54 protein-coding genes and 1 pseudogene (2 of these 55 running past the window's edge) are annotated in these 56,355 nt (G+C 60.7%); 35 read left to right on the forward strand and 20 right to left on the reverse strand.

All coding sequences use genetic code 11. The annotated features are described in order from the left end of the window. The 7 genes in view from lepA to acpS are tightly spaced (at most 3 nt apart) and all read left to right on the forward strand, a layout consistent with a single transcriptional unit that may run on beyond the window. Window positions 1-1,550, forward strand: the 3' portion of a protein-coding gene (lepA, locus tag FBAL_RS03755) for a translation elongation factor 4 (RefSeq protein WP_013344245.1). 244 nt of this gene lie to the left of the window's left edge; 1,550 of the gene's 1,794 nt are visible here — the last part of the coding sequence; its start codon lies off the left edge, out of view; its stop codon occupies window positions 1,548-1,550. Between the two features lie 3 nt (window positions 1,551-1,553). Continuing rightward, window positions 1,554-2,468, forward strand: a complete 915-nt coding sequence (lepB, locus tag FBAL_RS03760; RefSeq protein WP_013344246.1) for a signal peptidase I — start codon at window positions 1,554-1,556, stop codon at window positions 2,466-2,468. After that, a complete protein-coding gene (gene rnc / locus FBAL_RS03765) occupies window positions 2,465-3,139 on the forward strand; it encodes a ribonuclease III (protein WP_013344247.1) in 675 nt (224 codons plus the stop codon). The genes lepB and rnc overlap by 4 nt, the downstream gene beginning before the upstream one ends. Next, complete coding sequence (gene era / locus FBAL_RS03770) at window positions 3,139-4,044, forward strand: GTPase Era (protein WP_041251174.1); 906 nt, start codon at window positions 3,139-3,141, stop codon at window positions 4,042-4,044. The genes rnc and era overlap by 1 nt, the downstream gene beginning before the upstream one ends. Continuing rightward, window positions 4,031-4,756, forward strand: coding sequence for a DNA repair protein RecO (gene recO / locus FBAL_RS03775; protein WP_013344249.1), 726 nt, complete (start codon window positions 4,031-4,033; stop codon window positions 4,754-4,756). The genes era and recO overlap by 14 nt, the downstream gene beginning before the upstream one ends. Next, window positions 4,734-5,468, forward strand: a complete 735-nt coding sequence (gene pdxJ / locus FBAL_RS03780) for a pyridoxine 5'-phosphate synthase (protein ID WP_013344250.1) — start codon at window positions 4,734-4,736, stop codon at window positions 5,466-5,468. Before recO ends, pdxJ begins: the two co-directional genes overlap by 23 nt. A gap of 2 nt (window positions 5,469-5,470) precedes the next feature. Beyond that, window positions 5,471-5,848 carry a holo-ACP synthase gene (gene acpS / locus FBAL_RS03785; RefSeq protein WP_013344251.1) on the forward strand — a complete coding sequence of 126 codons (378 nt, stop codon included), beginning with the start codon at window positions 5,471-5,473 and terminating at the stop codon, window positions 5,846-5,848. On the opposite strand, the gene FBAL_RS03790 is transcribed toward acpS, so the two are convergent. From FBAL_RS03790 to FBAL_RS03800, 3 genes are all read right to left on the reverse strand, one after another. Further along, window positions 5,845-6,183: a hypothetical protein gene (locus FBAL_RS03790; protein ID WP_013344252.1), complete on the reverse strand. Its 339-nt coding sequence runs from the start codon at window positions 6,181-6,183 to the stop codon at window positions 5,845-5,847. The two genes, acpS and FBAL_RS03790, sit on opposite strands and share 4 nt — an antisense overlap. Window positions 6,184-6,232: 49 nt before the next feature. Further along, window positions 6,233-7,498 (reverse strand): HlyC/CorC family transporter, encoded by a 1,266-nt coding sequence (locus FBAL_RS03795; protein WP_013344253.1) that lies wholly within the window; start codon window positions 7,496-7,498, stop codon window positions 6,233-6,235. Between the two features lie 76 nt (window positions 7,499-7,574). Beyond that, on the reverse strand, window positions 7,575-8,363 hold the full coding sequence (locus FBAL_RS03800; protein WP_013344254.1) for a cytochrome C assembly family protein: 789 nt from the start codon (window positions 8,361-8,363) through the stop codon (window positions 7,575-7,577). A gap of 185 nt (window positions 8,364-8,548) precedes the next feature. Between FBAL_RS03800 and ffh the strand changes: the two genes are divergently transcribed. From ffh to FBAL_RS03860, 12 genes are all read left to right on the forward strand, one after another. Beyond that, a complete protein-coding gene (gene ffh, locus FBAL_RS03805) occupies window positions 8,549-9,916 on the forward strand; it encodes a signal recognition particle protein (RefSeq protein ID WP_013344255.1) in 1,368 nt (455 codons plus the stop codon). 184 nt (window positions 9,917-10,100) lie between these two features. Next, window positions 10,101-10,352, forward strand: coding sequence for a 30S ribosomal protein S16 (rpsP, locus tag FBAL_RS03810; RefSeq protein ID WP_013344256.1), 252 nt, complete (start codon window positions 10,101-10,103; stop codon window positions 10,350-10,352). A gap of 21 nt (window positions 10,353-10,373) precedes the next feature. Continuing rightward, on the forward strand, window positions 10,374-10,904 hold the full coding sequence (gene rimM / locus FBAL_RS03815; RefSeq protein ID WP_041251175.1) for a ribosome maturation factor RimM: 531 nt from the start codon (window positions 10,374-10,376) through the stop codon (window positions 10,902-10,904). Window positions 10,905-10,921: 17 nt separating this feature from the next. Then, window positions 10,922-11,668 carry a tRNA (guanosine(37)-N1)-methyltransferase TrmD gene (trmD, locus tag FBAL_RS03820; RefSeq protein ID WP_013344258.1) on the forward strand — a complete coding sequence of 249 codons (747 nt, stop codon included), beginning with the start codon at window positions 10,922-10,924 and terminating at the stop codon, window positions 11,666-11,668. Window positions 11,669-11,701: 33 nt separating this feature from the next. Next, the gene (gene rplS, locus FBAL_RS03825; RefSeq protein ID WP_013344259.1) at window positions 11,702-12,049 is read left to right on the forward strand and encodes a 50S ribosomal protein L19; all 348 of its coding nucleotides are present in this window, start codon (window positions 11,702-11,704) and stop codon (window positions 12,047-12,049) included. A gap of 202 nt (window positions 12,050-12,251) precedes the next feature. Further along, window positions 12,252-13,328 carry a 3-deoxy-7-phosphoheptulonate synthase gene (locus FBAL_RS03830; RefSeq protein WP_013344260.1) on the forward strand — a complete coding sequence of 359 codons (1,077 nt, stop codon included), beginning with the start codon at window positions 12,252-12,254 and terminating at the stop codon, window positions 13,326-13,328. Further along, on the forward strand, window positions 13,328-14,464 hold the full coding sequence (tyrA, locus tag FBAL_RS03835; protein ID WP_013344261.1) for a bifunctional chorismate mutase/prephenate dehydrogenase: 1,137 nt from the start codon (window positions 13,328-13,330) through the stop codon (window positions 14,462-14,464). The genes FBAL_RS03830 and tyrA overlap by 1 nt, the downstream gene beginning before the upstream one ends. Window positions 14,465-14,505: 41 nt before the next feature. Next, window positions 14,506-14,781 carry a polyhydroxyalkanoic acid system family protein gene (locus FBAL_RS03840; RefSeq protein ID WP_013344262.1) on the forward strand — a complete coding sequence of 92 codons (276 nt, stop codon included), beginning with the start codon at window positions 14,506-14,508 and terminating at the stop codon, window positions 14,779-14,781. 141 nt (window positions 14,782-14,922) lie between these two features. Continuing rightward, a complete protein-coding gene (locus tag FBAL_RS03845; protein ID WP_013344263.1) occupies window positions 14,923-15,360 on the forward strand; it encodes a phasin family protein in 438 nt (145 codons plus the stop codon). Window positions 15,361-15,377: 17 nt separating this feature from the next. Next, window positions 15,378-15,731 (forward strand): phasin family protein, encoded by a 354-nt coding sequence (locus FBAL_RS03850; RefSeq protein WP_013344264.1) that lies wholly within the window; start codon window positions 15,378-15,380, stop codon window positions 15,729-15,731. A 9-nt stretch (window positions 15,732-15,740) separates the two neighbouring features. After that, window positions 15,741-17,156: a wax ester/triacylglycerol synthase family O-acyltransferase gene (locus FBAL_RS03855; RefSeq protein ID WP_013344265.1), complete on the forward strand. Its 1,416-nt coding sequence runs from the start codon at window positions 15,741-15,743 to the stop codon at window positions 17,154-17,156. Window positions 17,157-17,166: 10 nt separating this feature from the next. Then, window positions 17,167-18,093 carry an alpha/beta hydrolase gene (locus FBAL_RS03860; RefSeq protein ID WP_013344266.1) on the forward strand — a complete coding sequence of 309 codons (927 nt, stop codon included), beginning with the start codon at window positions 17,167-17,169 and terminating at the stop codon, window positions 18,091-18,093. On the opposite strand, the gene FBAL_RS19475 is transcribed toward FBAL_RS03860, so the two are convergent. From FBAL_RS19475 to hpf, 5 genes are all read right to left on the reverse strand, one after another. Continuing rightward, window positions 18,050-18,670, reverse strand: a complete 621-nt coding sequence (locus FBAL_RS19475; RefSeq protein ID WP_013344267.1) for a TetR/AcrR family transcriptional regulator — start codon at window positions 18,668-18,670, stop codon at window positions 18,050-18,052. The two genes, FBAL_RS03860 and FBAL_RS19475, sit on opposite strands and share 44 nt — an antisense overlap. After that, window positions 18,670-19,161, reverse strand: coding sequence for a DUF2505 domain-containing protein (locus FBAL_RS03870; RefSeq protein ID WP_013344268.1), 492 nt, complete (start codon window positions 19,159-19,161; stop codon window positions 18,670-18,672). Before FBAL_RS03870 ends, FBAL_RS19475 begins: the two co-directional genes overlap by 1 nt. 11 nt (window positions 19,162-19,172) lie before the next feature. Next, window positions 19,173-21,143, reverse strand: a complete 1,971-nt coding sequence (locus tag FBAL_RS03875; protein ID WP_013344269.1) for an SDR family oxidoreductase — start codon at window positions 21,141-21,143, stop codon at window positions 19,173-19,175. A 110-nt stretch (window positions 21,144-21,253) separates the two neighbouring features. After that, window positions 21,254-23,272, reverse strand: a complete 2,019-nt coding sequence (locus FBAL_RS03880; RefSeq protein ID WP_013344270.1) for a bifunctional 3-deoxy-7-phosphoheptulonate synthase/chorismate mutase — start codon at window positions 23,270-23,272, stop codon at window positions 21,254-21,256. A gap of 250 nt (window positions 23,273-23,522) precedes the next feature. Next, window positions 23,523-23,879, reverse strand: a complete 357-nt coding sequence (hpf, locus tag FBAL_RS03885) for a ribosome hibernation-promoting factor, HPF/YfiA family (RefSeq protein WP_013344271.1) — start codon at window positions 23,877-23,879, stop codon at window positions 23,523-23,525. 216 nt (window positions 23,880-24,095) lie between these two features. Between hpf and FBAL_RS03890 the strand changes: the two genes are divergently transcribed. Next, window positions 24,096-24,737: a cytochrome b/b6 domain-containing protein gene (locus tag FBAL_RS03890; RefSeq protein WP_013344272.1), complete on the forward strand. Its 642-nt coding sequence runs from the start codon at window positions 24,096-24,098 to the stop codon at window positions 24,735-24,737. Between the two features lie 56 nt (window positions 24,738-24,793). Here FBAL_RS03890 and FBAL_RS03895 read toward each other — a convergent pair whose 3' ends face one another. Continuing rightward, window positions 24,794-25,246, reverse strand: a complete 453-nt coding sequence (locus tag FBAL_RS03895) for a c-type cytochrome (protein WP_013344273.1) — start codon at window positions 25,244-25,246, stop codon at window positions 24,794-24,796. Window positions 25,247-25,437: 191 nt separating this feature from the next. Between FBAL_RS03895 and trpR the strand changes: the two genes are divergently transcribed. Both trpR and FBAL_RS03905 read left to right on the forward strand, forming a co-directional pair. After that, window positions 25,438-25,716 carry a trp operon repressor gene (gene trpR, locus FBAL_RS03900; RefSeq protein ID WP_013344274.1) on the forward strand — a complete coding sequence of 93 codons (279 nt, stop codon included), beginning with the start codon at window positions 25,438-25,440 and terminating at the stop codon, window positions 25,714-25,716. Between the two features lie 29 nt (window positions 25,717-25,745). Next, a complete protein-coding gene (locus FBAL_RS03905) occupies window positions 25,746-27,008 on the forward strand; it encodes an amino acid permease (protein WP_013344275.1) in 1,263 nt (420 codons plus the stop codon). A 53-nt stretch (window positions 27,009-27,061) separates the two neighbouring features. On the opposite strand, the gene yegS is transcribed toward FBAL_RS03905, so the two are convergent. The 3 genes from yegS to FBAL_RS03920 all read right to left on the reverse strand — a co-directional run bounded on the left by yegS (window position 27,062) and on the right by FBAL_RS03920 (window position 29,587). Then, the gene (yegS, locus tag FBAL_RS03910) at window positions 27,062-27,949 is read right to left on the reverse strand and encodes a lipid kinase YegS (RefSeq protein WP_013344276.1); all 888 of its coding nucleotides are present in this window, start codon (window positions 27,947-27,949) and stop codon (window positions 27,062-27,064) included. A gap of 83 nt (window positions 27,950-28,032) precedes the next feature. Next, a complete protein-coding gene (locus FBAL_RS03915) occupies window positions 28,033-29,256 on the reverse strand; it encodes an HlyD family secretion protein (RefSeq protein ID WP_013344277.1) in 1,224 nt (407 codons plus the stop codon). Beyond that, entirely contained in the window at window positions 29,249-29,587 is a 339-nt protein-coding gene (locus FBAL_RS03920) for an MFS transporter (RefSeq protein WP_013344278.1), read from the reverse strand. The genes FBAL_RS03915 and FBAL_RS03920 overlap by 8 nt, the downstream gene beginning before the upstream one ends. Window positions 29,588-29,721: 134 nt before the next feature. Between FBAL_RS03920 and FBAL_RS03925 the strand changes: the two genes are divergently transcribed. Further along, entirely contained in the window at window positions 29,722-30,729 is a 1,008-nt protein-coding gene (locus FBAL_RS03925; RefSeq protein WP_013344279.1) for an AraC family transcriptional regulator, read from the forward strand. A 28-nt stretch (window positions 30,730-30,757) separates the two neighbouring features. Here the strand turns inward: FBAL_RS03925 and FBAL_RS03930 are convergent, their stop codons facing one another. Together FBAL_RS03930 and aceK are read right to left on the reverse strand one after the other, a co-directional pair. Next, window positions 30,758-31,339, reverse strand: coding sequence for an FKBP-type peptidyl-prolyl cis-trans isomerase (locus FBAL_RS03930; protein ID WP_013344280.1), 582 nt, complete (start codon window positions 31,337-31,339; stop codon window positions 30,758-30,760). Between the two features lie 79 nt (window positions 31,340-31,418). Continuing rightward, entirely contained in the window at window positions 31,419-33,122 is a 1,704-nt protein-coding gene (gene aceK / locus FBAL_RS03935) for a bifunctional isocitrate dehydrogenase kinase/phosphatase (protein ID WP_013344281.1), read from the reverse strand. 122 nt (window positions 33,123-33,244) lie between these two features. On the opposite strand from aceK, the gene FBAL_RS03940 reads away from it, so the two are divergent. From FBAL_RS03940 to thrC, 4 genes are all read left to right on the forward strand, one after another. After that, window positions 33,245-33,925 carry a tRNA/rRNA methyltransferase gene (locus FBAL_RS03940; protein ID WP_013344282.1) on the forward strand — a complete coding sequence of 227 codons (681 nt, stop codon included), beginning with the start codon at window positions 33,245-33,247 and terminating at the stop codon, window positions 33,923-33,925. Window positions 33,926-34,179: 254 nt separating this feature from the next. Beyond that, window positions 34,180-36,636, forward strand: a complete 2,457-nt coding sequence (gene thrA / locus FBAL_RS03945) for a bifunctional aspartate kinase/homoserine dehydrogenase I (RefSeq protein ID WP_013344283.1) — start codon at window positions 34,180-34,182, stop codon at window positions 36,634-36,636. Window positions 36,637-36,638: 2 nt separating this feature from the next. After that, window positions 36,639-37,592, forward strand: coding sequence for a homoserine kinase (gene thrB, locus FBAL_RS03950; RefSeq protein ID WP_013344284.1), 954 nt, complete (start codon window positions 36,639-36,641; stop codon window positions 37,590-37,592). Next, a complete protein-coding gene (gene thrC, locus FBAL_RS03955; protein WP_013344285.1) occupies window positions 37,579-38,859 on the forward strand; it encodes a threonine synthase in 1,281 nt (426 codons plus the stop codon). Before thrB ends, thrC begins: the two co-directional genes overlap by 14 nt. Window positions 38,860-38,862: 3 nt before the next feature. Here the strand turns inward: thrC and nfo are convergent, their stop codons facing one another. Next, complete coding sequence (nfo, locus tag FBAL_RS03960; protein ID WP_013344286.1) at window positions 38,863-39,708, reverse strand: deoxyribonuclease IV; 846 nt, start codon at window positions 39,706-39,708, stop codon at window positions 38,863-38,865. A 106-nt stretch (window positions 39,709-39,814) separates the two neighbouring features. Here nfo and ung point away from each other — a divergent pair, with 106 nt between their 5' ends. Both ung and FBAL_RS03970 read left to right on the forward strand, forming a co-directional pair. Then, complete coding sequence (ung, locus tag FBAL_RS03965; protein WP_013344287.1) at window positions 39,815-40,501, forward strand: uracil-DNA glycosylase; 687 nt, start codon at window positions 39,815-39,817, stop codon at window positions 40,499-40,501. Window positions 40,502-40,590: 89 nt separating this feature from the next. Beyond that, on the forward strand, window positions 40,591-41,145 hold the full coding sequence (locus FBAL_RS03970) for a hemerythrin domain-containing protein (protein WP_013344288.1): 555 nt from the start codon (window positions 40,591-40,593) through the stop codon (window positions 41,143-41,145). 45 nt (window positions 41,146-41,190) lie between these two features. On the opposite strand, the gene FBAL_RS03975 is transcribed toward FBAL_RS03970, so the two are convergent. From FBAL_RS03975 to tal, 3 genes are all read right to left on the reverse strand, one after another. Continuing rightward, the gene (locus FBAL_RS03975; protein ID WP_013344289.1) at window positions 41,191-41,373 is read right to left on the reverse strand and encodes a DUF3545 family protein; all 183 of its coding nucleotides are present in this window, start codon (window positions 41,371-41,373) and stop codon (window positions 41,191-41,193) included. A gap of 109 nt (window positions 41,374-41,482) precedes the next feature. Then, on the reverse strand, window positions 41,483-43,129 hold the full coding sequence (gene pgi / locus FBAL_RS03980) for a glucose-6-phosphate isomerase (RefSeq protein WP_013344290.1): 1,647 nt from the start codon (window positions 43,127-43,129) through the stop codon (window positions 41,483-41,485). A gap of 55 nt (window positions 43,130-43,184) precedes the next feature. Then, window positions 43,185-44,141 (reverse strand): transaldolase, encoded by a 957-nt coding sequence (gene tal, locus FBAL_RS03985; protein ID WP_013344291.1) that lies wholly within the window; start codon window positions 44,139-44,141, stop codon window positions 43,185-43,187. A gap of 571 nt (window positions 44,142-44,712) precedes the next feature. Between tal and FBAL_RS03990 the strand changes: the two genes are divergently transcribed. The 5 genes from FBAL_RS03990 to FBAL_RS04010 all read left to right on the forward strand — a co-directional run bounded on the left by FBAL_RS03990 (window position 44,713) and on the right by FBAL_RS04010 (window position 53,008). Further along, window positions 44,713-46,164 (forward strand): alanine/glycine:cation symporter family protein, encoded by a 1,452-nt coding sequence (locus FBAL_RS03990; RefSeq protein ID WP_013344292.1) that lies wholly within the window; start codon window positions 44,713-44,715, stop codon window positions 46,162-46,164. A gap of 108 nt (window positions 46,165-46,272) precedes the next feature. After that, window positions 46,273-47,049, forward strand: a complete 777-nt coding sequence (gene yaaA, locus FBAL_RS03995; RefSeq protein WP_013344293.1) for a peroxide stress protein YaaA — start codon at window positions 46,273-46,275, stop codon at window positions 47,047-47,049. Between the two features lie 658 nt (window positions 47,050-47,707). Then, window positions 47,708-48,475, forward strand: coding sequence for an outer membrane beta-barrel protein (locus FBAL_RS20520; protein WP_083771158.1), 768 nt, complete (start codon window positions 47,708-47,710; stop codon window positions 48,473-48,475). After that, complete coding sequence (locus FBAL_RS20525; RefSeq protein ID WP_216086802.1) at window positions 48,472-48,822, forward strand: OmpA family protein; 351 nt, start codon at window positions 48,472-48,474, stop codon at window positions 48,820-48,822. Before FBAL_RS20520 ends, FBAL_RS20525 begins: the two co-directional genes overlap by 4 nt. Then, complete coding sequence (locus FBAL_RS04010; RefSeq protein ID WP_013344294.1) at window positions 48,815-53,008, forward strand: Ig-like domain-containing protein; 4,194 nt, start codon at window positions 48,815-48,817, stop codon at window positions 53,006-53,008. Before FBAL_RS20525 ends, FBAL_RS04010 begins: the two co-directional genes overlap by 8 nt. A 53-nt stretch (window positions 53,009-53,061) precedes the next feature. Here the strand turns inward: FBAL_RS04010 and FBAL_RS04015 are convergent. Then, window positions 53,062-54,459, reverse strand: a pseudogene (locus FBAL_RS04015) (M20/M25/M40 family metallo-hydrolase). Between the two features lie 123 nt (window positions 54,460-54,582). Beyond that, window positions 54,583-54,843: a 30S ribosomal protein S20 gene (gene rpsT, locus FBAL_RS04020; protein WP_013344295.1), complete on the reverse strand. Its 261-nt coding sequence runs from the start codon at window positions 54,841-54,843 to the stop codon at window positions 54,583-54,585. 270 nt (window positions 54,844-55,113) lie between these two features. On the opposite strand from rpsT, the gene murJ reads away from it, so the two are divergent. Next, window positions 55,114-56,355: the 5' portion of a murein biosynthesis integral membrane protein MurJ gene (murJ, locus tag FBAL_RS04025; protein ID WP_041251177.1), read on the forward strand. The gene runs 315 nt beyond the window's last position; 1,242 of the gene's 1,557 nt are visible here — the first part of the coding sequence; the start codon lies at window positions 55,114-55,116; its stop codon lies beyond the right edge, outside the window.

Below are 56,355 nucleotides of genomic sequence, written 5' to 3' on the forward strand. Positions count from 1 at the left end.
TGGACTTCAGCTACGAAGTTTCCCGTTCTCTGGCGGCCTGTGAAGGTGCACTGCTGGTGGTGGATGCCGGTCAGGGCGTAGAAGCCCAGACCCTGGCAAACTGCTACACCGCCATCGATATGGATCTGGAAGTACTGCCGATCCTGAACAAGATCGACCTGCCCCAGGCTGACCCGGATCGCGTGGCTCAGGAGATCGAAGACATCGTTGGTCTGGACGCCATGGACGCGGTGCGTTGCTCCGCCAAAACCGGCATCGGCATCGATGAGGTGCTGGAGTGCATCGTGAAGAGCATCCCGAGCCCGGAAGGGGACCCGGAAGCGCCGCTGCAGGCCCTGATCATCGACTCCTGGTTCGATAACTACCTTGGCGTGGTTTCCCTGGTGCGAATCAAAAACGGTTCGCTCAAAAAGAACGACAAGATCAAGGTGATGAGCACCGGTCAGGTGTGGGGCGTTGATCGCCTCGGTATCTTCACCCCGAAACAGAAAGACACCACTGAGCTGAAGTGCGGCGAAGTAGGCTGGGTGGTGTGCGGCATCAAAGAGATCCACGGCGCCCCGGTGGGTGACACCCTGACCCTGGCCAAAGGTGGCGCAGAAGCGCCGCTGCCGGGCTTCCAGAAAGTGAAGCCGCAGGTGTATGCCGGTCTGTTCCCGATCTCCTCCGACGATTACGAAGATTTCCGTGACGCGCTGGCCAAGCTGTCCCTGAACGACGCCTCCCTGTTCTATGAGCCGGAAACCTCTGCGGCGCTGGGCTTCGGCTTCCGCTGTGGCTTCCTGGGCATGCTGCACATGGAGATCATCCAGGAGCGTCTGGAGCGTGAATACAACCTGGATCTGATCACCACCGCACCGACCGTGGTGTACCAGGTGACCCAGACCGACGGCCAGACCGTGATGGTGGATAACCCCTCCGCACTGCCGCCGCTGAACAACATCGAAACCATCGCGGAGCCGATCGTTGAAGCCAACATCCTGGTGCCCCAGGAGTTCCTGGGCAACGTGATCACCCTCTGTGTTGAGAAGCGTGGCGTTCAGAAAGACATGACCTACCACGGCAAGCAGGTGGCGGTCCGCTACGAGCTGCCGATGGCGGAAGTGGTACTGGACTTCTTTGACCGTCTGAAATCCACCAGCCGTGGCTTTGCCTCACTGGATTACAACTTCACCCGCTTCCAGGAAGAGGACATGGTGCGTGTGGACGTGCTGATCAACGGCGACCGCGTCGATGCGCTGGCGATGATCACCCACAAGGACAACGCCCAGTTCCGTGGCCGTCAGCTGGTGGAGAAGATGCGTGAGCTGATCCCGCGCCAGATGTTCGATATCGCCATTCAGGCGGCCATCGGCAACCACGTGATCGCCCGTTCTACCGTGAAAGCCCTGCGTAAAGACGTGACTGCCAAGTGTTACGGCGGTGACGTCAGCCGTAAGAAGAAACTGCTGCAGAAGCAGAAAGAGGGTAAGAAACGGATGAAGCAGGTGGGTAACGTGGAAGTACCGCAAGAGGCGTTCCTCGCCATCCTCAAAGTAGGAGACAACTGATAGATGGCCACCCTGTTTTCGCACCTGCTGGTGCTTGTGACCCTGGCGACCGGATTGGTCTGGGCCTTTGATCACTTTGTGCTGTTACCCAAGCGTCGCGCCAAAGTCGCGGACGCTGAGCAGGTCAATAAGCTGAGCGACGACGCGCGCTTCAGCATGCTTCGCGAAGGCCCGGTGGCCGAAAACTGCCGCGCCGTTTTCCCGGTTCTGGCGTTTGTGCTGGTGCTGCGCTCGTTCCTGTATGAGCCGTTCCAGATCCCGTCCGGCTCCATGATGCCGACGCTGCTGGTGGGTGACTTTATCCTGGTGGAGAAGTACGCCTACGGCCTGCGGGATCCGGTGTGGCGCCACAAGTTCCTGGAAACCGGTGAACCCAAGCGTGGTGACGTGGCGGTATTTAAGTACCCCGGCGACACCAAGGTGGATTACATCAAGCGCATCGTTGGCCTGCCCGGCGATCGCATCGTCTACCGCAATAAGCGCCTCTACGTGCAGCCGGCCTGCACCGCAGGCATGAGCCCCTGCCCTGAGCTTCAGGAAGTGGCCGTGGTGCCGGAAAGCGTGGGAGATTTCTACCAGGGCGGCATTCCGCTGGAGCGTTACAGCGAGGCCCTTGGTCCGGTGAATCACGACATCCTTGTGAACCCGATGCGTTCTGAGCCGGTTCAGGCCTACTACCATCAGCGCGGTGCCCGCACCGGTGAATGGGTGGTGCCGGAAGGCCAATACTTTGCCATGGGCGATAACCGTGACAACAGCACCGACAGCCGCTTCTGGGGCTTCGTTGACGAGTCTCTGCTGGTGGGTAAAGCCGTGGTTATCTGGATCTCCTTCGAGCGCGATCGCGCCCCGGACAGCTGGCTGCCCAGCTGGGTACCGACCGGCGTCCGTTTTGAACGAGTGGGTGGTCTGCAGTGAACAATCAAAAGCTGACCCGGCTGCAGGACGCACTGGGCTATCAGTTTAAGGACATTGCCCTGCTGAACCAGGCGCTGACTCACCGCAGTGCGGCTTCCCAGCACAATGAGCGGTTGGAGTACCTCGGTGATGCGGTGCTCTCCTTCGTGATCGCCGAAGCGCTGTATCTGCGTTTCCCCAAGGTGGCCGAAGGCGATATGACCCGGATGCGGGCGTCACTGGTTAAGGGCGTGACCCTGGCCGAACTGGGCCGGGAACTGGCCCTGGGCGATGTGATCAAGCTGGGCCCGGGCGAACTCAAATCCGGCGGTTTCCGCCGTGAGTCGATCCTGGCCGATGCGGTGGAAGCGATTCTGGGCGCGGTGTATCTCGATGGTGGCATCGAAGTGTGTAAACCGCTGATCCTGCGCCTGTACCAGGCCCGCCTCGATATCATCGAACCGGGCATCCGTCAGAAAGACCCGAAAACCCGTCTGCAGGAGCATCTGCAGGCGCGTAAGCAACCGCTGCCGGAATACGAAGTGGTGTCCGTGGAAGGGGACGCTCACAACCAACGATTTACCGTGCGCTGCAGTGTCAGCGCCCTGGCCGAACCGATGATCGGTAACGGCAGTTCCCGTCGTAAAGCGGAGCAGGACGCCGCCAGCCGGGTATTGGAGCAACTCTCTTGATGACTGATACCACCTACTGCGGCTTTGTCGCCATTGTGGGCCGACCCAACGTGGGCAAGTCCACCCTGCTGAACCGTCTGCTGGGCCAGAAGGTGTCCATCACCTCCCGTAAGCCTCAGACCACCCGCCACCGCATCATGGGGATCCACACCGAAGGGGCTTACCAGACCATCTTCGTTGATACCCCCGGCCTGCACGTGGAGGAGAAGCGCGCCATCAACCGCCTGATGAACCGCGCGGCCGCCTCCAGCATCGGTGACGTTGAGATGGTGATCATGATGGTGGAAGGCACCAAGTGGACCGCCGACGATCAGATGGTACTGAATAAGATCCGCCGTGGTGCCGAAACCCGCAAAACCGTTCTGGTGATCAACAAAGTTGACCAGATCAAGGAAAAAGCGGACCTGATCCCGCACCTGCAGTGGCTGCAGGAGCAGTTCCCCTTCGACGCCATCATTCCGATGTCCGCCGGCAAGGGTGACGACATTCAGCCGCTGATCACCATGGCTCAGAAAGAGCTGCCGGAGTGCATCCACTACTTCCCGGAAGACTACGTCACTGATCGCAGCCAGCGCTTTATGGCGGCGGAGATCGTGCGTGAAAAGCTGATGCGCTTCCTCGGTGACGAACTGCCGTACTCCATCAACGTGGAGATCGAGCAGTTTCAGGTCGATGAGAAGGGCACTTACCACATCAATGCGCTGATCTTGGTGGAACGTTCCGGCCAGAAGCGCATGGTGATCGGTAACAAGGGCGAGAAGATCCGCACCATCGGTCGCGAAGCCCGTATGGATATGGAAAAACTGTTCGACACCAAGGTCTACCTGGAAACCTGGGTTAAGGTGAAATCCGGTTGGGCCGATGACGAACGGGCACTGCGAAGCCTGGGGTATGGCGACGACTGAACCCCTGCACCGGGCCTATCTGCTGCACGCCCGGCCATATCGGGAGTCGAGCCTGTTGCTCGACCTGCTCTCCGAGACGCATGGCCGGGTCGCTGCGGTGGCCCGGGTCGGCGGCAAAACCGGCGGGGCCAGGAAGGCCCAGCTGCAACCCTTCCGCCCCCTGATGATCAGCCTGTCCGGCCGTTCCACCCTCCGCACCCTGGCTCAACTCGAAGCCCCAACCCTGCCCATGCCGCTTAATGGCCAACGCCTGTTTGCCGGGCTCTACCTGAACGAACTGTGCCAACGCTTGTTGCGCGAATGGCAACCGCTGGATGGCCTGTTTGACCACTACCATGAAGCCCTGCTCGGCCTGGCCGGGGAGACGCCGATGGAGCCCCACCTGAGGGAGTTTGAGCGGGCGCTGCTGGACCTGCTTGGGGTGCTGCCACCGCCGGGTGAGGATGCGGATGGGGTGGCGCTGATGGCGGAGGCACGCTACGCCTGGCAGCCACAACAGGGCTGGGTGTTGCGGGGAGCCGCCGGCAGCGGCTACAGTGGCGACAGCCTGCTGCAATGGCAGCAACAGCGGTTGCAGACACCGCAAGCGATGAACGAGATCAAACGGGCCGTGCGTGAACTGCTTCGTCCCCTGCTGGGGGATAAGCCATTGCACAGCCGGACGCTTTTTTTACAGCAACGAGGACGTAATGAGCATTCTTCTGGGCGTTAATATCGATCACATTGCCACCCTGCGCCAGGCGCGTGGTACCGACTACCCCGACCCGGTGCACGCCGCTGCGGTGGCGGAACACGCGGGGGCCGATGGCATCACCATCCACCTGCGCGAAGATCGCCGCCACATCATCGACCGCGATGTTGAAGTGCTGGCGAAAACCCTGAAGACCCGCATGAACCTCGAGATGGCGGTGACCGAAGAGATGCTGGCCATCGCTGAGCGGATCCGTCCGGAATACGTCTGCCTGGTGCCGGAGAAGCGCGAAGAGCTGACCACCGAAGGTGGCCTCGATGTGGTGGGCCAGCAGGCCAAAATCAGCGAGGCGGTGACCCGCCTGCGCCAGGCCGGCATCAAGGTGTCTCTGTTTATCGATGCGGACCCGCGCCAGATTGACGCCACGGTGGCCACCGGGGCGCCCTACATCGAAATTCACACCGGCCACTACGCCGACGCTGAGGATGAGATCAGCCGCGACAAAGAGCTGGTGCGCATCCGTGAAGCGGCGAGCTATGCCCATGAGCGTGGCCTGGTGGTCAATGCCGGTCACGGTCTGCATTACCACAACGTGAAGCCCATCGCTGCCATCCCGGAGCTGTATGAGCTCAATATCGGCCACGCCATCATTGCCCGTGCTGCCATCGACGGTCTGGATCTGGCGGTGCGCGACATGAAGCAGCTGATGCTGGATGCCCGCCAGGGACGCTGAAGATGATCATTGGCCTCGGCACAGACATCGTCGAGATTGCGCGCATCGAGGCCCAGTTTGAACGACTGGGCGCTCGGTTTGCAGAACGCATCCTGACCCCGGCAGAGCGGGAGGAGCTGGCCCGCAGCAAAGAGCCCGCCCGCCTGTTGGCCAAGCGTTTTGCGGTCAAGGAAGCGGCGGCCAAGGCGCTGGGCACCGGCATCGGCCGAGGGGTGTCATTTCAGCATATTGAGTTGCAGCATAACGAGTGGGGCGCACCGCAGCTGGTCTTCAGTGACGGCGCGCTGGCCCGCTTTACCAGCCTGGGCGGGCAGGGGATGCACATCAGCTTGTCTGACGAACAGCACTACGCGACAGCGACGGTGGTGTTGGAGTCTTAAAACCGGTAGCGGGCGATCAGTGAGAGGGCCATCTGGTCACCCCGGTTGCGGTCCTGCTGGTGACGAACGTCCAGCGATAAGCGCGCCCGTCCCATTTGATAGCCCCCCTCTACCCGGGTTTGCTGACTCGGCTCCCAGTCACTGGTGACAAACCAGTGGCTGTCCGGTTGTCCCCACCTCAACTCCCACAGATTCTCATCCGCAGGCGCCATGGCAGGGGGCAGTTCCACAGGGGGCTCGGTGGTTATCGGCAGATCATTGGCTTCTGCGGTGGGCACCAGAAAGACAGCAACAACAAGCGGCCAGCCGCAGAGGAGACGACTTGGCCGTTGCATGGCTCAATCCTTTTTCGCAGCGCGGAGGCTAAGCGTAGTCGCTCGTTGTTCAGTTTGCCGGTAAAAATCGCACGGATTTTACCCGGTTTTCCGCCACTTCCATCACCTCGAGGCCATGACCATCCAGCTCCAGCTGGGTGTGCGGGGCCGGAATGTCTTCGAACCGTTCCAGGATCAGGCCATTGAGGGTTTTGGGGCCATCGGTGGGCAGGGTCCAGTGGGTTTCCCGGTTGAGGTCACGCACGGTGATGCTGGCGTCCACCAGCAGGCTGCCATCCTCCTGGCGGCTGATGTCGTCGCTGGGCGGACCCTGAAGACCGGTAGTAAAGTCGCCGACAATCTCCTCGAGGATGTCTTCCAGCGTCACCAGCCCCTGGATATCGCCGTACTCATCCACCACCAGGCCGATGCGCTCACGGGCCCGCTGGAACTTCAGCAGCTGCACGTTCAGTGGTGTGCCCTCGGGGATAAAGTAGATCTCGCGGACCGCACGCAGCAGGGTGCTCTTGCCGGTCTGCTTCTGCTCCTTGGTAAACAGCCTCAGCACATCGCTCAAGTGGATAAAGCCGACAACGTCGTCGATGTTGTCACGGTACAGCAGCACCCGGGTGTGGGGGCTGTGGGTCAGCTGACGAATGATGGCGCGGTAGTCGTCGTTGATGTCGATGGCGAAGATCTCCGCCCGGGGGATCATGATCTCCTCCACGGTGACCTTCTCCAGGTCGAGAATGGAAACCAGCATCTCCCGGTGACGGCGGGGGATCAGCCCACCGGCCTCATGCACCACGGAGCGAAGCTCGTCGCTGCTGAGGTGGTCATCATTGGGGTTGTGGTGGCTGACGCCCATCAAGCGGAGCAGGCCATTACTGATGTGGTTGACCATCCAGACCAGCGGGTAGAACAGCGACATCAAAGGCCGCAGTACCATGGAGTTGGGGTAAGCCAGTTTCTCCGGATAGTGGGCCGCCAGGGTCTTGGGCGTCACTTCGGCAAAGATCAGGATGATAAAGGTCAGGGCACCGGTGGCGACTGCCGGGCCCCAGTCGCCATACCAGCGCTGGCAGATGATGGTGGCCAGTGAGGCCGCGGCGATATTGACGATGTTGTTGCCGATCAGGATCAGGCCGATCAGCCGGTCCGGGCGCTGCAGCAGGCGGTCGGCGCGCTGGGCGGCCTTATGACCTTTCTGGGCCAGGTGGCGGAGGCGGTACCGGTTCAGCGACATCATCGCGGTTTCGGTGCCAGAGAAGAATGCGGAGATCAGAATGAGGAGGGCCAGCGTCAGTAACAAACTGCCCGTGGATATGTCGTCCAACGTGAGGTCTCTTTAGCCGTTCGGATCCCTAATTAAACGGCTGAGGCGCGCCCTGTCAAGGGCGCGCCCATGACACTTAGGTCAGGATCAGCTCACGCACGATGCGGGAACCGAAATAGGCGATGGACAACAGCACGGCACCGCTGAGGGTAAAGGCCACCGCAGAGCGGATGCGCATCCCCTTCATATGGTGTCGGGCCAGCATCACCGCGTACACCGCCCAGGCCACCATCGACAGAATCGCCTTGTGGCCCTTACCGTCACCGAGGAAGTTCTCGAGGAACACCCAACCGGTGATCAGGCCCAGAGTCAGCAGGATAAAGCCGATCCAAACCAGGTGGTAAAGCTGCTTCTCCACCGTCATCAGCGGCGGCAGAGACGGGTTCAGCATCAACTGGCGCTGCTTCAGGCGACGGTCGATGCCCGCCAGTTGCAGAGCATAGAGCGCTGCCAGCAGCAATACGGCGTAGGAGAGCAGGGCCAGCACCACGTGGGTCAGTACCATCGGCTCCGCTTCAAAGTGGGTGATGTACTTGGGCGGCAGCAGCCACAATCCGACCACCGCCAGAATGGCGCAGAGGTACACCGCCGGAGCCACCACCAGCACCTTCAGGCGCGGCATCATTACGGTGATCGACAGGGTGATGATCCACACCAGCAAGGAGAGGGTGTTGGTCAGACTGAAGTTCTGACCATTCTTCATCAGAATGGCGTCCCCCAGTACCAGAGCGTGGGCCACCACGGCGGCACCAGCAGAGAGGGTGATCAGCTTGCGGTTGGGGCCGTCTGGGGCCAACAGCCGGGAAGCCAACAGATAGAATGCGATGGCGTATCCGAGGATCGCCACTACCGCGAATAACTCCATGTTGTCCCTTCTTCGCAGTTAGAGCGCTGAAAATTAAGGCCGCGCAGAGCACCTTGCGCTAGCTTACCACGGCCTCGGGGCGGCGCGCATCGGGGCGCGCGGTCAAGATGTGATCTGGGCTTGATTGAGTTTAACTTCACCGCCTCGCTATAATGCGCCCTCATTTGTACAACTGTGGTGCGGCGATGTTCCAGAATCTTTCCGAGCGCTTGAACCAGACGCTGAAAAACATCAGCGGCCGAGGTCGTCTGACCGAGGACAACATCAAAGACACACTGCGCGAAGTGCGCATGGCGCTGTTGGAAGCGGACGTGGCCCTGCCGGTGGTGCGCGAGTTCATCAACAAGGTGCGCGAACGTGCCGTGGGCACCGAGGTGTCCAAGAGCCTGACCCCGGGCCAGGCCTTTATTAAGATCGTTCGCACCGAGATGGAAGCGGCAATGGGTGAGGCCAACGAGGCACTCAACCTGGCTGCTCAGCCGCCGGCGGTGATCATGATGGCGGGTCTGCAGGGTGCGGGTAAAACCACCTCTGTGGGCAAGCTGGCGAAATTCCTGAAGGAGCGCCACAAGAAATCGGTGCTGGTGGTCAGTGCCGACGTCTACCGTCCCGCTGCGATCAAGCAGCTGGAGACTCTGGCTTCCGATATTGGCGTGGAGTTCTTCCCCTCCACTGTAGAGCAGAAGCCGGTGGCGATTGCCACCGCGGCCATCGACCACGCCAAGCGCAAGTTCTTCGATGTGGTGATTGTCGATACCGCGGGCCGTCTGCACGTGGACAGCGACATGATGGAGGAGATCAAAGCCCTCCACGCTGCCATCAACCCGGTGGAAACCCTGTTTACCGTCGACGCCATGACCGGTCAGGATGCCGCCAACACCGCTAAGGCGTTTAACGATGCCCTGCCGCTGACTGGTGTGATTCTGACCAAGGTGGATGGCGACGCCCGTGGGGGTGCTGCGCTCTCTATCCGTCACATCACCGGTAAGCCGATCAAGTTCCTGGGTGTGGGTGAGAAGACCGATGCACTGGAACCGTTCCACCCTGACCGTGTGGCCAGCCGCATTCTGGGTATGGGCGACGTGCTCTCCCTGATTGAGGAGGTGGAAGCCAAAGTTGACCGTCAACAGGCGGAGAAACTGGCGACCAAGCTGAAGAAAGGTGAAGGTTTCGACCTGAACGACTTCCGCGATCAGCTTCAGCAGATGCACAATATGGGCGGCATGATGGGCATGCTGGAGAAACTGCCCGGCATGAACCAGCTGCCGGCGGATGCCCTGGCTCAGGTTCAGGACAATAAAATCACCCGCCAGATGGAAGCGATCATCAACTCGATGACGCCGAAAGAGCGTGCCCGCCCCGATCTGATCAAGGGCAGCCGGAAAAAGCGCATCGCCGCAGGCTCCGGTACCCAGCTGCAGGATGTGAACCGTCTGCTTAAGCAGTTCACCCAGATGCAGAAAATGATGAAGAAGATGAAGGGCGGTGGTCTGAAGAAGATGATGCGCAGCATGGGCGGCATGATGCCCCCCGGAATGAAATTTCCGCGTTAAGACCCAGCTTTAGCGACGGCCTGACTAGACTCTGATTTGGGTTTTGGCACGCCGGGGCGATCACTTTCTAGCCCGCAAGGTTGCATTGAGCCTAGGTTCAGGTAAAATCGGCGGGCTTTCTACCTTGGGGCCATTTCGGCCCCAGTTTTATTGCTTGCAAACACCATTAGAGGATGTAAACCGTATGGTAACCATTCGTTTGGCTCGTGGCGGCGCGAAAAAGCGTCCCTTCTACTCCGTTGTAGTTGCGGACAGCCGTAACGCCCGTGACGGCCGTTTCATTGAAAAAGTGGGTTTCTTTAACCCGATCGCTGCTGGTCAAGAAGAGAAGCTGCGTATTGATCTGGAGCGCGTAGAGCACTGGATCAACAACGGCGCCGCTGTTTCTGACCGCGTTGCTACCCTGATCAAGGACGCCCGCAAAGCGGCTGCCTAAGTCAGGATTGGGTAGGTAAGGTTGATGTCCAACAAGGAACTGATCGTCGTCGGCCGTTTGGGTTCGGCGTACGGTATCCGTGGTTGGCTGAAGGTCAACGCCTTTACCGACTCACTCGAAGGCATTTTTGAGTACTCCCCCTGGCTGGTTCTCCATCAGGGTGAATGGCAAGAGATGAAGGTTGCCGATTGGCGCCGTCATAACAACGGCATCATCTGCCGACTGGCTGGGGTCGAAGACCGCAACCAGGCGGAGCAGTATATCAACTGCGATGTCGCCATCTTGCCTGCGCAGCTGGAAGCGCTGCCGGAAGATGAGTTCTACTGGCGTGATCTTGTCGGCTGTACAGTGGTGAACACCCAAGGCTACGACATGGGTAAGGTGACCGGCTTGCTGGAAACCGGCTCCAATGACGTGCTGGAAGTGGAAGCCAAGAGTAACGATGCTTTCGGCAAACGGGAGCGTTTGATTCCGTTTGTGACCGAGCAGTTCATCCTTGAGGTGGACACGCTGGGTAAAAAAATTGTTGTCGACTGGGACCCCAGTTTCTAAGTAGCGAGGAAAATCCCATGTGGCTAGGGGTAGTGACCCTCTTCCCTGAGATGTTCCGCGCCATCACCGATTTTGGGGTGACGGGTCGGGCCGTAAAAAACGGCCTCATTCAGGTACACACGTGGAATCCCCGGGATTTCACAACGGATCGCCATCGCACCGTGGACGATCGCCCTTACGGCGGCGGACCCGGAATGCTGATGATGGTGGAACCACTGCGCAAGGCCATCCGCGCTGCCAAGGCAGAAGCGGGGGAGGGAGCTAAGGTTATCTACCTGTCTCCCCAGGGCCGCAAGCTGACTCAGCCTGGTGTTGAACAGCTGGCGACCTACGAGCGCGTGGTGCTGGTGTGTGGACGGTACGAAGGTATCGACGAGCGCATCATCCAAAGCGAAGTAGATGAGGAGTGGTCCGTTGGTGACTACGTACTCAGTGGCGGTGAACTGCCGGCCATGAACCTGATCGACGCGGTATCTCGTTTGGTACCCGGCGTATTGGGCAAAGCGGCCTCAGCAGAGCAGGACTCCTTTTCGGATGGCCTGCTGGACTGTCCACACTACACTCGTCCGGAAGTTCTGGACGGGGCTGCAGTACCCGAGGTCTTATTGAGCGGCAACCATGAATTGATCCGGAAATGGCGCCTGAAGCAGTCCCTTGGACGCACCTGGGCGCGACGACCGGAACTGTTAAATAACCTAGCTCTGACTGACGAGCAGGCCAAGTTGCTTGCTGAGTTCGTGACCGAACAAAAGATCGAACGTTAGAGTTTTCAGTATATCTAGGATGAGAGTTTAATTATGAGCAACATCATCAAGCAGATTGAACAAGAGCAGATGAAGAGCGACGTTCCGGCCTTTGGCCCGGGTGACACTGTCGTTGTTCAAGTTCGTGTAACCGAAGGCGACAAAACTCGTCTGCAGGCTTTCGAAGGCGTGGTAATCGCTAAGCGTAACCGCGGTCTGCACTCTGCGTTCACTGTTCGTAAGATCTCTAATGGTGAAGGCGTAGAGCGTGCGTTCCAGACTCACTCTCCGCTGGTAGAAAGCATCACCGTTAAGCGCCGCGGCCGTGTACGTCGTGCCAAACTGTACTTCCTGCGCGAGCGCAGCGGTAAGTCTGCACGTATCCGTGAGCGTCTGAACTAAGCACTGCTTAGTCCATCGCAAGCACACTCAAGCCCGCCTTTATGGCGGGCTTGTTCGTTTCTGTCTTATAAAAAATAGCAATTTCGTTTGTTTCGGTTTGAATTGCCCGCCAATTGCCGGTTTACAACAGTTGTCAGTGTGGCACTCTGTCTGAAGACCGCGATATTGCGGCGTGTGCATGGTAAGAAGACGGAGACAGACTATGCAGAAGGACAGCATCAACAACATCCATATCGACTCGGAACGAGTCCTCATCACCCCGGCTGAACTGAAAGCCGAGCTGCCGCTGTCCGATCACGCCTATCGATATATCCTCGACGCCCGCCAAACCGTGGCGGACATCGTCCACAAGCGCGACAACCGCATCCTGGTGGTGGCTGGCCCCTGCTCGATTCACGATGTGGAGGCCGCGAAGGAGTACGCGCTGAAACTCAAAACCCTGCATGAGGAGCTGAAGGATCAGTTCTACATTCTGATGCGGGTTTACTTTGAGAAACCCCGTACCACCGTGGGCTGGAAGGGCCTGATCAACGACCCGGATATGGACGGCTCGTTCAATGTGGAGAAGGGGCTGCGCCAGGCTCGTGAGCTGTTGATCTGGCTGGCTGAGCTGGAGCTGCCGGTGGCCACCGAAGCGCTGGACCCCATCAGCCCCCAGTACCTCAGCGAACTGTTCGCCTGGTCCGCCATTGGCGCCCGTACCACCGAGTCTCAGACTCACCGCGAGATGGCTTCCGGCCTGTCGATGCCGGTGGGCTTTAAAAACGGCACCGACGGCAAACTCGATGTGGCCATTAATGCCCTGCAGGCCGCCGCCCATTCCCACCGCTTTATGGGCATCAATCAGGCCGGCCAGGTGGCGTTGCTGCAAACTCAGGGCAACCCGGATGGCCACGTGATCCTGCGCGGTGGCAAGCAGCCCAATTACGACTCAGTGAACGTTGCCCTGTGTGCCCAGGAGCTGCACGCCGCAGGCCTCAACGCCCGCCTGGTGATCGACTGCAGTCACGGCAACTCCAGTAAGGACCCGGCTCGCCAGCCGCTGGTGGCTCAGAATGTGTTCCACCAGATCCTGGATGGCAACACCTCGATCATCGGCATCATGCTGGAGAGCCACCTGAAGGAGGGAGCCCAGAGCGCCGACACGCCCCGGGACCAGCTTGAGTACGGTCTCTCCATTACCGACGCCTGCATCGACTGGGCGACCACCGAATCCCTGTTGCGGGTTGGCGCGGAAGCGCTCGGCCCGATGCTGCCCCAGCGCTTTAAGGAGGCCTGATGGCTGAACCCAGCAGTGCCGCCCTCGATGCCCTGAGGGCGCAGATTGATGAAGTGGACCAGGAGATGCTGGCGCTGTTGCAGCGCCGCCTCAAGCTGGTTGGGGAAGTGGGTACCATCAAGCACCGGGAAGGGGTGCCCATCTATGCCCCCAAGCGGGAAGCCAGCATGCTGGCCAAGCGCCGTGCCGAAGCCGAAGCGATGGGGGTGCCGCCGCAACTGATTGAAGATCTGCTGCGTCGCATCATGCGGGAGTCCTATGTGTCCGAGAAGGATGTGGGCTTTAAGCGGGTGCACGATACCCTTGGCCCCATCGTGATTGTCGGGGGCGGCGGCAAACTGGGTGGCCTGTTCGCCCAGCTGTTTACCCTGTCCGGCTACGAAGTGCGGGTGCTGGAGCAGAACGACTGGGATCGGGCAGATGCCCTGCTGGCCGATGCCGGTATGGTGGTGATCAGCGTGCCCATCGACAAAACCTGCGAGGTGATTGAACGGCTGCCACCGCTGCCGGAGGAGTGCCTGTTGGTGGACCTGACCTCCATCAAGCAGGCACCGCTGGCGGCAATGCTGAAGGCCCACCCGGGGCCGGTACTGGGCCTGCACCCGATGTTTGGCCCGGACGTGTCCTCCCTGGCCAAACAGGTGGTGGTGGTCTGTCATGGCCGTGGTGAAGAGCACTACCAGTGGCTGCTGAAGCAGATCGCCATCTGGGGCGCGCGCCTGCACGAAGCCCCGGCGTCGGAACACGATCAGGCGATGCAGCTGGTTCAGGCGATGCGCCACTTCACCGCTTTTGTTTATGGCCTGCACCTGAAGCGGGAGCACGCCGACATTGAGCAGCTGCTGCAGTTCAGCTCCCCCATCTACCGGCTGGAGCTGGCGATGGTCGGGCGTCTGTTTGCGCAATCCCCCAGCCTCTATGCCGACATTATCTTTGCCCAGCCGGATGCCCTGGCCCGGGCCCGTCACTATCTGGACCGCTACCAGGAGGCACTGGCGTTGCTGGAGGCGGGCGATAAGGTGGGCTTCGAAGCCCTGTTTGATGATGTGGCGCAGTGGTTTGGTGATTTTGCTCAGCAGTTTAGGGTGGAAAGTGCCAATATGCTGATGGCCGCGAACGACAGCCGCAGTGGCTGAAGCCCGCTGAAACTGCTAGCTTGAGGGCAAGGAGGTCGGCGATGGGTCGAATTCACATTGAGCGCGAACACCAGTTGTCACAGGCCGAGCTGAACAGCCTGGTCAGTGACCTGTCTGATCGCCTGGCCGATGCCTATCAGTTGCGCATTCAGCAGCGGGGGGATGCGGTGCATTTCTCCCGCAGCGGCGCCCGTGGCACCCTGCTGCCGGGTCCGTCGACGGTGGTGTTAACCCTGGAACTGGGGCTGCTGTTACGGCCCTTCCGCGATGGCATTCACGCCGCCATTGAGCAGCAGCTGGACACGCTGTTGGGCTGAGAGTGAAACGGGGCGCGCATCGCCCCGTTTTTTGATCCAGCGCAAAGTTCTTCCCCCCTTTTAGAACGCCGATTCTAGGCCCGCTTCATAACCTGACAGTAGGGAACATTCCCTGTCGCCGGAATTTTTGAGGAGGGCATCATGTCAAAACGTCAAATCACTCCCCCGATTGAGCAGGAAGCACTGGCACGCAAGATCTGGCTGGCTGGCCTGGGCGCTTATGCCAAGAGCGCCAAAGAGGTGACCAACCTGTCCGAGCGCGGCCGCACCTGGTTTGAAGAGCTGATGGAGCGGGGTCGCGAGCTGGAAAACCAGACCAAGACCCAAGTCAAAGACGCGGCTTCTCAAACCCAGCAGGCGATGACCCAGCAGATCAACGCCCGGGTACAGCGTTTTACCGGTCTGGACCCGCACCAGCTGGATGAGCTGGACAACAAACTGGATCAACTGACCGACGTGGTCGATAAACTGGCCGCCGCCAAGGCTGCCCCTGCCGCACCCGCTGCGGAAGTGAAAGCGGAAGCCAAGCCGGCGCCGCGTCGCACCACTCGCAAACCCGCCGCTAAGAAAGACGCCTGAGCGTTCAGGAGGGCACTATGAGCATTGATATCCGTGATCGTGGCCAGGAATGGCTGCAAGACAGTGAACAGATGGCGCGCAATATCTGGCTGGCGGGGCTCGGGGTGTACAGCAAGAGCCTGGAAGAAGCTGGCGAGCGGCGCGAACAGACCGAGTCGCTGTTTGATACGCTGGTGGATGAGGGGCGCGCGGTAGAAGCGCAAACCCGTGATAGCGTGGCCGAACAGGTTCGTGCCGCCAACCACAATGTGGAAGCCCGGGTGCAAGCGTTGTTCGCCCGTCTCAGCGGGGTTGACCCGCGTCGCATCGACCAGCTCAACACCAAAGTGGACCGGCTTACCGAGCTGGTGACAAAGCTGGCCCAGAACTAGGGAGGGCCTATGGCCAACCTGTCGTTACTGGACTTGGGGTTCGTCCTGTTTGAGAGTGACGCCACCCCTCTGCACATCTCCGGTTTGGTGATGCTGACACCACCCGCGGGAGAGACAGAGGGGTTTGGCCGCCGCCTGGTCGAGGAGCTGTGGGACAGTGACCCGCCGCAACCGCCGTTTGATCAGGTGCTGGACCTGGCGTTTACCCGCTGGCCACGCTGGCAAAGCGCCGGCACCGTGGACCTGGGTTACCACGTGCGTCACTCTCAGTTGCCGGAGCCGGGTTCACCGCACCAGCTGCTGGAGCTGATCAGTCGCATTCACAGCTACCGTCTCGACCGCAGTCGGCCGTTATGGGAGCTGTGGGTGATCGATGGGCTCGACAGTGGTGAGGTGGCACTGGTGGTTAAGGTTCACCACGCCCTGGCCGATGGTGTTCGGGCCTCTAAGCTGTTTGCCCGAAGCTGCACTCTGCGCCCGGATGAGCCGACCAAGCCGTTCTGGGTCGGCAGTGCCGAGACGGACGCCACTGCCCGGGCGGAACGGGCCTCGTTACTGGCCTGCCTGCTGGGCAGCCGGGGCTTAATCAAGCGCCAGATCGGCGCCAGCATCGGCTTGGCCAAACTGGCGGGCAAGTTGGCATTGAACTCGCTGAACCTGCAGCCCACCCGGCTGAAGGTGCCGTTTACTGCGCCCCGTACCCCTTTCAATATCAGCCCCGACCGGGCGCGCACCGTGGCCTTGGCCAGTCTGCCGTTGCGGCGTTTCTCCCGCATCGCCAAGCTGACCGGCACCACCGCCAACGATGTGATGCTGACGGTCTGCGATATGGCGTTGCATCGCTATCTGCAGGTGCACAACTGGTCCAGCCGCAAGCCGATGGTGGCGCTGATGCCGATCAACCTTCGGCGGGAGGGGGAGACTCCGGTTGCCTGCAACAAGATCAGCCTCGGGCTGGTGGAGCTGGGCCACAGTGACGACCCGCCACTGCAGCGCCTGGGCAACATCCGCGATGGCACCATGGGGGTGAAGCAGGAGGCGCTGGAACTCTCCGGCGACGCCTACTACCAGTACTCCATCATCGTGAATGGCCTGGCTTTGACCGCCGGACGCTTGGGTCTGCACCACTACCTGCCTCCGGCCACCAATATGCTGATCTCCAATGTGCCGGGGCCCACCCAGCCGCTCTACTTCAAGGGCGCCCAGGTGACTCAGATGTATCCGCTGTCGCTGTTGTTGCCCGGCCAGACCCTCAATATCACGCTGCTCAGCTATGCGGGCGAGATCCACTTTGGCCTGGTGTGCTGTCGGCGTTCACTGCCCGGTTTCGATGCCATTGCCGATTATCTGCATGAGTCGTTGGTGGAACTGGAGCAGGCCACGCTTGAGGCGGTCACTGAAGTGGTGATGCGACAAGCGGGCTAAGGAGACCACCATGCCCAGTTGGCGTGCTCTCGCGTTGAATAAGTTGTTGTACCGGGCGATGCGCAGTCGCTTCGCCCGCTGCAACGATGTGCATGCGTTGCGGGCCACCATCAGTGGCCTGGATAAGCTGGGCAATTACATCCTGCCGCCGTCGGGCCTGGACAGCGTGGCTGACCAGCTGGGCGGCGTTCCCTGCGACTGGGTCCTGACCGGTCGCAGCGTCAGCGAGAAGGTGATTCTCTATTTCCACGGAGGTGGTTTTTGCCTGCGCTCCCCCGGAGTGCATGGCGCCTTGCTGGGGCGCCTGGCCGAGGCCACCAATGCCCGTGGCTTGATGGTGGATTACCGTCTGGCACCGGAGTTTCCCTATCCGGCGGCGGTCAATGACTGCCTGTCGGTGTATCAGACCTTGCTGGATCAGGGGATGGTGCCGGGGCAGTTGATCCTGGCCGGGGACTCCGCGGGCGGTAACCTGGTGCTGACCACCATGATGCAGGCGCGGGAGCTGGGGTTACCACAACCGGCGGCGGCGATACTGTTGTCACCGGCCACCGATATGGCACTGAATGGGGAGTCGGCGTTTTTGCTGCGTGAGCAGGACCCGTTCTTCGATCTCGGCGCCCTGTTGCTGATGCGCAACTGCTACCTCAATGGCCATATGCCGTGCGATCCGCTGGTGTCACCCTGCTATGGGGATCTGCATGATCTGGCGCCGATGATGATCCACGTTGGCGCGCTGGAGATGCTGCAGGACGATTCGGTTCGGCTGGCGGCGCAGGTACGGCGCCACGGCGGGGTGGTGGACCTGACCATCTGGCCCGGCCTGGCCCACGTTTTCCCGCTGTTCTATCAACTCCCTGAGGCCCGCGAGGCGATAAGCCGCATCGCGGACTTTATCGTCCACCACACTGACCATGCGGCGCTGGGGCCGGACTGATCGACGTCTCCGGCAGGTGAGGCCGCAACAGCGCAAACAGCGTGGCCGCACTGTGCAGCAGCTGCGCTTCCCCATCATTATCCGGTTCCAGTTCGAAGCAGAGGCTGGCCAGGGCGCTGAGCATCAGGCTGTCGGCCAGCTGGTCCCGTTCGTGTTGGCTCAGCTGCAGTGGGCTGAGCCGGTCCAGCCGCTGCAGCAGTTGCTGACTGGTCTGGCGTAACTGGCGCAACAGCCGGCGCCAGGTCTGGGCCAGCCCCGGGTGGGCAAAGCGCAGTACCTCCTGATCGCGAAACAGGCAACGAAAATGGCGGCCGACCCGCAGCAGGGAGAGCAGGAAGGGCTCGAAGTCCTCGGCGCTGCACAGCTCCGCATCCATGCGCCGGTACAGCCGGTTCAGGGCCAGATCGCACTCGGACAGCAGCGCGGCGAGGATCTCCTCCTTGCCGCGGAAGTGGTAGTAGAGATTGCCGGGGCTGATCCCCAGCGCGGTGGCGATGGTGAGGGCGCTGATGGCGGCCGTCCCCTGTTCATTGAACAGGGTCAGGCTGGCATCAAGAATGCGCTCACGGGTGCCCATCAGGCCACCTGGCAGGTCTGTCGCAGGTAGTCGTACTCGCGCGCCATCAGGCGTTCACTGTCTTTGGCAGCGAACTGAGCCAGGGTTTTGCCGATAAAGGGCACCTTGGAGTCGAAGCTGAGACGGATGGTGTTGCGGCTGCCCCCGTCCCGTTCTGACAGGATCATGCCGCCCTGAATGGTCAGCGGCACCCCCTGGATCTGGATCGCCAGGGTGCAGTGGTAGCTGCCGTCGCTCTGGTGTTGCCAGTGTTCGGACTGCTCCAGCTGGTTGCGCTCACCCACCACCGATTTGAGCAGTCCCGGTACCGTGCTTCTGACCTCCCGCACCGTCATCATCCGCCACTGCTGCTGGTCATCGTCGCTTTGCAGGATCCGCACCTTGTCGGCGCCGATGGCCTGATACTTGGCTTTTACCGCATCGGGCTGGCGAAACTGCGCCACCAACTCCTCCAGCGGGCAGTCGTAATCGTGAGTTACCGTCAGTTCCATGGACAGGTTCCTTAAAAGTGAATGCCACGCAGCAGCGCCGCGAAGGTGATCTTCTCTTGTTGGCGGGTCAGGTCCCGCTCACGGTCATCCTCGTCGAACATGCGGAAGGCCGAGTTCATCACGATCTCCGCCAGCTTGGGCGCCACCGCGTGCAGCACGGCGCCGAAGACCCCCAACCGGGTGGCGATGCGCTTGGGCTGATGCAGGATCCCCTGCAGCACCATATCGGCAGCCTGTTCCGGTGTCAGGGTGGGCACCTGCTGGTACAGCTTGGTGGGCGCGATCATCGGCGTACGCACCAGAGGCATATTGATGGTAGTAAAGCGTACGCCAATATCGGAGTACTCGGCGGCGGCGCAGCGGGTAAAGGCTTCCAGCGCCGCTTTGGAGGCGACGTAGGCGGAGAAGCGCGGTGCGTTAGTCAGCACGCCGATGGAGGAGATGTTGATGATCTGCCCCTTGCGGCGCTGACTCATCCCTTCGAGTACCCCGAGGGTCAGGCGCAGTGCACCGAAATAGTTGATCGCCATGGTGCGTTCGAAGTCGTGCAGGCGGTCCAGAGACTCGGCCACCGGACGCCGGATGGAGCGACCGGCGTTGTTGATCAGCAGGTCAACGCCCCCGTGCTCCGCCTCAATACGGGCCAGCAGGTGCTCCGCCTCGGTGGCGTCGGTCAGGTCCGCCACGTAGGGGTAGACCTCGCCGCCCAGTTCGGTGATCTGTTGGCAGGCCTGGCCCAACTCTTCCGCTTCCCGGGCGACCAACAGCAGACGGGCACCGCAGGGCGCCAGCTTCAGGGCGGTGGCCAGGCCAATGCCGGAGCTGGCGCCGGTCAGCAGCACCCGCTGACCCGCCAGGCGGTGGCACAGGCTTTGTTCGACAAAGCGGTCGGGGTCGAGGTTGCGCTCCCAGTAGTCCCAGATCTTTTCGGCGTAGCTGGGCAGCGGCGGGCAGTGGATGTCGCCCTCGGCCAGCAGGGCGTGGGTCTGGGCACAGTCAAAGCGGGTGGGGTAGTTGATCAGTTGCAGTGCGGTTTCCGGCAGGCCGTACTCCTCCAGCACGGCCCGGCCGATGCGTTTCAGAGGCGGTGACTGCATCATGCTTTGCCACAGGTGGCGCGGCACCACATCAAACAGGCGGGTATTGATCCGCATCGCCATGCGGGGCGCATGGCCGGCATCGGCAAACAGGTTCAGCACTTCACCCGCCCGCATCGGGGCAGGGTCGGTCAGGTGGAAACACTGGCCATCCAGGCCCTCCCGGTGAGCCAGGTAGTCCATCGCATCGGCGACAAAATCCACCGGCACGATATTGAGGCGCCCGCCTTCAACCCCCAACAGGGGGACCCAGCGTGGCAGGTTGTCCCGCAGCTTCTGCAGCAGTTTGAAGAACAGGTAGGGGCCATCAACGCGGTCGGCTTCACCGCTGTTGGAGTCGCCCACCACGATGCCGGGCCGATAGATTCGGACCGTCAGGTCAGTGGCTTCCCGCACCGCCTTTTCCGCCAGATGTTTGGTCAGGAAGTAGGGGTGTTCCAGCTGTTCCGCTTCGGCAAACATATTTTCATTAAAATGGCCGCGGTAGAGCCCCGCGGCCGCGATGGAACTGATGTGGTGGAAGCGGCCCACCGAGAGCGTTCGAGCCAGCGCAATGGTGTTCTTGGTCCCCTCGACATTGGCGCGGATCTGCGACTCGGCACTGGCCTTCAGATCGTAGATGGCGGCGAGGTGGAACAGATGGTCGATGTGGCCAGTCAGGCGTTGGATGTCGGCGTCACTCAGTCCCAGGTTGGGCTTGGTGATGTCGCCGTAGATCGGGATCAGACGTTCAGGAGAGAGCCCTAAAGGGGCACCGATTTCGTGCAGTCTGGCGGCGTCTGATTCTGAGCGAACCAGGCAATAGAAGGTGCCTGGCCGAATGGCCAGACGCGCCAGTAAGAAACGGCCGATAAAGCCGGTAATGCCGGTAATAAAGTAGCCCATATGATCCCTTCCTTGTGGCTGCTGGCTGGTCAGGCCAGCCTTGGGACCATTGTGGTATGGCGAAAAAAGCAGCGCAAAGAAAAGCTAATTACTCTTTGCGCTCGATCAATTCAGCAGTAAAGCGACTTCATCAACTGAGCGTATTGTTCTACGTAAAGTTGCTGATTTTGTTCGCGTAATGCTTGCTCCGGACTGGGGTGGACTTCAATGAGTAGACCGTGGGCTCCGACCGCTTTGGCGGCTTTCGCCAGTGGCAGGATCAGGTCCCGGCGACCGGCGGCCTGCGAGGGGTCGATCAGGATCGGCAGATGGGTCATGCCCCGCAGCAGCGGCACGGCGGACAGGTCCAGGGTATGGCGGCTGGCGCTGTCAAAGGTGCGGATGCCGCGTTCACAGAGGATCACCTGCTGATTGCCCTGGGCCATGATGATCTCGGCAGCGGCCAGCAACTCCTCAAGGGTGGCCATCAGGCCCCGCTTCAGAATCACCGGACGCTGACTGCGGCCCACCTCGGACAGAAGCGCGGTATTGTGCATGTTGTGCTCGCCAATCTGCAGCAGGTCTACCTGGGCGGCAACGGCACTGACCTGCTCCACCTGGGTCACCTCGGTCATCACCGGCAGGCCATGGCGCTGGCCCGCCAGGCACAGGGCGTCGACACCCGACTGGCCCAGCCCGGCAAATCCGCCGCCGACGCTGTCGAGGAAGCAGCCGCCACTGAGGATGGCACCACCGTGTTCCCGCACCGCGTGGGCGGTGGTTTGGATCTGCTGCTCCGATTCCACGGCGGCTGGCCCGGCGATGGTGACAAAGGCGTCACCGCCGAGGGTGACCTTGCCAACCCGAACCAGCGTGTCATCAAACTTATGCTCGCGGCTGTACAGGGCGGCGCTGCCATCGGAGACGGCCGGGGCGCTGGTGGCCAGCGTCGCGTCCTCGGTCAGGCGCGGGTCGTTGGCCAGTGCGGTGCTGTCCAGTTCGGTCGGCAGGATGGTCTCGCAGGGGTAACACCCCAGCACCTTGATAAAGCGGGTCAGGCGGGTCAGTTCCGACAGGGCGTTGCGCATCGCTTCGCTCTGCACATTGGCTTCCACGTCCAGATAGAACATCTCCTCCCAGGGGTTGCCGTGGATGGGGCGCGACTCCAGCTTGGTCATATTGATGCCCTGGTCGCGCAGCACCAATAACGCCTCCACCAGGGCACCGGGCTTCTGACCGGTGGCCATGATTAAGGTGGTTTTGGCGGGCACCTGGGGCGGTACGGTGACGGGTTTGCGGGCCACCACGATAAAGCGGCTTTCATTACGCTGCTGGTTGGCCAGGGCGGTGTCCCGCACCGTCAGGCCATACAGGGCGCCGCCCCGCTCACTGCCGATGGCGGCACTGCTGCCGCTGGGGTCGGCCGCGGCTTTTTCCATCGCTTCGGCACTGCTGGCGCAGTACGCCTGATGAATTCCGGACAGGCTGGCGAGGAACCGGCTGCACTGAGTGTGAACCTGAGGGTGGGCGTAGATGGTGCGGATCTGTTCAAGCTCGGTGCCCGGTTGCACCAGCAGGCAGTGGGCGATGGTTTCAGTGGTTTCACCGACGATATGGAGGTTGGTGTGCTGAAGCCGGTCAAACACCTCATTGATGGAGCCGGAGGAGGTGTTCTCCAGTGGCAGGATGCCGTGGTCGGCCTGACCCTGCTCCACCGCCTGGAAGATGGCGTCAAAGCTCTCCATCCCCATCTCTACCAGGGTGCGGTCACGGCGGCCGAAATAGTGATGGGCGGCCAGGTAGCTGTAGGAGCCCTTGGCGCCGAGGTAGGCGACCCGGGTGGTGGGGGCCTGCTGCGGATTGTTCTGGGCCTGGAACCAGGCTTGCTGGCGCAGCACCGAGTCTTCGATGATGGTGTGAAACAGTCGTGAGATGTACTGACCGTCGAGGCCCAGCTCCCGGCCCTGGCTGACCAGGCGGGTCAACAGCGCGCTTTCCCGCTCACTGTCCCGCACCGGCTTGATCGCATCCTCCTTGCTTCGTGCCACGTCCAGGCTCAGGGCGCGGCGCCGGGCGAGCAGTGTCAGCAGCTCGCTGTCCAGTTCGGTGATCGCCTTGCGGATGGGCTCCAATGGGTTGCGTTCGCTCATCGACGGTTTCCTTATCTGTGAGGGGTTGGCCCCAAATACGCAAAAGGCCCCCCGTGTGGGAGGCCTCTGGTTTCTTCTACCGGCTGATTACACGCCGAAACCGCCTCCCGGGAGCTGGCAGGTAAAAAACTCGGTAAAGAAAGCGTGGGTCATAATCATGCCATCCACACTACCCGAGGGCCGGCGCGGGGGTCAAGGCGAAAAAACACCCGCCGAAGCGGGTGTCTGTTCCAGTTATGGGGTGATTGATTCAGGCGGCGTCTTCGGCGGCTTCAATCGCTTCGTCGGCTTCAGCGGCGACCTGGTTAGTGCGGTCGTGGCGGCGGGCGGTTTCCTTAGCCGCGAGTTTGACCAGCTGACGCTCCAGTTTTTGGCCCATCTGGTTGATGGCAACGTGCATATCTTGGTGCTGACCTGTGGCAACCAGCTGTCCCGAAGGCACCGCTACCGTCGCTTCCACCTGATATTCCTGCCCCTCTTTATCAATCATCACGTGGGGGTTGAGCAGGGGCACATCATGGCGGGCCAGCTTATCGAACTTGGCGTGCACACGATGGCGGATGGAGTCGGTAACGCTGACGGGTTTGCTGGTAATCTCAATGCGCATACAGGTTCCCCTCTGTGACCTTTTCTTAACTTCGGATTCAGATTAACGCCGCATTCAGAGCGGAATAAAGTGATTTCGGTCACCACTGAGTGCGTTTGTGCAAAGCCTGTGCAAACGGTCACAAAGGGCTAAGAATTCGGTTCTAAGCCCTTGTCAGTGTGACCTGAGAGGGGCATATTGGGTTGGATAACTTGAGCCGGATCACAAGGAGTTGGCGTGAAAATCCAGGTTTGGGACAAGGTGGTCAGGCTGTGCCACTGGGGCATGGTTATCCTGCTGCCGCTGTGTTGGTGGAGCGGCGAAGAGGGTGAGATGGAGTGGCACCAAACCTTCGCTTACCTGTTACTGGCCCTGGTGATTACCCGACTGATTTGGGGCCTGATTGGCAGTGACACCGCCCGCTTTACCCAGTTTGTCCGCTCACCGGCGCAAGTCTGGCACTATCTGCGCCAATGGCGTCACCAACGTACCCCCCATATTGGCCACAACCCCGCCGGCGCTTACGCGGTGGTGGTGATGCTGACTCTGGTCAGCGTGCAACTGTTCAGCGGCCTGTTTGCCACCGATGACATCCTGACGGAAGGGCCGCTCTATGGTCTGGTCAGCAGCGACACCGCCTCCTGGCTGACCTGGCTCCACAAGCAGAACTTCAACCTGATCATTGCCGTCGTGGTGCTGCATCTGAGTGCGCTGCTGGCGTATCGCCTTAAAGGGGTCAAGTTGGTCTCCAGTATGCTGACCGGTTACCGTCGTGACATCGATCAGGCGCCCCGTATCGCCCCCACCCTGCCGGGCTGGGCGCTGTTGCTGGTGCTGCTGTCCGGTCTGGGCTGGGCGCTGATTCTGCCCCTGTGGTAACGATCTCCCGATAACAAAAAGGGCGGCCAGTTGGCCGCCCTTTTTCGTGGCAGAGATTACTCCGCTTTAAAGTCGTCGTGGCAACCTTTGCAGGTTTTGCCTACCGCACCGAAGGCTTGCTTGATCGCCTTGGCGTCGCCTTCCTTGGCCACCAGGGCCAGGCGCTCGGTGGCCATCTGAAACTGACCAGCCTTGGCATCAAATGCGTCGCGCTGTTGCCAGATGGCGGGCAGGGCGCTGGTGTCGCCCTTATCGGAACCCGCAATGTCAAAGCTGGTGAAGGGGATTTGGGCCAGCAGGGACAGGTGCTGGGCGCGCTGGGCAAACGCCTTTTCGTCCATCGGCTTCTTCTCTTTCATCATTGCCCACATGTCGGAGAAGTTTTCCTTGATGAGGCTGAAAGCGGCCTGACGGTATTCAATCGCATCTTCAGCGCTGTTGAATGCGCCTTCGGCGGCAACACCGGTGCTGGCCAGAGCCAGAGTAAGAGCAATGCAGGTGCGTTTCATCGCGGTTCGTCCTTGTTGTTATGGATGAGGGTGTTTTGGTTTCTGCCCGATTGTAATGAAGCTTTTCTGAGCAGACCAGCCTCTCGAGGTAACACAATGTTGTGACAGTGCTCACGATTCGCCATGAGGGGGGTGGCGGCATTCTGAGTGTAATGGTGTACTGCGACGCCATTACAGCTTGGAGAGACTTCATGGAGAATGTGCGTTGGCAATCGGTGCTGGAGTTGGTGTCCCTTCCCCGTGCCAGTGAAGATACGGCGATGCTGCTTGGACTGCTGCTCAGCCACGATGAGCGCGAAGCCATTGGCGGTCGCCTGGCGGTGTTCCGTGCGCTGCTGGATGGCCAGCAAAGCCAGCGTCAGATTGCCGCTTCTCTGGGGGTGAGCATTGCCACCATTACCCGAGCGTCCAACAACCTGAAAACCATGTCTGAGGCAGAGCGAGCGCTGCTGTCCCGTCTAATCCTATAACTCGAAAATCGATCGACGGAGTGCCATCAATGTCTGATGTTGCCGCGGTATCCGCCGCCCCCCAAACCGCACGCCAGCCCGGCATCCTGGGCGGCGCCATGATTGTTGCCGGAACCTCCATCGGAGCCGGTATGTTTGCCCTGCCGGTGTACAGCGCCGGGATGTGGTTTGGATTGTCGATGGTATTGATGGTGGTGAGCTGGTTCTGTGCCTACAGCTCCAGCCTCTACCTGGCGGAAGCCAGCCAGCACTACCGCGACGGCGCCAGCTACTCCACCATTGCCGAGGACACCCTGGGCAAGCTGGGTAAGCTGTTTGCCACCGGCACCGTGGCCTTTGTCTGCTTTATCCTGCTGTACGCCTACATCTCCGGTGGCAGCTCCGTCGTTTCCAAAACCGCTGCCAGTGCGCTGGGTATGGAGCTGAGCCAGAGCAGCTCCGCGATTCTGTTTGGTGTGGTATTTGGTGCCGTCGTACTGATGGGCAGCCGCGCGGTCGATCGCATCAGTATCGTGATGTTGGGCGGCATGGTGCTGACCTTCTTTGGCTCCACCGCCATGCTGGCTGGTAACGCCGAGCCCGCCTTGCTGTTCCCGGATCTGAGCCTGGCCGAGACCACCCCCTACCTGTGGTTGGCCATTCCGGTGATGGTGACCAGCTTCGGTTTCCACGGCACTGTGCCCTCGTTGGTAAAGCATTACCGCAAAGATGTGGGCCGGGTGCGCACCGCCATCCTGGCTGGTACGGTGCTGACCATGGTGGTCTACCTGTTCTGGCAGCTGGCCATTATGGGCAATGTCCCCCGTGAACAGTTTGGTGAGGTGATCGCCCAGGGCGGCAACGTGGCTACCCTGATTGCGGCCGTTGGCCAGTCTACCGACGTGTCCGGTGTGGAAGCGGCACTGATCATCTTTGGCAATCTGGCTCTGGCCAGCTCCTTCCTGGGTGTGGCGCTGGGTCTGGTGGACCTGGTGAAAGATTGGTTCAAGCTGGACGACAGCCTGAAAAGCACCCTGTTGGCGGGCCTGCTGACCTTCCTGCCCCCCATCGTACTGGGTGCCATGCTGCCCCACGGCTTTATCAAGGCGATCGGTTTCGCTGCGCTGGCCGCATCCATCTTTGTGCTGGTGTTGCCACCGCTGATGGCACTGGTGCTGCGTCGCCGTGGCGTGAGTGGTGACTTCCAGACCCGCGGTGGCAATCTGCGCCTCAAGCTGGTGTTGGGCTTCGGCCTGCTGGCGGTAGCGGTTGAGGTGGTGAACCAGTTTGGTGCTCTGCCCAAGTTTGGATAAGCCACGCCGCTGACGTCCACAGAAACGCCGCCCTTTGGGCGGCGTTTTTGCGTTTATGGGTCGAGCAGTGGGCAGTCCGGAGGCAGTACCAGATCCAGCGCGCCGGGGCAGACCTCGAAGCGCACCTTTTCGGTTTCGATGGGCTCGCCATCGAGGTTGATCGGCACCGGGGTGTCACTGTGGTATTCGGCCCAGGGCACCTGCAGCCAGCGGACATACTGGTTGTCGGCAGCGGGCTGGCGGATCTCCCGAACCACTTGGTCCAGTGCCGAGGCCGGAAACGCCAACAACGCCACCACCTCCAGCAGGCCATCATTGATGCGGGCATTGGGGCAAAGCAGCTGACCGCCACCAGCCTGACAGCCGTTGCCCACGGCCCCGACGATGGCGGCCGCCTGCAAAGGGCCCTGTTCCGTGACCATGGTGCCTTGATAAGGGTTGAAGCGCAGGGCCTGCAACAGTCCGTTCAGGGTGTAGGCACCGCCTCCCAGGAAGTTCTTGAGGGCTTCGGGGGTGGTGGCCGTAATGCGGGCACCAAAGCCACCGGTGGCCATATTGATAAAGTGGTGCTCATTGGCACGCCCGCAATCCACCGGCACGGCCTCACCCTGCTGGGCCAGAAACAGGGCGCCTGAGAGGGACTCGGGCAGGCCACAGCCGCGGGCAAAGTCATTGGCGGTGCCCAGTGGCAGAATGGCCAGCTCCGGTCGCTGTCCGGCCGGAAGGGCCATCAGCGCATTCACCACCTCGTTGACGGTCCCGTCTCCACCGGCAGCGACGAGGCGGGAACAGCCGTCGGCCACCGCCTCCCTGACCAGTCGCTCGACATCCCCGCCCTCCCAGGTGACCCGAACCTCGACCGGGCCCGACTGGCGTGCCTGGATGATGGCGGCACGAACTTCAGGCAGGCCCGCTTTTTTGCCATTCAGGATAAGGCGCATAACGATTCTCCTTGCGTCACTGGATTAACTGTACGCGCTAACACAAAAAACGCCCGACAGGGTCGGGCGTTTTGGCGCAGGCATCAGATGGAGTAGAAGTAGTAGAGCTGAGCCTTCATCCGAATCACGATGCCGCGAATGACATCGAGGAAGCTGAGGAAGCTGATCGGCTTCTCACCGCTGATCCAGGCCAGACCGACTGCCCCCACCGGAATGTCATAGCCGTCCGGCTCCACCAGCTTCAGGCGCACAAAGTGGTGTTTGTTCTGGACGTTGGCGCCGGTGGTCTGACGCACGTTGTCCTCCAGTGCCACCAATCGGCCCTGGGCTTCTCCGGTGGCCTCCACAATGCCTTCCACTTCGGCCTGGAAGATCTTGCCGGGGTAGACCGGTGAGGCGAACTCCGCCTGCTGGCCCACTTTGACGTTGCGGATGGCCTGGTGGTTCACCCGCATCAGCACGTACTTCTCGTCGGTGTACATCTGCAGTCGCGGTACCCGGGCCACCAGCTGGCCTTCCCGCAGCAGGAAGTTGGTGACATAGCCGTTGGCCGGGGCGTGCACCTTGGTCTGGCTCAGGTTCCATTGCGCCTGTGCCAGCCGCTCTTCGGCACTGGCCACGGCCACCTTGGCGCTGTCGGCGTCGAGCTGGCGCTGGCGGATGGTGAGCTTGGCCTGCTCGGCGCTGATCTGGTCTTTATCACGCTGGGCCTGCTGGGCGGTAAGTTGCGCATCCGCCGCGGCCACGGCGTTGCGCTGCTCATCCAGCTGGCTTTCGGTGATGGTGTGGGCCACCGCGGCGTTCTGCTCCTCGAAGCGACGCAGGGTGGCGCGTTTCCAGTTGAGATCTTCCTGTGCCGCTTCGATGCGGTTTTCGGTAATGGTGATCTCCTTCAGGGCGGCGGCGTGTTCGCTTTGGGCGATGCCGATCGCTTCCAGCGCGCTTTGGTAGGCCACCTGTTTGGCCTGCAGGTTGACCCGCTCCTGATTCACCGCGATGCGGTAGGTTTCATCATCCAGCTCATACACCAGCTGGCCCTTCTCGAGGCGCTGATTGGGCTTGATGTAAATTTCAGAAACCTGGCCCTGGATCTGACTGGAGCCGGGGCGCAGCTGGATGTGGGGCGATTGCACCACGGAGCCGCCGGACAGGTCCATCGGTGTGTAGTTCAGCAAACCGACCCAGACAAACAGCAGCCAGCCGCCTCCGCCCAGATAAGCAAAGCCTTTGGTGTAGGTGTTCCAGGGCATCCCGACCAGACGCAACAGGTAGATAAACAGGGCCCATACCGCCAAACCTTCAAGCATGGTCCACCTCCTGCTCTTGCTGGGGCTTAGCCTGGGCCGGCGATTCATGCCAGATGTCGCGAACCCGGCGCAGGATCTGGCCGCCATCCAGGAACGCCAGGATCACCGCCAACACCCACACCCAATGCCAGATGAAGCCTATCCAGGTGAGCACCGTAATCAGCCCCAACTGCTGGTGGCGGCGCTTGTGGGCCTGACTGATGGGCAGTTCGTGGATCTTCCAAAATCCGTAGGCCAGCGCGGCGAGGGTGCCAATCATTACGACTGACGCCATCACATGCAGGCCAGTATCAAAGCCGGTATCCACAAACGGCATACTCATCAGACTCATAGGGGCTCCTTGGATAAAATGGCCGGCCAGTATCGCCACTGGATCAATCTCATCAATAAGGATGGTCAGGTTGTGTTATTTTGTTGTCATTATTGAAGTGATCTGTCCTTGCTGGATTGGGGTATGAGATGGCAATGGAGATGGCGTTTACCCGAACGCTGATGGTGAAACCGGTGCTGGAGGGCGTCGAGCGCGCCTTTGGGATCACCCCGTCTCAGCTTGGGATCCCCGAGCGCCTGTTGCTGGAACCGATGGGCTGTGTGCCCCTGCCGGATCTGAACCAATGGTATGAGCAGATCGAATCCCTGAGCGCTGACCCTGCTTTTATGTTGCACGCGTTGGCGGGGCAGGACATTGAGACTCTGGGGCCGGTGGGACGCTGGCTGGTGTCAGCGTCCGATCTGGCCACCACCCTGCGCCGGGTGAACTACAGCAGCAGTGCCCTGCAGTCCGGACTGTCGGCGTACGGCGGCCAGTCGGGCAAGATCTTCAAATGGTGTTTCGATAACCCCTTTGCCAAAGGGGCGGCCAAGTTTCACGACGGGTGCCGTAAGGCGCTTCTGGTGCGCCAGGTTCTGGCCCGTTATCCGGGCTCGGACACCCCCTGGCTGCGTTTACGGCTACCCGGTGCAAGCCGGGCTCAGGAGCGGCTCAGTCGTTACTTTGGCTGCGAGGTGGAGTTGGGTGCGGCGCAAACCGAGATCTGGCTGCCGATGAATCTGCTGGCTCAGTCGCGTCGGGCGCCACTGCCGTTTTCGCCGGTACGGGAGGTGGTGCTGGATGATCTGCTCAATATGCCCAACCACACCGATACCGCCAAAGCTTTCTATGAAATGGTGAACTACAGTCGCCACTACGGCTATCCCACCATTGGCTTTGTGGCTGAGCGCTACGGGTTGTCGGTGCAGCAACTGCAGCGTCGCTTACACCGCTTTGGCTGGAGCTTTACCTCGATCGTGAATTACGTGCTGTTCAATCAGGCGATACGCTATCTGCAGGAGGGGGTGTCGGTAGCGGATACGGCGCGTTACCTGGGCTACACCAACCCGCAAAGCTTCAGTAAGGCGTTTGCCCGCCAACGGGGCCTGACACCGGCCCAGTATCAACAGGCCTGGATGCCGGCACAAAAAAGCCCACCGTGAGGTGGGCTTTCTGTTACCGAGTCAGAACTCAGTGGTGGCCGTGACCGCCGCAGCAGTCGTCGCCTTTGCTGCAGTCACCGGAACCGCCGCAGCACTCGTGCTCTTCGTCGTCGTGGCTACCGCAACCGCCGCCACAGCAACCGCCGCCGGCGTGAACATGACCGTGCGCGCGCTCTTCGTCGGTGGCTTCGCGAACTTCCACGATCTCGACTTCGAAATGCAGGGTCTGGCCCGCCATCGGGTGGTTGCCATCAACCACAACGGAGTCGTCTTTCACTTCGGTGACCACAACCGGGCGCGGGCCCTGGTCGGTTTCAGCCATAAAGCGCATGCCCGGAACGATGTCTTCGATGCCGCCGAACGCTTCCATCGGAACGTCCTGCTTCAGGGCTTCTTCGTACTCGCCGTAGGCGTCAGCCGGGGCCACAGTGGCACTCAAGGTGTCACCAGCCAGCTTGCCGTCCAGCTCGCGCTCCAGACCCGGGATCAGGTTGTTGGCGCCGTGCAGGTATTGCATCGGCTCAGCGCCGAAAGATTCTTCTACCAGTTGACCCTGATCGTCGGTTAGACGGTAGTGCAGGGTCACAACGGTGTTGGCGTCGATCTTCATTCGACCTCCTGAGTGCATGAAAACGCGCATCATACGGCATCGCTGGGCGGGCCGCTAGGATCCCGCTCGCGATCTGGGTTCAGGGCCGCAATCTGCAGGCCTGAGGGTAGGGGATCAGGTCCGGAAACTGCCCCGCCTCAATGGCGTCCTTAAGACCCTGCCAGTATTTCCGGGTCAGCAGGTCCGCATGGTGAGCCATAAAGGCTTTGCGAACCGCGGCTTTACTCAGCAAAAAGCGCCCGAACTCCTCCGGGAACACGTCCATCGGCCCCACCGAGTACCAGGGCTCGGCCGCCCACTCATCCTCGGGATAGCGGGGGGCCGGGATGTCGCGGAAGTTGCACTCCGTCATGTAGCTGATCTCGTCGTAGTCGTAGAACACCACCCGGCCATGACGGGTGACCCCAAAGTTCTTAAACAGCATGTCGCCGGGGAAGATATTGGCGGCCGCCAGCTGCTTGATCGCCTTACCATAGTCGTCGATGGCGGCACTCAGCTGGGCCTCATCGGCGTCATCAAGATAGAGGTTCAGGGGGGTCATCCGACGTTCGACGTAGAGGTGCTTGATGATTACCTGATTGTCGGTGAGCTCCACCTCAGCCGGGGCCTCCTTCAGCAGCTCCTCAATCAGCGCGTCACTGAAGCGTTGGCGTGGGAATACGAAGTTGCTGTAGGCGTGGGTATCGGCCATGCGGCCCACCCGGTCATGCTGTTTTACCAGCGCATATTTGCCCTTTACCTGCGCCTTATTGCTGTCTTTGGGCGGGGTGAATTCGTCTTTGATCACCTTAAACACGATGTCCAGAGAGGGCAGGGTGAACACTGTCATCACCATCCCCTTGATGCCGGGGGCCGCGACGAACTGGTCGCGGCTCTGGTTCAGGTGGTGGAGAAAGGCACGGTAAAACTCAGTCTTACCGTGTTTCTGCAAACCGATGGCGGAGTAGAGTTCGGCCCAGGTTTTGTGGGGCAGCAGCTCCTTGAGGTAGCGCACCAGGGCACCGGGGGTTTGGGTGGCCACCATAAAGTAGGCGCGGGTAAAGCTGAATACGATGGAGAGGTCGTCCTCATTGGTCAGCACCGCGTCTATCTGCAGGCCCTGATCGCTGTGCCGGATGGGCAGGATAAGGGGCACAAAACCGTTAGGGCCCAGTAAGCGGCCAACCAGATAGGCGCCTTTGTTGCGGTAGAAGATGCTGTCCAACAACTCAATGCGATTGATCTGCTGCTCCGCGATCAGGGGTTCCAGCCGTTGCCATAACAGCGTCAGGTCGCCGTCCAGATCCGCAAAGGGGCGGCCAAACCGCTTGGGTTGCAGCAGGGTTCTTATCGCCTCAACCGGGTCGGGAGCCAGGTCGGCGCTGTGGCTCAGTCGCTCCGGTCGGAACGGTGCACGCACGGTATTGCCGGCATGGATGTAGAGGTGTTGGTTGTCCAGGCCACGATGGCGGAACAGCCGGGAGAACACTGAGTTGAAGAAGGTTTCACACAGCTCCGCCTGAGGGTGGCCCAGCACCAGACGGCTGAACGCCTGCTTGGTGTTGCGCCACAGCTCGGTGGAGATCACCGGCTTATCGAGCATCTGGATCAGCTCCCGGGTGGTCTCATTGACCCGTTCGCTGTAGAAGCGGATGCGCTCCTTCTGGGCTTCCTGAACGGCACTCCAGTCGGCCTGGGCAAAGCGGTCTCGGGCTGCCACCGTGGTGCGGGTAAACAGGCGGTAGTGTTTGTCGAACCCGGCCAGGATCCGATAGGCCAGCTGAGTGGGTAAGCGCCTATCCATGGCCACCTCCAAATTCGTGGGTGAGAGGCTCTAACCTAACCGCCGGAGATTGGCTTCACAATGGGAAAGGGCTACCCTTGCCCCCCATTTGCTATGACAACATCGGTTTTTGTGGAGGCGTGATGGCCGAGCTGATCTTTATCCTGGTGTCCCCGGCCCGGGGCGAAAACGTCGGGGCTGCCGCCCGGGCGATGAAAACCATGGGATTCTCCCGCTTGCGGGTGGTGGGCTCCGACGCGCATAAGAGTGAGCAGGCCAGCTGGGTGGCGCACGGCTCGGGCACCATTCTGGAGGAGGCGGAGTCCTTTGCCACCCTGGCGGAAGCGCTGGCGGACGTTGACCTTTCCCTCGCCACCACGGCCCGTCGTCGCGGCGATAAGCGCCGTCTGCATACGCCCGCTGAAGCGGCCCAACAGGTGCGCGCCCTGGGCAACAGCGTCAACACCGTGGCTGTGGTGTTTGGTTGCGAGGAGTCGGGGTTGTCCAATGAGGACCTGGCCCTGGTGGATCTGCTGACCACCATCCCTCTGGTGAACCCCTATCCCTCGCTCAACCTGGGTCAGGCCATCATGCTGTACGCCTATGAGTTCTCTCAGGCTGAGCTGGAGCGCGAAGCTTGCGCCGACGCTGGCCAGTTTGTGGCTTTGAAACAGCGCAGTCAGGCGTTGCTGGATAAGCTCGGTGTGGCGGAGGATGAGCCGCTGCGACGCTGGGCCGGAGACAGCCTGGGCACTCTGTCACAGCGCGACGTGGCGATGCTGCATCTGCTCATTGGCGATATTGAGAAAGCCATAACCAAATAGCCGTTGACTTTTATCGGCCCGTGCGAGAGTGTAAAAAAACTACGAAATTCAGGAACCGCCAGTGCAGCAGCTAATGGGCCTCGGCCTAAACCGTCAGACCACCATTACTACCATTACCACCACCTTCGGGTTGGGGGCGGGCTGACAGCACCCTGGATTCAGACAAATCCAAAACAAACAAGCCCGCTCCTACCGAGCGGGCTTGTTTGTTTTCGGACGGTTCGTAAGGCAGCAGAGGGATAGGGAGTTCAACAATGAAAGTGATGAAATTCGGCGGATCCTCGTTGGCAGATGCTGACCGGCTCCAGGAAGTGGCGGCGCTGGCCCAGCGCGAAGCGGAGGCGTTTGGGGTGATGCTGGTGGTGTCCGCCCCGGGGGGCGTCACCAACCTGCTGGAAGCCGCCGCGTTGGCCGCCGTGCGTGGCCAAACCGCCGATCTGGATGAACTGGCGGCTCGCATCGATGCGCTGCTGGCGGCGCTGGCTCCGGCTCTGGCGGCGGAGCCGCAGCAGGCGCTTCAGGCCCAGTGGCAACAGGAGCGTGAGCAGCTGCAACGCCGTCTGGATGGGGTGGCCCTGCTGGCCCGTTGCCCGGATGAGGTGATGGCGGAGGTGCTGGTGACCGGTGAGCGACTGTCGGTGGCTTGCCTCAAAGCGCTGTTGGCGTCTCAGCAGGTGGTGGCCGGTGAACTGGACCCGCGCCAATATTTCCTGGCCGAGGGGGAGCCGTTGTCGGCACAGGTGCAGATTGAGCCGAGCCGGGCCCGCCTGGCCGAGCTGGACCGCGGCGCCCACCGCATCTGGCTGATGCCTGGTTTTACTGCGGCCAACGCCAAGGGGGAAACCGTCACCCTCGGGCGCAACGGCTCCGATTACTCCGCCGCGGTGTTGGCAGCCTGCCTGCACGCGGACCTCTGCGAAATCTGGACCGATGTTGACGGCGTCTACAACGTGGACCCGCGACTGATCCCGGACGCCCAGCTGCTGGAGAACCTCAGCTATCAGGAGGCGATGGAGCTCTCCTACTTTGGCGCCAAGGTACTGCATCCCCGCACCATCGCCCCCATCGCTCAACACCAGATCCCCTGCCGAATCCGAAATACCCTGAATCCCGCCGCGCCCGGCACCCTGATCCACGCCCGTACTACCCCGTCGCGCTCTCTGGTGAAAGCGATCAGTCACCTTGAAGGGCAAACCATGGTGAGCGTCTCCGGCCCCGGCATGAAGGGGATGGTCGGCATGGCCGCGCGGGTGTTTGACGCCATGGCCCGGTCGCGCATCTCCATCGCCCTGATCACCCAGAGCTCCTCCGAATACAGCATCTCCTTCTGCATCGACTCACGCCTGGCCGGGGCGGCCCGGGCGGCGCTGGCGGAGGAGTTTGAGCTGGAACTCAAACAGGACCTGCTGGAGCCCATCGAGATGCGTCACGGCCTGGCGATTGTTTCGCTGGTGGGGGATGGCATGCGCACCCGCAAAGGGGTGGCAGCCCGCTTCTTCCGCTCTCTGGCTCAGGCCAACCTGTCGGTGGTGGCCATCGCCCAGGGCAGCTCCGAACGCGCCATCTCCGCGGTGGTGGACGATGCCCACGCGGCCTCGGCGCTGCGGTTGTGCCATCAGAACTTCTTTGACGCCCGCCAGAGCATCGATGTGGTGCTGATTGGCGCCGGTAATGTGGGGGCTGAGCTGGTGCGCCAGATCGAAGCGCAGCAACAGGCGCTGTGGGACCACAACATCGCGCTGCGCCTGTGTGGTGTGGCCAACTCCCGCCAGATGCAGCTGTGTGCCTCCGGCCTGGAACTGGCGCAGTGGCGTGACAACCTGAAACAGCAGGGCGAAGCCCTGGATCTGGACCGCCTGCTGGCGTTTGCTGCGGACGCCCGCCTGGTCAACCCGGTGCTGGTGGATTGCACCGCCGAGCAGAGCCTGGCCGACCGTTACCTGGAAGCCCTGAACGCCGGCTGGCACGTGGTGACCCCCAACAAGAAAGCCAACACCGGACCGTGGAGCGATTACCTGGCGCTGCGTCAGGCCGCCCGGGATAACCGCCGGCAGTTCCTCTATGAAACCAACGTCGGGGCAGGCCTGCCGGTGATCGATAACCTGCAGGGGCTGCTGCGGGCCGGTGACAGCCTGGTGCGTTTTGAGGGGATCCTGTCCGGCTCCCTCTCCTACATCTTCGGCCTGCTGGAGGAGGGCGCTTCGCTGTCCGAAGCCACCCTCAAAGCCAAGGCCAAAGGCTTTACCGAGCCGGATCCGCGGGATGACCTGTCCGGCATGGATGTGGCCCGCAAGGTGCTGATCCTGGCCCGTGAGGCGGGCATGGCGCTGGAGCTGGATGACATTGAGGTGGAGAGCGTACTGCCAGCAGAGTTTGATGCCAGCGGCGATGTGGAAGCCTTCCTGGCCCGCCTGCCCCAGGCCGATGCCGCCATTGCGGCCCGGATTGAGGCGGCGGCAAAACGGGGTGAAGTGCTGCGTTATGTTGGCAGCATTGAAGCCGACGGTCGCTGCCGGGTCAGCCTGCAGGCGGTGGGGGCCAGTCACCCGCTGTACGCCATCAAAGGCGGTGAAAACGCTTTGGCGTTCTACAGCCGTTACTACCAGCCGCTGCCCTTTGTGTTGCGGGGTTATGGCGCCGGCACCGAGGTGACCGCCGCCGGGGTGTTTGCCGATGTGCTGCGCACCCAGTCCTGGCAGAAGGAGGCGTGAGCATGGCAGTTACCGTTTATGCCCCGGCCTCGATGGGCAATGTCTCGGTGGGTTTTGACCTGCTGGGCGCGGCACTGGCCCCGGTGGACGGCAGTTTGCTGGGGGACCGGGTCAGTGTGGCGGCGGCCGATCAGGGTCTCAGCCTGCGTTGCTGTGGCGCCTACGCCGACGTGCTGCCCCCGGACCCGGCCAGCAATATTGTGCTGCGCTGTGCCGAGCGCTTTATCGAGCGGCTTGGTCTCGAGGGCGTTGGCCTTAAGCTGACTCTGGAGAAGAACCTGCCCATTGGCAGCGGCCTGGGCAGCAGCGCCAGTTCGGTGGTGGCGGCGCTGGCGGCACTGAACGCCTACTTTGATTCGCCGCTGGACGATCAGGCCCTGCTGCATCTGATGGGGGAGCTGGAAGGGGAGATCTCCGGCAGCGTCCATTACGACAACGTGGCCCCCAGCTTTCTGGGCGGTCTGCAACTGATGTTGCCTGAGCGGGCCCAGCCGGTGCCGTCGTTTGATAACTGGTACTGGGTGGTGGCCTATCCCGGCATCACCCTCTCTACCGCCAAGATGCGGGCGCTGCTGCCCAAACAGGTGGAGATGGCCACCGCCATCCGCTTTGGCCAGCAGTTGGCGGCCTTTATCGACGCCTGCCACCGTCAGGATGAAGAGACCGCCCTGGCGATGCTGCAGGATGTGTTGGCGGAGCCCCATCGCGCCGCCCATATTCCCGGTTATCAGGCGGCCCGGGGGCATCTGAGCGACTTGGGCTGTGCCGCTGTGGGGATCTCAGGTTCCGGCCCCACCCTGTTTGCGGTGGCCCGTAACCGGGCTCAGGCGGAAGCCGCGGCCGAGTATCTCGGCCAGCACTACATCATGAATGAGCGGGGGCTGGTGCGGGTGTGCCAGTTGCCGCAGCAAGGGATCCAAATTTGGCAAGAGGACGTCATCAATGCAGCTCTATAACCTGAAACAGCCCGACGAGCGGGTGAACTTTGCCGAGGCGGTAAAGCGCGGCCTGGGTCAGCAGCAAGGGCTGTTTTTCCCCGAGGCGATCCCGGCCCTGAAGCTGGATGAGGCGTTCTGGCAGGCCAGCTTCGTCGAGCGCGCAGAGCGGGTGCTGGGGGCACTGCTGGCGGAGGAGCTGGGGCAGGACAACGTCAGCGCCCTGGTGCGGGATGCCTTCAACTTCGAACTGCCGCTGGTGCCGGCCACCGCCCACCAATACTGTTTGGAGCTGTTCCATGGCCCCACCCTGGCTTTTAAGGACTTCGGCGCCCGCTTTCTGGCCCGCACCCTCAGCCTGGTGGCGCGGGATACCCCGATGACCATCCTGACCGCCACCTCCGGGGATACCGGGGCGGCGGTGGCCGACGCCTTTTATGGTCTGCCGAACATCCGGGTGGTGGTGCTTTATCCGGATGGGGGCATCAGTGAACTGCAGGAGAAGCTGTTCTGTACCCTGGGCGATAACATCCACACTGTGGCGGTGAAGGGCAGTTTTGACGACTGTCAGGCGATGGTGAAAGCGGCGTTTTCCGATGCGGCGCTGAAAGCCGAGTACGGCCTGACTTCCGCCAACTCCATTAATATCGCGCGCTTGCTGGCTCAGGTGGTGTACTACTTTGAGGCTCTGGCACAGCTGCCCGAGGCGGAGCGGGACAACGCGGTGTTTGCCGTCCCCTCCGGCAACTTTGGCAACCTGACCGCCGGTCTGCTGGCCAAGGCGATGGGCGCGCCCATCAAGCGGTTTGTTGCGGCCACCAACAGCAATGACACCGTGCCGCGTTACCTGAACAGTGGCCAGTGGCAACCGGGACCGGTACACGCCACCCTCTCCAACGCCATGGACGTCACCAGCCCCAATAACTGGCCCCGGGTGGAAGCGCTGTTTGCCGCCCAACAGTGGCCGTTGGCACAGCTGGCAGCGGAGCGGGTGTCCGAGCCGCAAACCGAAGCGCGGATGGTGGCGCTTAATGGTGAGGGCTATCTGAGCGAGCCCCACGCCGCGGTGGCATCAGAAGCGCTGGAGCGCCAGCTGGCGGAGGATGAGGTGGGGATCTTCCTCGGTACCGCCCATCCGGCCAAGTTCCAGGGCGCGGTGGAACAGGTGCTGAACATCGAACTGCCTCTGCCGCCGGCGCTGGCCGCGGTGCAGGACAAGCCGATCCTCAGTAGCCAACTGGCCGCAGACGCCGATGCGCTGAAGCAGTACCTGCGCCAGCGCCTCTGAACCTTAACTCCGCTCCAGACTGTAGAGCCAACGGATCTCTTCCGCCCAGCGAGCGGAGTCAATGGTCTCCAGCACCATGGGGATCGCTTCGGTCGCCGGGTGGTTCATCAGGTAGTCGAACACCGCGGTGCCCATCTCACCCTGGTCGAGACTGTGGTGGCGATCCACCCGGCTGCCCAGCGGCGACTTAGAGCCGTTCAGGTGCATCCCCTGCAGGTAGCCGAGGCCGACCGTGCGGTCGAACTCGCTAAAGGTGGCCTCGCAGGCCTCCGGGGTGCGCAGGTCGTACCCGGCCGCAAAGGTATGGCAGGTGTCGAGGCACACGCCCACCCGGCTCTTATCCTCCACCTGGTCGATGATCTCGGCCAGCTGTTCAAACCGGTGGCCCAGGTTGCTGCCCTGTCCGGCGGTGTTTTCAATCACCGCCATAACCCCTTGTGTGGCCTCCAGTGCCAGATTGATCGACTCGGCAATAGTGCGCAGGCACTGGCTTTCGCTGACCTGGCGCAGGTGGCTGCCGGGGTGGAAGTTCAGGCGGTTGAGCCCAAGCTGAGCGCAGCGCGCCATCTCATCGATAAAGGCCTCGCGGGAGCGCAGTAGGGCATCCGGGTCCGGGTGGCCCAGATTGATCAGGTAGCTGTCGTGGGGCAGCACCTGATCGGGGCCGAAGCCGTGGCGCTCACAGGCAGCGCGAAAACCATCAATATTGGCCGTCGTCAGGGGCTTGGCCTGCCAGCGACGCTGGTTCTTGGTGAACAGGGCAAAGGCGCGGGCGCCGATGGCGGCGGCGTTGGCCGGGGCGTTCTCAACGCCTCCGCTGGCACTGACGTGGGCTCCGATGTATCGCATGCATTCTCCTTGGCTGAGGCGGGGATGCTACGTATCACCCAGCGCCGGTGCAAGTGTCGGTTGGCCTTGTTATCCTGATCACCTTATCCATTTTGGGGAGTTTCCCGTGCCTGTTCAGAACCAGTGGCAACCCTTTCTCGGCGGCGTAAAGTCCGAACCCTATTTTCAGCAGATGATGGCGCAGATTGCCGAGTGGCGTGCGCAGGGCCAGGTGATCTATCCGCCCCAGGAGCAGGTGTTTGAGGCGTTTCGCCGTACCGACTTTGACCAGATCAAGGTGGTGATCCTCGGCCAGGACCCTTACCACGGCCCGAACCAGGCCCATGGTCTTTGCTTCTCCGTGCAACCGGGGGTGAAAACCCCGCCGTCACTGGTCAACATCTATAAGGAGCTGGCCAACGACATTCCGGGGTTTCAGATCCCCGACCACGGCTACCTGGCCCACTGGGCCGATCAGGGTGTGTTGCTGCTCAATACGGTGCTGACGGTCAACGCCGGCCAGGCCCATTCGCACGCAGCACTGGGCTGGGAAACCTTTACCGACCGGGTGATTGAGTTGATTAATGCGGAGCGGGAAGGGGTGGTGTTCCTGCTGTGGGGCAGCCATGCCCAGAAAAAGGGGCGGCATATCGACACCAGCAAGCATGCCGTGCTGAAAGCCCCCCACCCGTCACCGCTGTCGGCCCACCGGGGTTTCCTCGGTTGTGGGCACTTCTCGCAGACCAACGCGATCCTGCGTGAGCAGGGTAAAACCGAGATTGACTGGCAACCCCGGTTGCCGGAAGCGGGTTGATCCAGCGCAAAGACGATTGCCGTTTTTTCGCACACAGTGGTGGCTCTGGCTAAGATCAGAGCTTAAGAGACAAACGCTTAGGAGGGACGATGCTCGCCAGGATCCATACCGATCATGCCCACATCTCCACCCTGTTGTCGGTACTGTCCGCCAAGGCCCAACGACTGAAACAGGGCCAGGAGGTCAATCTGTCCGTCATCCGTGACGTGGTGGATTACCTGCAGCGCTACGCCGACCAGAGCCACCATCCGATGGAGGACATCCTCTATCAGTACTACCTCGACAAGGTAGGGGACACTCAACAGGGCGAGGTGCACCAACTGGCCATCGAGCACAGGAAGTTGCGCGAAGCCACCGATCAACTGTTCGATACGCTGAACATGATCCTGAACGACGCCGTGGTGCCGCGGGAGCGGTTGATTGCGGACATTGAGGACTTTGTACAGTTACAGCGCACCCATCTGGAACAGGAAGAGGTGCGGGTGTTGCCGCTGCTGGAGCGCACATTAACCGATCACGACTGGCAGCAGATCCATCGGTTGGTTGCCAATAAGCTGGTGGAAGATCCCCTTTTCGGTGATACCGGGGATCGGGAGTTTGAAGACCTCCGTGAGTACCTGATGAACTCGGAATCGGAGCAGTAGGCAAAAAAAACGCCCCGCATTGCGGGGCGTTTTTCGTTGATTCGGTCAGAACTCAAGAAGCTCGTCACCGGCGTCATTGCAGAAGTCGATGTCTTCCAGCTCTTTACGCAGGCGCTGACGCTCTTTCAGTGCTTCGATTTCGCGCCATTTGCGCTTTTTGCCGCCACGAGAGCGAGTCGGCTTCTCTACCACACTTCCTTCTGGTGAGCCGTAATCCAAACGTTCCATATCACTCCCCCCTGAGCTTCTTTTTTGTTCAGCTTCGGTATACCACAGTCGAAAAAGAGTGTGCAATACCGATGTTGCAATACTGTTGCAACCCAGGGGGAGAGATCGACTAGTTTATCTGGCCTTTACGGAACATCCTGATCAGGTTAGCGGTGGAGCTGTCCTGGTCCAGTTTGGGCTGATTGGACTCCAGTTCGTCCAGAATCGCGTTGCCCAGCACTTTGCCCAGTTCCACGCCCCATTGATCAAAGGAGTTGATGCCCCAAACCGCGCCCTGTACGAAGGTACGGTGCTCATAGAGTGCTACCAGGGCTCCCAGGGTGTGCGGCGTTAGCTTGTCCATCAACAGGGTGTTGCTGGGCTTGTTGCCCGGCATCACCTTGTGGCGGGCCAGCTCAGTCAGTGCGCCAGCGTCCAGACCTTTTCCGGCCAGCTCCGCTTCGGCTTCCGCCTGGGTTTTGCCCTGCATCAGCGCCTGAGTCTGAGCCAGGCAGTTGGAGGCCAGCATGGCGTGATGACGGCCCAGCGGGTTGTGGCTCTGCAGCGGCAGAATAAAGTCCGCCGGGATCACGCCACTGCCCTGGTGCAGCAACTGGTGGTAAGCGTGCTGGCCATTGGTGCCTTCGCCGCCCCAGATCACCGGGCCGGTGGCGCAATCCATCGGCTCGCCCTCTTTATTGACGCCTTTGCCGTTGCTCTCCATATCGAGCTGCTGAACATAGGCGGGCAGGCCACGCAGGTAGTGGTCGTAGGTGAGGATCACCTGACTGCCACTGTTGAAGAAGTTGGTGTACCACAACGACAGCAGGCCCATCAGTGCGGGCATGTTCTGCTCCAGTGGGGCCTCACGGAAGTGGGTGTCCATCGCTTCAGCACCACGCAGCAGCGCTTCAAAGTGGTCGAAGCCCACCAGCAGGGCGATCGGCAGGCCAATGGCGGACCACAGGGAGTATCGCCCCCCCACCCAGTCCCACATCGGGTAGACGTTCTCAGCCTTGATGCCGAACGCTTCTGCTGCCGGCACATTGGCGCTGACGGCCACAAAATGCTGGCCGATGGCGGATTCCGGCGCGCCGCTGTCCAGGAACCACTGACGGGCACTCTCGGTGTTGGTGAGCGTCTCCTGAGTGGTAAACGACTTGGACGACATCAGGATCAGGGTGCGCTTAGGATCCAGCTTCTTCAGCTTCTCTGTCAGTGCGGTGCCATCGATGTTGGCGACAAAGTGACAGCGCAGATCACCGCGCCAGTAGGGGCGCAGCGCTTCGCTCATGATCTTGGGGCCGAGGAAAGAGCCGCCGATGCCGATGCTGACCACATCCGTAAAGGCATCGCCGTCGTAGCCTTTCCAGCTTTGGCTGTGGATCGCTTCAACAAAGGCTTTCATCCGCTTGAGGGTGTCACGCACCTCGGCGGCCGCGTCTTCCCCCTGAGCCTGGATGGCCCCTTCGCCGCTGTAACGCAGCGCGGTGTGCAGCACCGGACGGCCTTCGGTGTTGTTGATCACCTCACCACGGAACATGGCATCACGCAGCGCTTCGACGCCGGTTTCCCGGGCCAGCTGGCACAGCAAGGCAATGGTGTCGTCGTTGATGCGGTTTTTGGCGTAATCCAGGAACAGTCCGGCGGCGTGCAGTTGATAGCGCTCAGCACGGCTGGGGTCCTGCGCAAAGAGGTCGCGCAGGTGGGTGGATTCGATGGTGTCGCGATGTTGCGACAACGCCTGCCAGGCGGGCAGGGCGGTAAGTGCACTCATATATATGGTCCCTGAGTGGGCCCGGGCCTGCCAGCCCGGGCGGGTTTCCCTAAGATTAGGCGCTGAGGCGGGCAGTCAGCATGGATTCCAGTTTGCCTTGGTCGATGGCGAAGTTGCGGATGCCTTCGGCCAGCTTCTCTACGGCCATGGCGTCCTGGTTCAGCTCCCAGCGGAACTGCGCTTCGCTCAGCGGAGCCGGACGGGATTCCACTTCACCCTCAAAGCCCAGCTCACGCACCACCTGGATACCGCTGTTTTCCAGCTCTTCCAGCAGGTTGGGGCTGATGGTCAGGCGGTCGCAGCCGGCCAGAGCGAGGATCTCGCCGGTGTTACGGAAGCTGGCGCCCATCACCACGGTGCTGTAGCCGTGGCGTTTGTAGTAGTCGTAGATCTGGCTGACGGATTGTACGCCTGGATCGTCTTTGCCCTGGTAGTCTTCGCCGGTCTTGGCTTTGTACCAGTCGAGGATACGGCCAACAAAGGGGGAGATCAGGTAAACACCGGCTTCGGCACAAGCGCGGGCCTGGGCAAAGCTGAACAGCAGGGTCAGGTTACAGTTGATCCCTTCCTGTTCCAGCTGCTCGGCGGCGCGGATGCCTTCCCAGGTGGAAGCCAGCTTGATCAGGATGCGATCCGGACCCACGCCCGCTTCCTGATACAGGCGCATCAGCTTGCGGGCTTTGGCGATGGAGCCCTGGGCATCAAAGGAGAGGCGGGCATCCACTTCGGTGGAGATGCGGCCCGGGACAATCTTCAGGATCTCCAGACCGATATTGACGGCCAGCTTGTCAGCCGCGTCGTCCAGCTGTTGAGCCGGATCATCACTTTGGGCCTTGGCATAGGCAATGGCATCGGCGATCAGCGGCTCGTACTCCGGGATCTGAGCTGCCTTGAGGATCAGCGAGGGGTTGGTGGTGGCATCTTCCGGCTGGTAGCGGCGGATGGCTTCAATGTCACCGGTGTCGGCAACAATGGTGGTGAGCGCTTTAAGCTGAGACAGTGCGTTTGCCATGGTGATGATTCCGTTGATCGGGCTGAAACCGAGTTATCCAAATTGCAGGTGCCCATTAAAGGCGATCTGACCGCAGAATCCAACTGGAAGTGTAATTAAATTACGGATAAAGCGGTCAATTGACGCCGTAATCCGCAAAGCCAACCGTTGCTTCGTAACAAAAAAACAAACCCAGGGGGCCAAATCGGGACCCTCTGAGCGTCCCTTTCAACTCTAGCCGTAAATGGTATTTCTGCTTTACCAATCCCTCGTGATGGCGCGCACGGAATCCACGAGGGGGTGTTGCGCACTTGTGTTGCTGCGGTGTTGCTTGGGTTGGTGCGGTGTTATCTTAGTGCGGCCCTGTGATCTTGATCACGCGTGCTCGGAAAATTCTTATGCTAATGTGCCGCCTCGATACCGGCGGACCGCGCGTTTTTTAGACGTCGCGAACAAGAACTAAATAGCATTAAACCGCTGGGAACTGGCCAGGAAAGGCTGTGTATCTGGTAATGGAAGTGAAGTAGCCAATCCACGAGGTGGGCCTGCCTGGGTCTGAAACCACCCGTGCTAGCAAGAAGAACGCATAATTATGTTTGAATCAATCGTCAGCGGCATTGAAGCTGCCATTAACGCCACGAACGGCCTGTTATGGGGCAGTTTGCTGATCTATGTACTGGTGGCTGCTGGCCTCCTGTTCACCATTCGTCTCGGCTTTATCCAGCTGCGAATGTTTGGTCACGGTGTAAAACTGGTCCGTCAGGGCCGTGAAAAAACCGACGGCATCTCCTCGTTCCAGGTGTTCTGTACCTCCATGGCCGCCCGTGTGGGTACCGGCAACATGGCGGGTGTGGCTGTGGCCATCACCGTAGGTGGTGCCGGCTCCATCTTCTGGATGTGGCTGATCGCCCTGCTGGGTATGGCCACCGCCTTTGTGGAGTCCACTCTGGCACAGGTGTACAAGGTGAAGGGCGAAGACGGTCTGTACCGTGGCGGCCCGGCCTTCTACATGGAACAGGGTCTGGGCAAGCGTTGGATGGGCAGCCTGTTCTCCGTGCTGCTGATCATCGCCTTCGGTTTTGCCTTTAACTCCGTACAGGCCAACACCATCACCGACGCGGTGCACAACGCCTTTGGCATCGATAAGACTGTGCTGGGCCTGATCATCGTGGCGGCAACCGCCTACATCATCATGGGCGGCCTGCAGAAGGTGGCGAAAGCCTCCGAAGTGATCGTGCCGGTGATGGCGATTGCCTACCTGGCGATTGCCCTGCTGGTGCTGGCCATGAACCTGTCTGAAGTTCCGGCGGCCCTGGCCCTGATCTTCAAGAGCGCGTTCGGCCTGCAGGAAGCGGCTGGTGGTGCCATGGGTGCCATTATGGCGGGTGTGGCTCGCGGCCTGTTCTCTAACGAAGCGGGTATGGGTTCTGCCGCCAACGTTGCGGCCTCTGCCACTCCGAACCCGAACCACCCGGCCTCCCAGGGCTTTGTTCAGATGATCGGTGTGTTCGTGGACACCCTGGTAATCTGTACCGCTTCTGCGGCCATCATCCTGCTGTCCGGCGTACTGGACAACCCGGGTGATGCGGCGGGCATCAGCCTGCTGCAGCTGGCATTGACCAATGAGCTGGGTGGCTGGGCGGCCTACTTTGTGGCCTTCGCCATCATCCTGTTCTGCTTCAGCTCCATCATTGCGAACTACAGCTACGCTGAAACCAACATCATCTTCCTGAGCAAGAGCAAGAAGGTGCTGATGGCGTTCCGTCTGGCGGTGCTGGCGATGGTCATGATCGGCTCTGTGGCTTCCCTGAGCATGGTCTGGAACTTTGCCGACGTCTCCATGGGCCTGATGGCGCTGGTGAACATCGCCGCCATCGTGCTGCTGTCTAAGGTCGCTTTCGCGGTCATCAAGGACTACGAGCTGCAGGTCAAGGCCGGTCAGACTCCGGAGTTTGATGCCAATGCCTTCCCGGCCATTCGTGACCGCCTGGTGTGCGACACCTGGACCAGCGAAACCGAAGGTGAGCAAACCACCGGTCGATAAGCACCGATGGACGCAATCGAAAACCACGCCCCCGGGCGTGGTTTTTTTGTCTCTGGGGCATTGATATAGTGTCCGCCATGGCTTTATTCCGAGCTCAAGGAGCTGCGCATGCTGGCGGTAATCTCACCGGCTAAAAACCTCGATTTTGAAACGCCCCCGCATCTCGATGCCCACAGTCAGCCCCAGATGTTGGACCACGCTGAGCTGTTGATGGAGAGCTGCCGTACCCTGACCCCGGCAGATCTGGCGTCCCTGATGAAGTTGTCCGATAAGCTGGCGGGCCTGAATGCGGCCCGGTTTGCCGACTGGCAGCCCCCGTTTACCCCGGATAACGCCAAGCCCGCGGTACTCGCCTTTAATGGCGACGTATACACCGGCCTGGACGCGACCTCTCTTGATGAGGCACAGCTGGCTTACGCTCAGCAGCACCTGCGTATCCTTTCTGGCTTGTATGGCTTGCTGCGTCCGCTGGATCTGATCCAGCCCTACCGTTTGGAGATGGGCACCAAACTGGCCAATGCCCGTGGTAAAGACCTCTACACCTTCTGGGGGGGGCACATCACCGAGGCGCTGAATGTGGCGCTGGAGCAGCAGGGTGACAGCGTAGTGGTGAATCTGGCGTCCAATGAGTACTTCAAAGCGGTGAAGCCCAAGGCGCTCAATGCCCAGGTGATCACACCGGTGTTCAAAGATCGGAAGAACGGCCAGTACAAGATCATCAGTTTCTACGCGAAAAAAGCCCGTGGCCTGATGGCGCGCTACCTGATTGAGCGGCGCCCGACCCAGCCCAAGGATCTGGAAGCGTTTGACTACGGGGGCTACCGCTTTAGCGCGGCAGATTCGACCGCTGACACGCTGGTGTTTCTGCGCGACGAGCCGGTGTAAACGGCGAGCGCTGAAACGAGATGGACGAACAAAGGGCCCGCTGTATCAGCGGGCCTTTTTTGTGATGGTGAATGGGCGCTCAACCCGGGCAGAGGCGCTCTTGAGTATTAAGGGGCATCATCCGGCAGCTTACGGCCGTGAGAACGTGACCGGCAGAAGCCGACATATTGACTCGACCCACGACCTAATCTGAATGGTCATACCAACCATCCGCCAGTGACTTTTATGTTGTTTGGTTTACGGTTTAATAGCGCAATGTGGGGAATTGTTGATTGAGTACCCTGTAAAAATCGTGATGAGGCTCTCGAACATCATTATCTCCATAATTTCACATTAACTCTATTAACGGTTCGCTCAGGTTAATTTAATTTAATTGAGGGCAATGGCCGCCTGATATTACATTGTGTTATTTGCAATTAAACTTTTTTGCTTTACCCACTGACACAGATGATAAACGCCATATTTTAGATATTTGTGGTGATGGATTCTGCTTTCCCCAAGGTGACATCGGTTGTTGGCGCGATGCCGTAAGTCGATGTTAACCGCGTTCTGATTCGCCCCTTCCCCCAATTTGCTTGGCAGACATGGTTGTTAATTTCGCGTTGGTACAGAGTGTTGCCCAATAAATTTGGACGCGGTGATCAATCAGGGGTATGGAATGTCTTCGAATATTGCATCTTGGCGTTATGAACTCAATTGGGCCAGAGTGGGTTTAAGTCGATGTCGACTGACGTCAATCAGTTCTATTTTGACGTTATTTTTCTGGGGTCTGCTTGGCATAACCGAAGCGAAAGGGGAGGAGTCTGACAGCGGACTCTTCCCCTTTGTGGGTCTCAAAGGTGGGTACCAGTTTGGGCTGGATCAGCGCTATCGCGACCGGGATCCGAATGGGGCGTTAGCGGGGGTCTTTGCCGGGCTTCAGCTGTCGCCATCGTGGCGTTGGGAGTTGGGTTATCAGTACCACGATAAGCTGGTTGCCGATGCCACCGGGGTCACCGTGAAGACTCAGTTATTGGAAAGTGGCTTTCGCTATGATTGGTACTGGCATGAGAATTTTGCTCTCTATGGGCGGCTTGGGGCGGCTTATTGGCAGATGGATAAGGAACGCTCTGGCGCCGCTGAGCTGTCGGACCGGGGCGTGTCTCCCCTTGTGGGCTTGGGGCTGCATTATCAACTGACTCCGAATATGGGGTTGAGTGCAGGTTACCAATACCTGGATGCCATTGGCAGTTCCGCCACCGGGCGATACGACAGTCACGCCATGCTGGTGGAATTCAGTTATCACTTCGGGCGGAGTGCCCCCCCCCCCGACCGGTGCACTCACCGGTATCGCCCCAGCCTGCTGTGGCTCAACTTAAACCTCAAGCCCCTCAATTCGAGTCGATCCCCCCGGACCGGTGGCACCCGCCGGTGCACTATCAGGTGACGTTTGAGTATGACAGAGCGGATTTCACTCCACCGACGGTGGGCGATTGGCCCGGGCTGGTAGGGCTGCTCCGTGAATACCCGCAGGCGAAAGCGACTCTGGTTGGACACACCGATTCCAACGGCTCAACCCGCTACAACCTGGAGTTATCCCTACGGCGGGCAGAAGCGGTCGCCCGGGCGCTGGTAGTGGCCGGTGTGGGGCGGGAACAACTGCGTGTTTATGGCGAAGGGGAATCCAGCCCGGTTGCCAGTAATGCCACCCCGGCGGGACGCGCCCAGAACCGGCGTGTTGAGTTGATTATCGATGAGTTTGAGTATCACCAGGAAGCGGTCACCAATGATTAAGGAAGTAAACGCGCTAATGATGGGGCTCTTTGCTCTGTTAACACTGCTCACAGGATGTCACGCCGAGCGCGCTTTTGATGGTGTTGACGGTGCGAAAGCGAACCCGCTGGTGCGGATTGAGATCACCTCAACCGTTCCGGTGGGAGACGAGAGTGAGCTCTGGGTTGGGGAATCGATGGCGTTTATGGCTACCGGTGTCTACCAGGATGGCGGTCGTCGGGATATCAGCAATCAGGTTACCTGGACCTCAGCCAACTCTGCGGTTGCTGAGATCGCCCCTTCGGGCTTGTTAACCGGACGGGAGCCCGGGAATACCTCGGTGCTGGCCAGCTTTCAGGGCCTCTCCAGTAACGTGGTTGCCGTGCAGGTCAATGCCCTGCAGGTGCTCGCCATTAGTGTCACCCCGGATACCGTCAGCGTCGCTCCGCAAGGCAGCGAACCTTTGACGGCGATGGCCACTTATGGCGACGGCAGCCAGGCGGATGTGACCGAACGGGTCAGTTGGCAGATCGGTGACGAGACGGTGGCGGTGTTGTCTCAGAGCGGGGTTGTGACCGGATTGCAGAACGGCAGCACGACCGCGACGGCGGCGTTGGATGGCGTCAGCAGCAATGTGGTAGCAATAACGGTGAGCGACGGCGGCGGCAGCGGCCTTGGAGGTAATCCTCTGGTCAGCCTTCAGATTACGCCAACGCCGGTCACCACCAACGGCGTCAGTGAGCTGACACTGGCTAAGGGTAACGTTCAGCCTTTTGCCGCAGTGGGGATCTATAAGGATGGCACGTCGGAAACGCTGACCAATAAGGTCAATTGGATTGCCAGCGACTCTGCGGTGGCTGACCTCAGTGCCAAAGGGGTGCTGACGGCACTGAAGCCCGGGAGTATGGTAGTTCGGGCAGAGCTAAGCGGTATCGAGAGCAATGCCGTGACCATCACCGTGACCAGTGCGGTGATCACCGAGATTCAGGTGACGCCGGCTGATGTGGTGCTGGCAAAGGGGCAGGGACGAGCCCTGCGGGCCGTTGCCACCTACAGCGATCACACCAGTGCAGAGATCTCCGAGGCCGTACAGTGGCTGGTGGTCGACAGCGCCATCGTAACCGTGAGCACCCGGGGGGAGTTAACGGCCCACCGAGTGGGGACAACCACAGTCACGGCGGTGTTGGGCGAGGTCAGCAGTAATCCGGTGGCGGTGACGGTCACGGATGCGGTGATCCGCCGTATTCAACTGACGCCCTCTCCAGTTGCGTTGGCCAAAGGCCAGCAGCAGGCGATGACGGCGATGGCGATCTTCAGTGACAACAGCTCGGCCGACATCACTGCCACCGTCAGCTGGATGGTGGCAGACATGGGGATCATCGGGCTCTCGCCCAATGGCATGCTGCGTGCTCTGGAGAAGGGGAGCACCACCCTTTCCGCCAGTCAGAACGGCGTGGTCAGTAATGTGGTGGCGGTGACCGTGAGCGACGCCGTTGTGACAGCGATTCAGGTGACCCCGGCATCCCTGGCCATCGCCAAAGGCAACCGTCGTCAGATGACGGCCCTGGCGACCTACAGTGACAACAGCGTGGCGGACGTCAGTACGATGGTGACCTGGGCATCGATGGACACCGAGGTGGCCACGGTCACGACCACCGGGCTGCTCAGAGGTATGGCCGTGGGCGACACGGAGGTTACGGCGACGCTGGCGGGCATCACCAGCAACCGCGCAGAGGTGGCGGTCAGCGCCGCGGTGGTGACCGCCATTCAGGTCACTCCGGCGTCACTGACGCTCGCCAAAGGCCAGCGGCAGTCGTTGACGGCGATGGCCACCTACAGCGACGGCCACACTCAGGAGGTCACTGACCTGGTCGCCTGGCACGCTGATGATCGCGATGTTGCCACGGTATCCACGGCGGGGGAGTTGGTGGCAGTCGATGTCGGCAATACCGAAGTGACCGCCTGGTTGGATGGGGTCCAAAGCAATGGGGTTTCGGTTGAGTTGACGGCGGCGGTGATCACCGCACTTCAGGTAACGCCTTCGCCTCTGTCATTGGCCAAAGGGCGACAACAGCCTCTCGTTGCCACCGCCCGTTACAGTGATAACACCACCGCCAATGTGACCTCATCAGCGACCTGGGTCTCGGCGGATACGGCTCGGGTGACGGTGACGGCAACCGGCTTGCTGAGCGCGGTGGGTCTGGGCGATACCACGGTGACCGCCAGCTTGTCCGGCGTCACCAGCAACCGCGTGGCAGTGACGGTGACCGCTGCGGTGATCACGGCCATTCAGGTGACGCCATCGCCGGTGCAACTGGCCAAGGGCAATCGTGCTGATCTGACCGCGATGGCCAGCTACAGCGATGGTACCAGCGCGGATGTGACCGCTTCGGTGGCCTGGCGCTCCGCGGACACTGCCATTGCGACCGTGGCCGATACCGGCCAGTTGACCGCTGTGGCAGCGGGCAGCACATCGGTGACAGCGAGACAGGCCGGGGTGACCAGCAACGTGGTTCAGGTTGAGGTTGGTGCGGCGGCGATCACCGCGATTCAGGTGACGCCAGCCGCGGTTACTCTGGCCAAGGGGAACGGCACACAACTTTCTGCGATGGCCACCTACAGCGACGGCACCACAGTTGATGTTACGACAGAAGTGGATTGGATATCCCAGCAGAGCGGCGTTGCGACCATTACCGCCAGCGGGCGACTGCAGGGGGTCGCTCAGGGTTCAACCCGGATTACGGCCAGTAAAGGCGGCGTCAGCAGTAACGCTGTGCCCGTGGAGGTGACGACTGCGGTCATCACGGCAATTCAGGTGACCCCGGCATCACTGTCTCTGGCGAAAGGAGCAAGGGAATCACTGGTTGCCACGGCCATCTACAGCGATGGGTCCAGTGTCGACATCTCCACGTCCGCATCCTGGGTTTCGACGGAGACTGGGGTCGCGACGATCACGGATTCCGGACTGCTGAGCGCGGTAGCACAAGGCACCAGCGCGGTGACGGCGGCCAAAGAGGGTGTGATCAGCAATACCGTCGGTGTGACGGTGACCGCCGCTGTTGTTGTGTCCATCGATGCCAAGCCGGACCTGCCGGGTCTGGAGATCGTCAAGGGGTTGACCGGACAAGCGACAGCAGAGGCCACCTACAGTGATGGCACCAAGGCTGATGTCACCAGTCTGGTGGCCTGGCAGTCGACAAATACGGGATTAGCGACGGTCAGCACGACTGGGTTGGTTTCCGGGGTAGCTTCGGGGGAAACCACAGTGACAGCCGCTTACCGTGGCTACAGCGACACGGTAAAGGTGGTGGTCAGTGCTGCGCAACTGGTTGAAGTGATCCTGGCACCATCGCCGCTGAGCCTGATGCAGGGCCAGAGTCAAAACCTTACCGTCACCGGTCGTTACAGTGATGGTACCCAGCAGGATTTGTTGGCTGGCAGTCAGAGCATCAGCTGGAGTGTGGGTGATGGCACGCTGCTGTCGGTCAGCGATGGAGGGGTGATCACAGCCGGTTCCACGACGGGTTCCACCACCTTGGGAGCGATCGTTGATGGCATCAGCAGCAATCAGGTCGATGTCACTGTGAGCCAGTTAGTGAGTGTTTGCGGCCATACCCAGGGTAATCCCATCGGCACCGGTCCTGGTGGGGGGATCAATGACACCGATAGCTTTAACGGTTTTGGCGACTGCCTGAAGGTTCGCCAGATTACCGACCCAAATGACGGTGTTGATAAGTGGTTTTCTGGTGCGGCATCGACGAATTTTGCCGGAGGTTTGGGTTATCAGCAGCAGGACAGCGCTGACAACAGTGGCGATACCTATGGGGAGACGTTTCATACTGGGATCTATGCCGGTTTCCGCCATGATGGGCAGGGCGTTGCCGGCCCTGCCAGTGGTGATGAGAGTGTGGCCAGTGTTGGTGGTCAGGCGGATCGCTGGTGTCAGAAACTTGCTGCCATTGGTTTTGCTGGCCGCGACAACTGGCGTCTGGCCACACTGGCAGAGCTTATCGCGTTGTATGAGTATGATAATGCGGCTGATGAGAGTTTGTACTCCCGATTTGGCTGGCCCTATTCCCGTGTGTACTGGAGTCAGTCGCTTGAAGGCACATCGGGATACCAGATTGTGGATATGAATGATGGCACTCAAAGCAGTTTGAGTGAGAGTGAGAGTGCATATACGCCCTGCGTGGCTCCCCTGCCGTAACGTCCAGAAAACCAAATAAAAAGGCCCGCACTCCGCGGGCCTTTTTTGTGGCGTTAATTCCCGGTGGGGGGAATGGGCCGCAACTCGCTGTTGGCGTTGGCCATCAGCCAGGCAAACAGGGTGTAGACCGTGGTGCTCTGCTTTAAGGACTCGGGTTTGACCTTATCCAGGGTGTCATCGGGCGTGTGGTGGTAATCGAAGTAGTCGGTGCCATCCATGTTCAGCCCGGCGACGGGGACGCCCAGGGGCGGCAGTACCGACACATCCGGGCCACCCCAGCTTTAGTTATGGCCCAGGCTGACGCCCAGCGGCGCCAGCTGCTCCACCAGGGCCTCGATGGCGGGGCGGGCGGCTTCGTTGACCCGGCTGTCGAGGCGATAGATGGGGCCGGCACCAAAGTCCGCTTCAGCGGCGATGTAGTGTTGGTCGAGCTTATCCTGGTGGGCATCGCGGTAGGCTTTGGCGCCAATCAGGCCAATCTCTTCAGCGGCATACAACACCACCCGAATGGTGCGCTCGGGACGCTGTTTCAGCGCCATGATGTGCTCGGCGGCAGCGGTAACAATGGCGACTCCAGCGCCGTCATCCAGCGCTCCGGTGCCTTCGTCCCAGGAATCCAGGTGAGCGCCAATCAGCACGATCTCCTCCGGCTTGCTGGCACCGCGGATCTCGCCAATCACGTTGTAACTGGTGCTTTCCCCCTTATCCATCGCTTCCAGCTCCAGTTTGACCTGGATGTCATCCTGGCGGGCCAGCATGCGGGTCAGTTGGTCTGCATCTGGCGGTGAGATGGCGGCAGCGGGAATGCGGGCCACGTCGTCGACGTAGCGCATCACGCCGGTGTGGGCAAAGCGGTGGCTGCTGGTGCTGACGCTGCGCAGCAACAGGCCAACGGCACCTTTCTTGGCCGCCTCGACTGCGCCAATCCCCCGGGCCTTAACAACAGGGCCGTAACCGCGGCCATCCTTGTAGCGTTCCATTTTGTGGTCGATAAACACCAGCTTGCCTTTCACCTGAGCCGGATCCGCAGCCTGCAGGTCAGCCAACGTGGCGAATCGGATAATGCCGGCCTCAATGCCGCCCTCCGGTGTGGCCACGGAGTTACCCAGAGCGGTGATCACCAGCGGCTGAGGAAAGGGCAGGGTGACTTTCGCGTCGGCAAAACCGCGCTCCCAGTGAGGGACAGTAACCGGCTCAAGTCGGACGGCGTCAAAACCCATGGCCTCAAAACGGGCCTTGGCCCAGGCCACCGCACGGGCGTCGGCTTCGGTACCGGCCAGGCGCGGTCCCACCTCGGTGGTCAGGGATTCCAACACCTGCCAGGCCGCATCACTTTGTTCCGCGTGTTGGCGCAGCGCATCGCTGTGTTTCAGGGTGGCGTTGTCGAAAGGTTGGGCGAGGGTGCTGGAGACCATCAGGCCAGCAGCGATCAGGGAGAGTGCGCGTAACATCCTTATCCTTGTTATTGTTATGCTGAAACCGTGGAGGCGTCAGAGTAACAGAAAGGTTGTACGCTGTCAGACAGGCACAAAAAAACCGGCCTAAGCCGGTTTTTTTCCGCATCAAAGTTCTGATTACAGAGCTTTGATTTGCGCAGCCAGGCGGCTCTTGTGGCGAGCTGCCTTGTTTTTGTGGATCAGGCCTTTGGTGGCCATACGATCCAGGATCGGCTGGGCGGCGTTGAACGCTTCGGTAGCGGCGGCTTTGTCGCCAGTGGCGATAGCGGCTACTACTTTCTTGGTGAAGGTGCGCATCATGGAACGACGGCTAGCGTTGTGTTGACGACGCTTTTCGGCCTGGATGGCGCGCTTCTTAGCAGACTTGATGTTAGCCAAGTGCAAACTCCTAAAAACGGTGCTGTCTGGTTTCTCAGAAAGGTCGCGAATTTACTTTTTTTGCCCATCTTTGTCAATGACAATGTGCAAATAAGCGTCAACCCAAGGTGGACTCAGGACCAATCTTGGCGTTCCACGACCCATCTAGTTTAAGATGGGCCGAAATTCTAGCAGCATTACTGCCCCGGCAACAGGGGCAGCGTGCCTTTTTTTCTATCTGATGCGAGGTTCGGCTTCTGAGCCTCGCCTTTTTACTTTGGGACCACGTCATTGAGTAAGAGATTGGTGCGCTCCGGGCTGGTAGTGAGCGCCATGACCCTGGTGTCCCGTGTACTGGGACTGGTGCGGGATGTGGTGGTGGCCAACCTGATGGGGGCCGGCGCTGCTGCCGACGTCTTCTTCCTGGCCAATAAAATCCCCAACTTTCTGCGCCGACTGTTTGCCGAAGGGGCGTTTGCCCAGGCGTTTGTGCCGGTACTGACTGAGTACCAGCAGCAGCGGGAACCGAATGAAGTGCGGGAGCTGATTGCTAAGGTGAGCGGTACCCTCGGGGGCATCGTTACCCTGGTGACCCTGTTCGGGGTGGTGGCTTCACCGGTGCTGGCGGCGCTGTTTGGGACTGGCTGGTTCCTGGCCTGGCTGGGGGGGGAGCCCGAAGGCGCCAAGTTCCTGCTTGCGTCATTGATGTTGAAGATCACCTTTCCCTATCTGTGGTTCATCACTCTGACGGCGTTGGCCGGTGCCATCCTCAATACGCTGGGGCGGTTTGCCGTGGCGGCCTTTACCCCGGTGTTTCTTAACATCGCCATCATCGGCTGTGCCATCTGGTTGTCGCCAGAGCTGGAGCGACCGGAGTTGGGTCTGGCCTGGGGCGTGTTCCTTGGTGGTCTGATCCAGTTCCTGTTCCAGATCCCCTTCCTATATAAGGCCAACATGCTGGTTCGGCCTCAGTGGGGCTGGAGCCATCCGGGCGTTACCAAGATCCGCACCCTGATGATCCCGGCGATGTTTGGTGTGTCGGTCAGCCAGATCAACCTGCTGTTTGATACTCTTATTGCCAGCTTCCTGATGACCGGTTCCATCAGCTGGCTTTATTACTCTGACCGCTTGCTGGAGTTTCCCCTTGGCTTATTCGGCATCGCCATTGCTACGGTGATCCTGCCGGCGCTGTCCAAAGATAAGGCCAACGATGACCCCACCCGCTTTACCCAGACGCTGGACTGGGGCGTGCGTTCGGTGCTGTTGGTGGGGATCCCGGCGATGTTGGGGCTGATGGTGTTGGCCCAGCCGATGCTGATGGTGCTGTTTATGCGCGGTGAGTTCTCCATCACCGACACGCAGATGGCGTCCATGAGTTTGCTGGCTTACGCCTCGGGTCTGCTCAGCTTTATGCTGGTTAAGGTGCTGGCGCCCGGCTACTACGCCCGCCAGGACACCAAGACACCGGTGCGCTACGGCATCATCGCGATGGTGGCCAATATGGGCTTCAACCTGGCGCTCGCCATCCCCTTC

This window comes from Ferrimonas balearica DSM 9799, assembly GCF_000148645.1.
Lineage (GTDB): Bacteria > Pseudomonadota > Gammaproteobacteria > Enterobacterales > Shewanellaceae > Ferrimonas > Ferrimonas balearica.

Excerpts from the sequence above, each read along its gene's own strand:
- lepB (WP_013344246.1), top strand. The coding sequence starts at position 1,554 with ATGGCCACCCTGTTTTCGCACCTGCTGGTGCTTGTGACCCTGGCGACC.
- era (WP_041251174.1), top strand. The coding sequence starts at position 3,139 with ATGACTGATACCACCTACTGCGGCTTTGTCGCCATTGTGGGCCGACCC.
- recO (WP_013344249.1), top strand. The coding sequence starts at position 4,031 with ATGGCGACGACTGAACCCCTGCACCGGGCCTATCTGCTGCACGCCCGG.
- pdxJ (WP_013344250.1), top strand. The coding sequence starts at position 4,734 with ATGAGCATTCTTCTGGGCGTTAATATCGATCACATTGCCACCCTGCGC.
- acpS (WP_013344251.1), top strand. The coding sequence starts at position 5,471 with ATGATCATTGGCCTCGGCACAGACATCGTCGAGATTGCGCGCATCGAG.
- FBAL_RS03790 (WP_013344252.1), bottom strand. The coding sequence starts at position 6,183 with ATGCAACGGCCAAGTCGTCTCCTCTGCGGCTGGCCGCTTGTTGTTGCT.
- FBAL_RS03800 (WP_013344254.1), bottom strand. The coding sequence starts at position 8,363 with ATGGAGTTATTCGCGGTAGTGGCGATCCTCGGATACGCCATCGCATTC.
- ffh (WP_013344255.1), top strand. The coding sequence starts at position 8,549 with ATGTTCCAGAATCTTTCCGAGCGCTTGAACCAGACGCTGAAAAACATC.
- rpsP (WP_013344256.1), top strand. The coding sequence starts at position 10,101 with ATGGTAACCATTCGTTTGGCTCGTGGCGGCGCGAAAAAGCGTCCCTTC.
- trmD (WP_013344258.1), top strand. The coding sequence starts at position 10,922 with ATGTGGCTAGGGGTAGTGACCCTCTTCCCTGAGATGTTCCGCGCCATC.
- rplS (WP_013344259.1), top strand. The coding sequence starts at position 11,702 with ATGAGCAACATCATCAAGCAGATTGAACAAGAGCAGATGAAGAGCGAC.
- FBAL_RS03830 (WP_013344260.1), top strand. The coding sequence starts at position 12,252 with ATGCAGAAGGACAGCATCAACAACATCCATATCGACTCGGAACGAGTC.
- tyrA (WP_013344261.1), top strand. The coding sequence starts at position 13,328 with ATGGCTGAACCCAGCAGTGCCGCCCTCGATGCCCTGAGGGCGCAGATT.
- FBAL_RS03840 (WP_013344262.1), top strand. The coding sequence starts at position 14,506 with ATGGGTCGAATTCACATTGAGCGCGAACACCAGTTGTCACAGGCCGAG.
- FBAL_RS03845 (WP_013344263.1), top strand. The coding sequence starts at position 14,923 with ATGTCAAAACGTCAAATCACTCCCCCGATTGAGCAGGAAGCACTGGCA.
- FBAL_RS03850 (WP_013344264.1), top strand. The coding sequence starts at position 15,378 with ATGAGCATTGATATCCGTGATCGTGGCCAGGAATGGCTGCAAGACAGT.
- FBAL_RS03855 (WP_013344265.1), top strand. The coding sequence starts at position 15,741 with ATGGCCAACCTGTCGTTACTGGACTTGGGGTTCGTCCTGTTTGAGAGT.
- FBAL_RS03860 (WP_013344266.1), top strand. The coding sequence starts at position 17,167 with ATGCCCAGTTGGCGTGCTCTCGCGTTGAATAAGTTGTTGTACCGGGCG.
- FBAL_RS19475 (WP_013344267.1), bottom strand. The coding sequence starts at position 18,670 with ATGGGCACCCGTGAGCGCATTCTTGATGCCAGCCTGACCCTGTTCAAT.
- FBAL_RS03870 (WP_013344268.1), bottom strand. The coding sequence starts at position 19,161 with ATGGAACTGACGGTAACTCACGATTACGACTGCCCGCTGGAGGAGTTG.
- FBAL_RS03875 (WP_013344269.1), bottom strand. The coding sequence starts at position 21,143 with ATGGGCTACTTTATTACCGGCATTACCGGCTTTATCGGCCGTTTCTTA.
- FBAL_RS03880 (WP_013344270.1), bottom strand. The coding sequence starts at position 23,272 with ATGAGCGAACGCAACCCATTGGAGCCCATCCGCAAGGCGATCACCGAA.
- hpf (WP_013344271.1), bottom strand. The coding sequence starts at position 23,879 with ATGCGCATTGAGATTACCAGCAAACCCGTCAGCGTTACCGACTCCATC.
- FBAL_RS03895 (WP_013344273.1), bottom strand. The coding sequence starts at position 25,246 with ATGAAACGCACCTGCATTGCTCTTACTCTGGCTCTGGCCAGCACCGGT.
- trpR (WP_013344274.1), top strand. The coding sequence starts at position 25,438 with ATGGAGAATGTGCGTTGGCAATCGGTGCTGGAGTTGGTGTCCCTTCCC.
- FBAL_RS03905 (WP_013344275.1), top strand. The coding sequence starts at position 25,746 with ATGTCTGATGTTGCCGCGGTATCCGCCGCCCCCCAAACCGCACGCCAG.
- yegS (WP_013344276.1), bottom strand. The coding sequence starts at position 27,949 with ATGCGCCTTATCCTGAATGGCAAAAAAGCGGGCCTGCCTGAAGTTCGT.
- FBAL_RS03915 (WP_013344277.1), bottom strand. The coding sequence starts at position 29,256 with ATGCTTGAAGGTTTGGCGGTATGGGCCCTGTTTATCTACCTGTTGCGT.
- FBAL_RS03920 (WP_013344278.1), bottom strand. The coding sequence starts at position 29,587 with ATGAGTCTGATGAGTATGCCGTTTGTGGATACCGGCTTTGATACTGGC.
- FBAL_RS03925 (WP_013344279.1), top strand. The coding sequence starts at position 29,722 with ATGGAGATGGCGTTTACCCGAACGCTGATGGTGAAACCGGTGCTGGAG.
- FBAL_RS03930 (WP_013344280.1), bottom strand. The coding sequence starts at position 31,339 with ATGAAGATCGACGCCAACACCGTTGTGACCCTGCACTACCGTCTAACC.
- aceK (WP_013344281.1), bottom strand. The coding sequence starts at position 33,122 with ATGGATAGGCGCTTACCCACTCAGCTGGCCTATCGGATCCTGGCCGGG.
- FBAL_RS03940 (WP_013344282.1), top strand. The coding sequence starts at position 33,245 with ATGGCCGAGCTGATCTTTATCCTGGTGTCCCCGGCCCGGGGCGAAAAC.
- thrA (WP_013344283.1), top strand. The coding sequence starts at position 34,180 with ATGAAAGTGATGAAATTCGGCGGATCCTCGTTGGCAGATGCTGACCGG.
- thrB (WP_013344284.1), top strand. The coding sequence starts at position 36,639 with ATGGCAGTTACCGTTTATGCCCCGGCCTCGATGGGCAATGTCTCGGTG.
- thrC (WP_013344285.1), top strand. The coding sequence starts at position 37,579 with ATGCAGCTCTATAACCTGAAACAGCCCGACGAGCGGGTGAACTTTGCC.
- nfo (WP_013344286.1), bottom strand. The coding sequence starts at position 39,708 with ATGCGATACATCGGAGCCCACGTCAGTGCCAGCGGAGGCGTTGAGAAC.
- FBAL_RS03970 (WP_013344288.1), top strand. The coding sequence starts at position 40,591 with ATGCTCGCCAGGATCCATACCGATCATGCCCACATCTCCACCCTGTTG.
- FBAL_RS03975 (WP_013344289.1), bottom strand. The coding sequence starts at position 41,373 with ATGGAACGTTTGGATTACGGCTCACCAGAAGGAAGTGTGGTAGAGAAG.
- pgi (WP_013344290.1), bottom strand. The coding sequence starts at position 43,129 with ATGAGTGCACTTACCGCCCTGCCCGCCTGGCAGGCGTTGTCGCAACAT.
- tal (WP_013344291.1), bottom strand. The coding sequence starts at position 44,141 with ATGGCAAACGCACTGTCTCAGCTTAAAGCGCTCACCACCATTGTTGCC.
- FBAL_RS03990 (WP_013344292.1), top strand. The coding sequence starts at position 44,713 with ATGTTTGAATCAATCGTCAGCGGCATTGAAGCTGCCATTAACGCCACG.
- yaaA (WP_013344293.1), top strand. The coding sequence starts at position 46,273 with ATGCTGGCGGTAATCTCACCGGCTAAAAACCTCGATTTTGAAACGCCC.
- FBAL_RS20520 (WP_083771158.1), top strand. The coding sequence starts at position 47,708 with ATGTCTTCGAATATTGCATCTTGGCGTTATGAACTCAATTGGGCCAGA.
- FBAL_RS04010 (WP_013344294.1), top strand. The coding sequence starts at position 48,815 with ATGATTAAGGAAGTAAACGCGCTAATGATGGGGCTCTTTGCTCTGTTA.